This window comes from Brevibacillus parabrevis, from assembly GCF_003710905.1.
Taxonomy (GTDB): Bacteria; Bacillota; Bacilli; order Brevibacillales; family Brevibacillaceae; genus Brevibacillus; species Brevibacillus parabrevis.
The window spans coordinates 566,984-622,091 of sequence record NZ_RHHV01000012.1; the positions used below are offsets into that span (position 1 = coordinate 566,984).

The window sequence follows — 55,108 nt, forward strand, 5'->3', positions numbered from 1 at the left end:
TTGTTGACGCATTGGCTGATCCGAACGTAATCAAGCACGCTTACAATGCACCGTTCGAGTGGTACTGCCTGAACACGGCATTTTACTCACCGTTGGAACAGTGGCGTTGCACGCAACTGCACGGCCTGTATTGTGGCTACACGGCAGGTCTGGCTGCCACAGCTGTCGCTCTTGGGCTGCCAGAGGACAAACGTAAAATGGGCATCGGTAATGCACTGATCCGCACATTCTGCGTACCCTGCAAGCCTACAGCAAAAAACGGCCAACGCACGCGGACACTCCCGCACCATGAACCAGATAAATGGCGGCTTTTCAAGGATTACTGCATTCAAGACGTTGTCACCGAAATGGAGATTGAACGGCGCTTGTCATCGTTCCCAGTTCCGGCGCAAGAACAGCGTCTATGGGAGATCGACCAAAGGATCAACGCGCGCGGCGTTGCGGTTGACCAGCAAATGATTGACGGCGCTCTTCATTGTGACGAGTTAGTGAGTACGGAGCTGACGGCTGAGGCGATCCAGCTGTCCGGGCTTGATAACCCGAAAAGCGTCAAGCAGCTCATGGCCTGGTTGACGGAAGAGATCGGGGAGGAAGTAGACAACCTGCAGAAGGGTACGGTCACCAAACTGATCGACAAAATGGACGAGGGCAGAGCGAAACGGGTGCTGGAGATCCGGCAGGAGCTCTCCAAAACTTCGGTCAAAAAATACCAGGCTATGCGTGAGGCAGTATGCGCAGACGGACGGATACGGGGGCTCCTGCAATTTTATGGGGCCAATAGGACCGGGCGCTGGGCTGGTCGACTGGTTCAGGTACAGAATCTTCCGCGTAATTACCTGGAAACCCTGTCACATGCACGCGAGTGCGTGAAAGCCAAAAAGGTCGATACCTTAAAACTCGTCTATGGCAATGTGCCGGACACACTTTCTCAGCTGATCCGTACGGCATTCATACCTACCACGGGTAATGTCCTGCTGGTATCTGACTTCTCTGCAATCGAAGCCAGGGTTATTGCCTGGCTATCGGGTGAACAGTGGCGATTGGACGTCTTCAATACACACGGCAAAATATACGAAGCTTCTGCCTCTCAGATGTTTGGCGTGCCGATCGAACTAATTAAGAAGGGAAATCCAGAGTATGAATTACGGCAAAAAGGGAAAGTTGCTGAGTTGGCTCTTGGTTACCAAGGCGGTCCTGGGGCGTTGATTTCGATGGGAGCACTAGACCAGGGACTTACCGAAGAGGAGCTGCCAGATATTGTTCGGCGCTGGAGAGGGTCGAACAAGCGAATCGTGGACTTGTGGTATGGCTTGGAAAACGCTGCGCTTGACGTCATGCGAACGGGGCAGCCTGTTGGTGTCCGTGGGTTAATCCTCTCCCGAGAAGTTGACTCTTTCAACCAACAGGATTTTCTCATCATTACGTTACCGAGTGGCCGGAAGTTGTTTTATGCCAGACCGTTTCTATCTCAGAACGATTTTGGAAAGGAAGCTTTGTACTACCACGGGGTTAATCAAAAAACGCGTAAGTGGGAAGTCGTGCCGACGTACGGCGGGAAGCTCGTGGAGAACGTAACACAGGCGATTGCAAGGGACTGCTTGGCCGAAAGCCTTTTCCGACTGGACGCGAGCGGCTATCAAACAGTAATGCACATTCACGATGAGGTAGTCTTGGACGTACCTACGGGGCGTGCTGACCTTGACGCAGTTGCGGCGATCATGGGGCATCCAATCAGTTGGGCTCCGGGGTTGCCGCTGAAAGCTGAAGGATTCATTACGAATTACTATAAGAAGGATTAAGAACTAAAAATAATCGGTAATATCTGTCAAGCCTTTAAATAAAAAAAATTATAGCTGGAATCTCCAGATATCTCAACTCAACTTCGTTTTTTTGTACACAACCAAAATTAATGAAAATGACAAACCGAAACCCGTGTTACGTTAAAAATGCGGAGGACAGACCGATGCCCAAGGATGTAATAGGGCCATCCCAGTGAATATTTACTATCTACAGGGCTGAACTGTGGCACCTTTGCTTCGCAGCCTTGACCGTAAATGATTAACAAAATAGTAATTGAGGGGGATGCCTCCATTGGAACGCAGAGCAAGGGAAGCCTTGGAAAGACTCGGCGCACTTCCTGGTATGTTCGCGGTAAAAAACCAGGTCGAACAAATGATACAGTTTGCCAAAATATCAAAGCTACGAGAGCGCCAGGGTCTGAAGACCACGCCGCAATCGAATCACATGGTCTTTAAGGGGAATCCAGGAACAGGGAAGACAACAGCAGCCCGGTTGATTGGTGAGGCGTTTGCAGCTCTTGGGATGTTAAAAACAAGTCACGATGAACCGCCGTTTGTTGAAATCCACCACGCGGATGTAACACACCCGCATGTTGGGCAGGCCGAGAGAACAATAAAGGACAAATTCAAAGAAGCCAAAGGCGGGGTCTTATTCATCGATGAAGCCTATGCTTTCGTTGCTGGTGAGTCGTCGCATAAGACAGGTGATAAAGTGATCGCGGCCATTGTTCAACTAATGGAGGACATGCGCGACGAAATTGTTGTTATTGCTGCTGGCTATCCTGAAGACATGGCCGAATTTCTCAACGAAAATCCAGGGCTGCGATCCCGATTTCCAACGACAATTCATTTCGCGGACTACGAAGTGTCCGATCTTATACAAATCGCAGCTTTCTTTTGTTCCGAGAGAGAGAGAGTACCAAATGTCTAATGCCTATATCGATTCGCTTTTGTCAAGGTTTGAGCTGGAAAGGATGAAACCCGGTTTCGGTAACGCCAGAACAGTTCGAAACATCGTAGAACAATCGATCCGAATGCAGTCCGCGAGGATTGCCAAAAGAAGAAGCCCAAGCCGTGAAGACTTGATTTTGCTGACTGAATCGGACGTACCCCCTGTGGCCGAATCCCTGAAATCAGAGAAAGAAGTATTGCTCCAATCGCTGGAAGATGTGCAAAAGCGGTTGAGGGAAATCGAGTTGCGTGAACTTATTCACGGGCTGAGGCCATAATGGAGAGATTTGAATAATATCCACAACATTACTTTTGTTCCTAGTATTTCACGTATTGAAAGGATGGCTGCCATGATTCACGACCGACAACTTACCATATCCTCCGCTGGCAGCCGCAAGGCGACGCACTGGCCAGCACAAACAATTTACTGGTCAGAGCTGGTGGAGCGACTGCGAGTTGCGGTCCGCGGCACCGAAACGCTTGCCCAATATCTACAGCTGCCAAAGAGTAAGCAGGATGACCTGAAAGACGTCGGTGGTTTTGTAGCAGGGACTCTGGCGGGTAATCGGCGGAAGGGTAACAATGTAACTGGCCGGGATGTCATCACGCTTGACCTGGATAATATCCCGGCAGGCAGTACGGCGGATGTGCTGCGCCGCCTGGATGGTTTGGGCTGCTCTTACGCTGTATACAGCACACGGAAGCATGAGGAAGCCAAGCCGCGTCTGCGTGTGCTGGCTCCTCTGAACCGAACGGTTACGGCCGACGAATATGAGCCGCTGGCTCGGAAACTCGGATCCATAATCGGTATTGAGCTATGTGATCCGACGACTTTCCAAGGCGTACGGTTGATGTACTGGCCGTCATGCTGCTCCGACAGTCGATTTGTCTTCCAGTACGGGGACAAGCCGTTTCTCGATGCTGACGGCCTGTTGGCGCTTTATGCGGATTGGCGTAATGTGGCCGAGTGGCCGCAGGTGCCTGGGGCACAGCAGGCACACGTTCGTTTGGCAGCAAAGCAGGGCGATCCAACAGAGAAACAAGGCGTCGTTGGTGCGTTTTGTCGCCAGTATGACGTTTATCGTGCGATAGAAGTATTCCTGCCAGGCGTGTACGCGCCGACAGACGACAGCGGAAGACTTACATACGTCGGCGGAAGCACGACAGGCGGGGCTATCCTATACGACGACGGGGCTTTCCTATTCAGCCATCACGCAACTGACCCGGTCGGCGGACGCCTCGTGAATGCGTTTGACCTGGTTCGGCTACACAAGTTTGGCGAAATGGACGACGACGCGACGCCGGGAACACCGACCAACCGCTTACCGTCGTTCACGGCCATGTGCGGCTTTGCGCTTCAAGATGCAGGTGTTGCCGCGCTACTCAACCAGGAGCGCTATGAAAAAGCCATTCAGGATTTTGGCAATCTTCCGGCGACTGAGGAAGAAACGGTCAACTGGATCAGTAAGCTACAGGTCAGCGCTACGACAGGCATGCCCGCGAAGACGACCGACAACATCCTGATCATTCTGGAGCATGATCCGCTGCTAAAGGGCAAGCTTGCTTTCGATGAGTTTGCCAACAGAGGTGCTGTGCTGGGGCCGCTGCCTTGGAACAGCAACCAGGAACGGCGCGGATGGTCGGATGTGGATGATGCCGGACTGCGGCATTACCTGGAACGCACATACGGCATAACGGGCAAAGAAAGGGTTTTTGATGCGGTTGCCCTATACGCACACAGACACACATTCAACGAGGTGCGGGATTGGCTGGAGAGCTTGAAATGGGACGGTGTGAAGCGACTGGACACGTTGCTGTGCGATTACCTCGGTGCCGCTGACTCTACCTATGTCCGCGCAGTGTCAAGGAAATCACTGGTGGCTGCTGTGGCCCGCGCCATGAATCCAGGATGCAAATACGATCAGATGCCGATTTTGGCGGGACCGCAAGGGCTGGGTAAGAGTACGTTTTTGCGCTTACTGGGCAGACGTTGGTACTCCGACAGTCTACAAACGTTCGAAGGCAAAGAGGCGTCTGAAATGATACAAGGCATCTGGATTAATGAGATCGGCGAGCTGACGGGGATGTCAAAGTCCGAATCGAATGCCGTCAAGCAGTTCCTGAGCCGGACAGAGGACATATACCGGGAGCCGTTTGGCCGTCGTACAAAAGCGTTTCCAAGGCGCTGCGTGTTTTTTGGAACGACCAATGACAGCGAGTTTCTGAAGGATAAAACCGGAAACAGACGGTTTTGGCCTGTTGACGTAGGGGTGCAGCCTGTTAAGAAGAGTGTTTTCAACGACTTGGAGGACGAGATTCCACAGATATATGCAGAAGCGTTCGTGTATTGGCAATTGGGAGAGGCCCTGTATCTCACAGGCGAGGCGGAGGCAGAGGCTAAACAACAGCAGGAGGCCCACCAAGAGAGCAACGCCAAAGAAGGCGTGATTCGTGAATTTGCGGAACGCCGGGTGCCGATAGGCTGGGAGAAAAGGTCGTTGAGCGAACGGCGACTATATTGGTCCGGGGAGTTCGGCCGGAGTGACGAAGGCACGGTGGAACGGGATCGGATATGTGCGGCTGAGGTGTGGAGTGAATGCCTGGGAGGCGATATCAAGTTTATGCGGCGATCGGACACCTTGGAGATCAACGCGATTTTAGCATCCCTCCCTGGGTGGAAACGCTATGGTAGTTCGTTTCGTTTTGGCCCCTACGGACAGCAAAAAGGGTTTGTAAAAGTGTCAACTTACCGTAATTCTGTCAACTTTCTCTGTCAACCTTGTAAACCTACCAAAATAAGAAAGTTGACGACATAGTTGACAGGGCAATCCCTTCAAGCATCTAGGTTTTTAATACTTTGTATACTTTGTCAACTTTAAAACTACTAGAAGTAAGAAATAGAGAGAATAGAGGATATAGGATTATGTCTGCCCGCCTAATTCGCCTGATTATATAAATATATAAGGGAATAACGGCGAAAGTTGACGAGCCTGACTTTGATCGGAGTGATGATCGTGCGAGAACGTGACATAGAGCAGTATTTGGTGAAAAGAGCCAAGGCCGCAGGGGGGCGAGCATACAAGTTTGTTTCCCCGGGCAACAACGGGGTGCCAGACCGGATCGTTTTGCTTCCAGGAGGCAGAATCGCTTTTGCTGAACTGAAGGCACCAGGAAAAAAGCCGACACCTTTGCAGATGAACCAGCAGCGATTTATCGCGGGGTTGAGTCTTCCGGTTGCCGTTATCGATAACAAGGGCGATGTTGACAGTTTGATCAGCCGAATGCAGGCCACGGAAGGGATGCCCCAATGGCCGGAGCAGTAGCGCGAACCACTGAAAAGCCCAAAATAAAATTTGTTCCGCATGCCTACCAGCGGTACTGCATCAACAGGCTTCTGACGGATGAAGCCCTGGGATTGCTTTTGGACATGGGTCTTGGGAAAACGGTTATCACATTGACCGCTGTCAACGACTTGAAGTACAACCGTTTCGCCGTTTCTAAAGTGCTGGTTATCGCACCAAAAAAGGTTGCGGAGGCTACCTGGAGCAAGGAAGCGGCAAAATGGGAGCACTTAAAAATGCTGCGAGTAGTTCCGATATTGGGTTCGAGCACACAACGCATTCGGGCACTGAACACGCCCGCAGACGTCTACGTGATCAATCGAGAAAATGTCGCATGGCTGGTTGAATATTACCGTAACGCTTGGCCGTTTGACATGGTTGTGGTGGACGAGTTGAGTAGTTTTAAGAATCACCAATCGAAACGTTTTAAAGCGCTAACCTGGATTCGTCCACATATCAAGCGCATTGTCGGATTGACCGGAACACCAGCTCCAAACGGGTTGTTGGACCTTTGGGCGCAGGTGCATCTGTTGGATCAAGGACAACGTCTGGAAAAGAAAATCACGCATTACCGGGCACGATATTTTGAGAAAAACTACAGCGGCTTTGGCTACACGGCTAAGCCTGGAGCGGATAAATTAATCCAGCAGAAAATATCAGACATATGCATCAGCATGAAGGCAGAAGATTATTTGGAGCTGCCGGACGCCATACCGAATATCATCCCGATTGTCCTGGATGACAAAGCCAAGAAGCTGTACAAGCAAATGGAAAAAGAGCTGCTTTTGCAAATCGAGGGTACCGAGATCACAGCTACCAGTGCCGCTGTTTTGACCGGAAAGCTGTTACAGCTCTGCAACGGTGCGCTGTACGATGACGAACGACAGGTCTATGAAATTCACGATAACAAACTGGAAGCCTTCATGGAGCTAGTCGAGCAATTGAACGGGAAGCCCGTATTAACGTTTTACAGTTACCAACACGATTTGTCCCGGATCAAGAAGGCTTTGGCAAAAACAAATCTCCGAGTAAGGGAGATCAAAACTCCGCAAGATCAGGACGACTGGAACGCAGGTAGGATCGATGTAGGACTGGCACATCCAGCAAGTACAGCATACGGGCTAAACCTACAGGATGGGGGGAATCACGTCGCGTGGTTCGGATTGCCGTGGAGCCTGGAGTTGTATCAACAGGCGAATAAGCGCCTGCACCGACAAGGACAAAAGCAAAAGGTGATTTTGCACCATCTGGTCGTGCAAGGCGGAGCGGACGAAGACGTTATGGATTCGCTTGAAGCAAAGGCAACGACACAAGATAGGCTGCTGGAGGCGCTAAAAGCAAGAATAGACAAAGTAAAAGGAGAGTGAGTCCATGAGTCAAAAGCAAGCATTGAGCCCGGAAGTGATCGAAGAAATTACGCGTGCGGCTGTGCAAGCGGCTATGGAGTTTCAAGAGAAAAAGAAACAAAAACAGCAGAAAGAAAAGCGTGATTGGAGGCTGCGAAATACCAAATTGCTGTTGAAACACTATCGGTCATTTGTAAGCCATGTCGAAGGTGCAAGGGAGCAAGTGACAGCGATGGATTATGCAGATGCTATGGAGAGTCTGTACACCGATGAGTTAGCTTTGGAGTCAATCAAACGTAGCAGGCAGCGAACAATTGTTATGGTGAAATTTGTTCGGAAAATGATTGGTGTTTATCAAGCCATGTGCGAAGCATCGGGACAACAAGAGGATTTACGACGATACCATATTGTCCACGAGCTGTACATTTCTGAGAAAAAACAAACGGTTGAGGAACTCGCAGAATTTCACAATATCGAGCCAAGAACAGTATACAACGATGTGAAAAACGCGGTGAAAACCTTGTCAGTTCTAGTGTTTGGAGTGGATGGAATCGAATTTAATTGATTTCATTTTCGTTTCAAAAAGCGTTCATTTTCTATTCAGTGGTCCCGTGATACTATGATAACATCGAAAAATTATGAACAGGGAAACAAGGGAGCCATCCGGTCTATCGGGTGGCTTTTTGCATAGTCATTATGGACAGACCTCCCCATCTGGATCAAAATGGTAATGGGGAGGTGAGAGTATGTTTGAAACATTAATAGGCTGGATAGAGGGATTTAACGCTATTAAATTGGTGTTTACCGAAACGCAAATTGGTTTGTTTGTCCTGGCTTCACTTGCAATACCAGCAGTTATCAAGAATAGAGAACAGATTGCAGACTATTTTAATTAGCACCCATGCGGTGCTTTTTTCTCTGAGATAAAATTTTCCCGGGTCCTTCTGGAATCCGGGAAGAGTGCGGGTAAAGCGAGCCCCGAAATTTCGTTAGTCACAATTTTTTTACAACCATTTCGCTTCGCAAAAACGAGTATGCAATGAAACTGTATAGCGGTGTATATACCTTGAAAGGACAGGGTTTTCAAGGTTTTTGTATGGCGAAAAAGGGAGGTGGTGTGGGTGAAGAATGCGAAATGATGGCGCTGATCAACACGAAATGTTGTTTACGACCAAGCAGATGACCGAGCTACTGAATCTAACAGCCAGACGCATTCAGCAACTGGCAGAAGAAGGCGTGCTGGTACGGGAACAGCGCGGCAAATACCGTGCAATTGAAAGCCTGAAAAGATATATCCGGTACATTCAGGAACGGGAGCCTACTGAAGAGAACGAGGTCGATTACTACCGTGAAAAGGCACTGCATGAGAAGGCGAAGCGAGAGAAAACCGAGCTTCAAGTTGCCGTTATGAAAGGCGAGTTGCATCGGTCAGAGGATGTTGCAGCTGTTATGGACGATATGGTGACTTCCTTCCGTGCCCGGTGCCTCGCTTTGCCGACGAAAATAGCCCCACAACTGCTGGACAAAAAAGCAATCGCGGAAGTACAGGCGATTTTGACGAGCGAAATACACGAAGCGTTGACAGAGCTATCCACTTACGACCCCGCAACGTTTCATGTGCGCAATGAGGAGTATGTAGAGGTGAATGAAGATGCAGAAGATCGCGAATAGTACGATGCGACTGTTTACGACCATCGCAAAGCGCATGGCCCCGCCCCCTAAACTGACAGTATCTCAGTGGGCTGATCGATTCCGCAAGCTATCGTCGGAAGCGTCGGCCGAGCCGGGGCAATGGCGAACGGATCGAGCGCCTTATCAGCGAGGTATTTTGGACGCCGTGTGTGACAACAACGTGGAAACGGTAGTGGTAATGTCGTCGGCGCAGGTGGGCAAGACGGAGCTATTGCTCAATACGATTGGATTTTTTATCGATTACGATCCAGCGCCGATTATGCTCGTACAGCCGACGCTCGAAATGGCACAGGCTTTCTCTAAAGATCGGCTGGCTCCTATGCTGCGAGATTCACCTGCACTCAGAGGAAAGGTCAAAGATGTGAAGAGTCGTGACAGCGGGAATACCATGCTTCATAAAACCTTCCCGGGTGGGCATATCACAATGGCGGGGGCCAACTCGCCTGCCTCACTCGCCAGCAGGCCGATTCGCGTCGTGCTTTGCGATGAGGTGGACCGATATCCGGCTTCGGCCGGAACAGAAGGCGACCCAGTATTGCTTGTCTCGAAGCGCACTACGACGTTCTGGAACCGTAAACGGATTCTGGTAAGCACGCCCACGATTAAAGGCGCATCACGAATTGAGACTGCTTACAACGATAGCAGTATGGAGCAATGGTGCCTGCCCTGTCCCAACTGCGGAGAGTACCAGCCTTTAACATGGGGGCAAATCCGATTTGAGGATGCGACCCATCGATGTAATTTTTGTGGCTTTCACCATTCCGAGACAGAGTGGAAAGTGGGCAAAGGGAAATGGAAGCCCCAAAAAGAGAATGCCAAGGTTCGGGGCTTTCACCTAAACGAGTTGGCAAGCCCATGGAAGCGTTGGAAAACGATCATTGAAGAATTTCTGGAAGCAAAAGCTGGCGGTGTCGAGCAGTTGCAGGTCTGGGTGAATACCTCGCTTGGAGAAACATGGGAAGAAGAGGGCGAACAAATCGAGGAAGACGTACTCGTAAAGCGTCGCGAAACCTACGATGCGGATATTCCTGACGGCGTACTGTTACTGACGGCGGCGGTTGACGTGCAGAACGACCGGTTGGAAGTCGAAGTCGTCGGCTGGGGGATCGGCAAGGAATCATGGGGGATTCAATACTATCAACTAATCGGCGACCCTTCTCAACCTAGTGTGTGGAAGGATTTGGATGAATACTTGTTGCGTGTTTGGAAGCGAAAAGACGGATACGGTATGACCGTCGCCTGCACCTGCATTGATAGCGGCGGACACCATACAACAGAGGTGTACCGGTTTTGCAAAGCTCGCGAGCAAAGACGAATTTTTGCGATCAAGGGAAAAGGGGGGGACGGCATACCGTTGATCGGCCGCATGTCGCGAACGCCACGAGAGAAATGCGCACTTTTTATTCTTGGTGTGGATGCAGGTAAAGAAACAGTGATGAGCCGATTGAAACAGGAGTTTGAAGGACAGCCAGGTTACTGCCATTTCCCTAGAAACGAGGGCAAAGGGTATGACGAGGAATATTTTCGAGGTCTGACATCCGAGAAAAGGAAAATTCGCTTCCACAAGGGTGTGCCACGAGTCGAATGGGTGAAACGGAGCGGTGTTCGAAATGAGCCGCTTGACCTACGCAATTATGCCACGGCGGCTCTTGAGATCGTGAATCCTGACTTCGATCGGTTGGCGGAAGTCGGGTTTACGAACAAAATTTCGAATCCGAGGAAGCAGCGGCGTGTGCTCAGCAAAGGACTGTGAGGAAAGGAGGTGAAAGGAACGATGAGCTGGACAGTAGAAACCGCACGCGAGCGACTGCAAGCCTGGCTGAACGCAGAAATGGCTGTCTCAACGGGTCAATCCTATCGGATTGGGGCAAGACAATTAAATCGGGCGAGTCTGGCAGATATTCGAGAGCAAATCCTGTTTTGGCGGAATGAGGTAGCTAGACTGGAACGTGGTAGTCGACCAGGCGCACGAGTCATGCGTGTTGTTCCGCGCGATTTATGAGCAGGCTTGATCAATTGATTTCCATCGTTGCCCCACAATGGGCCTTAAAGCGATCAGCGGCAAGAAAAAAGCTGTCACTGATGAACTCCGGGTACTCCCATCACGGCGCAAGCCGGACAAAAAAGTCGTTGCTCGGCTGGGTTTTTAATGGGGGATCACCTGACGAGGACATTATCGAGAATCTGGACGTGTTACGGCAGCGATCGCGTGACCTATATATGGGTGGTTCAGCGCTAGCAACTGGTGCTTTGAAAACGGCACGGACGAATGTTGTTGGGACGGGACTACAGCTCAAACCTGCGGTCGATACCGAATTTCTGGGGTTGGCGGATGAAGATGCGGCTCAACTAAAACGCATCATCCAGCGCGAATTTGCGTTGTGGTCCGAAACGGTTGATTGCGACGCGCAGCGGCTGAACAATTTCTTTGAACTACAGCAATTGGCGTATCTGTCGCAACTGATGAGCGGAGACAGCTTTGCGTTGCTGCCCATAACTCCGCGTGCACATTCGGTGTACGATCTTCGGATACGTTTGATGGAGGCCGATCGTGTGAGCGATCCTGATGTGATCGGAGGAAGAGACATCAAAGGTGGTGTGGAGTGTGACGAGCACGGCGAGGTGATTGCCTACTGGTTTTCCGGTCGTCACCCATTGAGCACGTCGTCCAAAAAGCAAACATGGACACGAGTGGAGGCGTTTGGTCGCGAAAGCGGGCGGCGAAATCTTCTACACCTCATGGAAAGTGAGCGACCTGAGCAACGTCGGGGTGTACCAATCTTGGCACCCGTGATTGAATCACTCAAGCAGTTGGGACGCTACACAGAAGCTGAACTGATGGCGGCTGTGGTAAGTGGCATGTTCACAGTCTTCATTAAGTCCAACAGCCCTGACAATCCTTTAGGAGAGGGAATAGATTTGGAGCATCAAGTAGACGCCGACGACAGTACGACTTATGAAATGGGGAACGGAGCAATCATTGGCCTCGCACCGGGGGAGGAAGCGCAGATGGCGAATCCTGCCCGACCTAACACCGCGTTTGATGGCTTTGTGACATCGATTCTGCGCCAAGTGGGGGCAGCCTTGGAAATTCCTTATGAGTTACTGGTGAAGCACTTTACGGCCTCGTATTCAGCGAGCAGGGCTGCGCTGCTGGAGGCATGGAAAAGCTTCAGGATGCGTCGATCCTGGCTGGCTATGGATTTTTGCCAGCCGATCTACGAAGAATGGTTTGCAGAAGCCGTTGCGAAGGGACGTATCTCGGCGCCCGGCTTTTTTGATGATCCGTTGATTCGAAGAGCGTACACGAAAGCAGAATGGCACGGGCCCTCCCCCGGACAACTCGATCCATTGAAGGAAGCGAATGCTGCAATTTTGCGGATTCAAGCCGCGATCAGTACGATCGAACGCGAGACGGCGGAGTTGACCGGCGGCGATTTTGAACAGAACGTGCGGCAGCGGGCGTGGGAAGAACGGTTGTTACAAGTAAGTGGGTTGACAAGTACAGGAGGTGAACCAACCAGTGAAAAAGTTTTGGAACCTGAAGAAGATGGACAAGAACAATAGTGCTGAATTACAGCTCTATGGTCCAGTCTCGGAATACAGTTGGTGGGGAGATGAGGTGACGCCGAAACAATTCCGCGATGAGCTGGGGGATCTAGGCGATGTGGAAGAAATCACGGTACGCCTGAACAGCGCGGGCGGTGACGTGTTTGCTGGACTACACATTTACCAGCTTTTGAAAGAGCACAAAGCAAAAGTAACAGTGCGCGTGGAAGGATTGGCGGCCTCCATTGCGTCGATTATTGCGTGCGCCGGTGACACGGTAATTATGCCGAAAGGCTCCATGATGATGATCCACAATCCATGGACGAGCGTGTGGGGCGCGGAGGCAAACGATTTGCGCCATACTGCGGACGTGATGGATAAGATTCGCGACGCCATGGTGGAAGTGTATATGGATAAGACGGGGATGAGCGCGGAGGAATTAATAGCACTCATGGATGCCGAAACATGGATGACCGCAACGGATGCGATTGAGAAAAAGTTCGCTACTGAGTTGGAGCAGGATGTCCAGATTTCGGCTTCTACGCGAGCAGGGCGTGCGGTCTTCAACGGTGTCGTGTTTGATTTGAGCGGATTTACAAATACCCCTGATCTCCCTCAGGGGGACCCTACCTGCAAGGGGCCCTTGGCTGCCGTGGCAGGAGTGCTTGCCATTCCAAAGCCGTCTGATGAACCGGCAGCTAAAGAGCCTGAGCAGCAAAACGGGGCAATATCTCGTGAGGCATATGATGCCGCCGTCAAAGCTGGCATGGAGCAAGAAAGGGCGCGCCTCAAGGCGTTGGATGAGCTGGCAGGCACCCCGAGTGCAGCGAAGCTCGTAGCAGAGGCCAAGTACGTCACTGGCGCAACGGCTGAACAGGTAGCAGTCGAGATTTTGAAGGCGGACACCCGGCTACGTGACATGTTTGCGAGCAAAATGCGAGCAGATGCGAACCAATCTGGTTTAAACAACATCCCGCCCGCAGATACACAGGAAGGCGAGAAGCAGGCAAAAGCGAATGCGCTTGCCGGTGTGATGAATCGAATGAGAAGAGGAAACAAACTATGAGAGAACAACTGGTCACACGCCATGTTGTGTCGTATGACAATCTGATCGCGGGTGCAGTAATGCCGGTGGTCACAGACACGGTAGTTTTGGCGGCAGGTCGCGTCTATGAAAAGGGGGCTGTCCTCGGGATGGTAACAACATCCGGCAAGGCTGTTATGGTTGATTCGTCCAAAACGGATGGATCAGAAAAACCATATGCGGTATTGGCGCAAACCATTGATGCCACACTGGCCGATACGACCGCCCCTGTATATCTCACTGGAGAATTTAACATGACCAAGCTCTCGTTTGGCGGCACCGATGATGCCAGCAAGCACAAATGGTCCATGCGTCAAATTGGGATGTTTCTTAAAAGGACCCTTTCATAAAATAGGAGAGTGATGACCATGGGAATCAGTATGTATGATCCGCGCACAATGTTGGAAGCAATTGAGCAAATGCTTCCAGTTAACACCTTTTTGAAAAGTACATTTTTCACGAATAGCCGTACGTTCCTGACCGAGACAGTGGACGTGGATTACTACAAAGGCCGGCGGCGTATGGCCCCGTTTGTCTCTCCGAAACTCGCGGGAAAAGTCATGGAGCGTGACGGATTTACAACCAACACGTATAAACCCGCTTTGATCAAACCGTTGCGACCAATTACAACAGAAGATTTGCTTATCCGGTCAATCGGGGAAAACATCTACACGACAAAGGCACCAGATGAACGGGCGGTTGAATTGTTGGCTCGTGATTTGACGGACCTGGACGACGCGGTGACGCGCCGAGAAGAGTGGATGGCAGCCCAAACTTTGTTTACCGGAAAAGTGGATATGGTCGGGGAGGGCGTCAATCAGACGCTTGATTTTGATTTTACTAACAAGATCATGTTGTCCGGCGCAGATAAATGGGCAGACCCAAGCAGCGATCCGATTGGTGATCTGAAAAACTGGAGACTGACCGTGATCCAGAAGTCCGGGATTACTCCAGATACGGCGGTTATGGCTTCGGACGTTGTGGAAGCATTTTTGAATCACCTAGCAGTGCAAAAAATTCTGGATAACCAAAGAATCAAGTTGGGGCAAATCGATCCTCGTACGCTTCCAAATGGTGTCACGTACCTCGGATCGCTCACGAGCCTGGGCTTGGACTTGTACAGTTACGACGAGTGGTATTTTGATGAAACAGAAGGCCTTGAAAAGCCGATGGTCCCACCTGGCACGGTGTTGATCGCCTCGACTCGTGCTCGTTTTAGCTTCCATTACGGGGCAGTCACGTTGATCGGAAACAATAATCAATTTATCACCTACGAGGGGGCGCGCGTACCTGATAGCTGGACAGAAAAGAACCCACCACAACGTTTTCTGGCGTTGAACAGCCGACCATTACCCATCCCGCATGAAGTAGAAAGCTGGTATGTAGCAAAGGTCCTGTAGAGGGAGGGAAACCCGATGACCATTCAAACGAAATGGCCGCTTCGACATGATGGTGTTTACTACGAGAGTGGTGAAATTGTCAGCATACTGCCGCCGGACGACGAACAGAGGTTGGTACAAGCTGGTCTGGCTGTGATGTTCGATGAGAAAAAGACGGATGTCGCGAAAAAGAGCCTATCCCTTGAAGAATTTGGGAAGTTGAAAGCAGACGAGCAAAAATCTTTTCTTGAAGGTTTGAACATTCAAGCAGCAGCAAAGGAAGATCAACGTTTGAAGCAGTATGAAGCCTGGCTGGCAAAGGATTCGGCGACCGATGAACTTTAAAGATTTGGTTGCAGCAGACTTGGATGTCTTTCTTAACACAGATGAGTTTGCAGAGGATCACACACTCGGCGGAAAGAAAATGAGGCTGATCATTGATTCCGACTCTCTAAACGGCACCCCCTTACCGCACGCGGAGGGGGTTTCTCTTTGGAGGAAGGTCGTTTACGTGTCGTGCAGCGAGCTCGGCTATCGACCAAACGAAGGCGGTCTGCTGGAATTGGACGATCAGACATACACGGTCGCCAACGTGGACGAACAAGCCGGAATGTACGCGATCACGCTGGAGGCGAACCAGCTGTGAGATTACCGGAATTGAGGCAGGCCATTCGGCAGATGCGAAGAGTGCGGGATGATGCTTCAAAAGCGATGTCATCTGCACTGAACAGAACAATCCATGGTGTTGGCACTGAGGCAACCAGGAAAACGAAAGAACGATTTTTCGTCAAGACAGCAGATGTAAAAGGAACGCTACGCACTCGCAATGCCGCACCTGAAAATTTGGAAGCTACCATGACATCTACGTCGAAAAACCTGCCACTTATGAGGTTTAAAACGAACCCCGGCAAGGTTCCAAAACGTCGCCCGGCAGCAACGAAATCAGCAGTCAGGCGTGTCGGCCTGGCCCCGGTGCGCGGGGCGTTTATTGCGCAGATGCGCAGCGGGCACGTCGGCGTGTTCAAACGAATGCGATCCTGGCGTCACAAAAAAGTTACACGGAACGGGAAAACATACTGGTCTGGCCTGCCGATCCGCGAGTTGTATGGGCCGAGCGTGCCTGGTATGGTTGGCAGCCGGAAAGTAGTGGAGCATGTCGAGCAAGAAGCAAAGCGGCGCATGGAAACACGGCTTGATCACGAGATGAACAGATTGTTGAGGTGAGAAAATGACACCAGTATTGCTGATGCACAGCTTGAAAACCTTTTTGGAGGAGGTCGTTGTCGATGTGGAGCTGACCAATCCGAAAGGCACGTTGACAACGCCGCAGGTGTTTTTGGAGGCTTTACCACAGCGAAAGGCCGACAGCCAGGAAGAGGACTACCCGTTTATCATTGTCCGGGCGGCTGGCGGAGAGGACCTGGAAGATGGCTCAACGGCCAGCCTCAACTTGATCGTTGGCACCTACTCCAAAGACGATTCTGGCTTTATTGATGTGTTGAACATCATCGAAGATGTACGACAGGCGCTTTTGAAAAAACGTGTTGTCGGCCAATCATTTCGGATGGAGCTGCCGTTAAAGTGGAAGTTGTTTGACGAGCAGCCCTATCCGGGATGGGTGGGGGAAATGAATACGCTGTGGACGATTCCGCAGGTACAAGAGGAGGTATTTTTCGGATGACACAAAGAAAAAAAGATGGCCCAGAAGTGGAAGTAAGCCAGCAAGCGGTCAAAACGGAAAGCGAGCAGCCACAGGTCCAGCTGATCTACGTCGGACCAAACCTGCCGGGTGGTAGGCTAATGCAGTACACCGTTTTTCGCGGCGGCGTGCCGGAGTATCTTACCGACTTGTTTGAAAAGCAGCCTGCCATCCGCCAGTTGATCGTGCCTGTGCGCGATCTGGCTGCGGCGCAAGCGAAGACTGGTACACCAGGCACGCTTGAACACGCGCTGTACCAGCAAGTAAAGGACGGTGGTAGATAATGCAGCATGGAGTCAAAGCTCGGAGAGTACCTACTTCTATTTTGCCACCAGCCAAGATTTCGGCATCTTTGCCAGTGGTAGTTGGTACGGCACCCGTTAACCTATCGACGCGAAGTAAAGTACCTGTCAATGAACCAGTGTTGTGCTTCAGCTATAAAGAGGCAGAGGAAGCTATCGGATATAGCACAGATTGGAAGTCTTATACGCTTTGCGAGATGATGTATAGCCATTTCCAACTTTTCCAGCAGGGTCCCGTTGTATTTATCAATGTTCTCGACCCGGCAGAGCACAAAAAAGAAGTTTCTGACAGTACGTTGACTCTTGTGAGAGGAGCAGTAACGATCAAGCAGGCAGGTGTAATGCTGCAGTCACTGGTCGTCAAACTTACTTCAGCAGGTCAACCACTCGTGAAAGGCACGGATTACGTTGCAGCTTTTGACAAGGCGGGCTTTGTCGTGATCAACCGCATAGAAGGAGGCGCGATCACAGAGGCACAAACAACAGTGACAGTATCGTTTATGCATTTGGACCCGTCGCTTGTATCAACAGCAGACATCATCGGCGGCGTGGACGCTACAACTGGTAGCCTGACTGGCCTGGAGTTGGTACAGCAAGTTTTCCCGCGTTTCCGTCTGTTACCTGGTCTGCTGCTTGCACCTGGTTGGTCACAGGACCCTGTTGTTGGGGCGGTCATGAAAGCAAAATCGATCAATATCAACGGTCATTTCCGGTGCATGGCACTGCTGGATATCCCTACAGATACAGTTAAGCGTTACACAGACGCACCCGCATGGAAAGAAACAAACAACTACACAGCAGAATCGCAAATTGTCTGCTATCCGATGCTACAGCTCGGCGACTATGTTTTCCATCAGTCAACGCAACTTGCTGGAGTGATCTGCACCGTGGACGCGAAAAACGAAGGTGTACCGTTTGAGTCACCATCCAACAAGGGCTATCAGGCAAATGGAGCAGTCTTGGAAGATGGAACCGAGGTACTGTTGGGGCTTGATCAGGCGAACTTTCTTAACGGACAAGGCATTGTCGCGCCACTGAACTTCGTTGGAGGTTGGAAGGTGTGGGGGAACCGGGCAGCGGCTTATCCAGCGGAGACGGACCCAGTAAACAGCTTTATCCCGGTTCGGCGGATGTTCGACTGGATCGGCAACACGTTGATCCTAACGTTTTGGTCGAAAGTCGATGAGCCAGCCAACAAGCGCTTGGTACAGACGGTCGTTGACAGCGTGAACATCTGGTTGAACGGTTTGCAAGCAGCCGGATACATCCTTGGTGGGCGTGTTGAGTTTTTAAAATCAGAAAACCCGACAACGAGCTTGATGGATGGGAAATTAAGCTTTCACGTTTTCGTGACTCCACCTTCACCGGCTGAGGAAATTCAGTTCCTTCTGGAATACGATCCATCATATCTCGGCGGGCTTTTTGCCTAGAAAGGAGATGAACGAAATTGGCAAAACAAGTTTCCGAGAAGCTAGTAGGTTATCGAGTATATAAAGACGGAAAGGACTTCCTGGGTACAGCAGATGTAACGCTGCCGAGCTTGGAGTATCTTACGGAAACAGTAAAAGGGGCCGGAATCGCGGGGGAGGTGGACAGCCCCACAATTGGCCTCTTTGGCTCAATGACAATCACCTTGAATTGGCGAACAATTGAAGAATCTGCTATTCGACTGGCAGCGCCACAAGCACATGCTGTAGACTTTTGGGGATCACAACAAGTCTTTGTGCAATCAACAGGGGCTTATGACACTGTTGCGGTCAAATTGTCCGTTCGAGCTGTGCCGAAGAAATTCGACCTCGGGAAGTTTGAACAAGGGGCAGCCACTGATAGTTCGTCAGAGTTTGAGGTTATTTACCTCAAATTGACTCATGGTGAAAAAGTGCTGCTTGAATTGGACAAATATAACTACATCTGCGTGATCGATGGTGTCGACTACCTTGCAAAAGTTCGCGCCCAATTGGGCTACTAAACTAAGGAGGAAAATGAACAATGAGTAGAGAGAATACAGCAGTAACCACGGTCGAGGAGCCAGTATACAAACTCAGTCGGCCGTTTTCTTTTGACGGTACTGAATACACAGAACTGAGTCTCGATTTGGACGCTTTGACAGGTGAGGACATGATGTCATGCGAGCGCCAGTTGAATGCGACCACGAACGATGTAGTGTATGTTAAAGAACTGTCCAAGTTATATCTCGCTCTGGTTGCAGCTAAAGCAGCAAAAGTCCCGGTTGAAGTGATCAAAAAGCTACCTGCGAAAGACTTTTCAAAAATCACGATGCGGGTACAAAATTTTTTGCTCGCTTAGGGCTTTGGACACCAAAAAGGAGACAGTTACTGAAACAGGTGGCTGTCTCCTTCTCTATGGCAACAAGGTCCTCGACATCGTACTGGCTGAGCCTGCCGTTGGGTGAATTACTGGAATGGATAGAAGCGATTCAGGAAATGCAGCAACCGGGGGGAAGGTGAGAGAGTGTCCAAAGTTTATAAAATCGCCTTCGAGCTGGCCGGAAAACTGGAATCTAGCTTCTCTAGTTCATTCACGCAAGCACTGCATAGCATGCAACAACTTGAAAATCGAGCGCGAGAGATAGGAAACATCCGCATTTCCGGAAACACGTTTGAGCAGATACGGGACTCGGCGCGTGAATCGGCAAATGAATTGCGCGATGTGGAGAGAGCGCTGCAAGCGATTCGCGGTATCCGGCTCACTGATCAGATGGGGCCACTCCGGGACGATCTGCGCCAGTCTACACAGGCGGTGCAAGAACTGGAGAGACGATTGCGCGAGTTGGAGCAAAGGCGCGGGCCACGACTTGATCCGTTGCCTGACGACCTGGATGAGTCGAGCGATCAGGTAGATATTCTCGGCGGTAAATTCTCGAAAATGGCAGTTGCAGTTACCGCGTCCATGGCAGCTGTCAGCGGCGCAATTGTCGGCGCATTTGCAGCTGTTTCTGCAAGTGACGAGTATGTGAAGTCGATGAACAAAATGCAGATGGCGACCGGATCGTCCGTCGAGCAGATGGGCGAGCTGAAAGAGGTTGCAACAAAGTTGTACAACCAAAATCTCGGTGAAAACTGGGATGATCTTTCTAAAAGCTTATCTGCTGTAAAGTCGGTTACAAAACTGAGCGGCACCGAGTTGGAGAACACCACGCGGAATGCTCTTTTGATGCGGGATGTATTCGAGTTTGATGTGAAAGAGTCGGTAAAAGCTGCGGACACCATGATGAAAAACTTCGGCATCACATCAGACGAAGCATATAGCCTACTAGCGCAAGGCGCACAGAACGGACTGGACAAGTCCGGCGAATTGCTGGACACCGCGAACGAATACAGCACCTATTTCAGCAAGCTCGGATTTTCGGCGAATGACATGTTCAACATTTTTAGTTCTGGACTGGAAGCGGGCGCGTTTAATCTTGATAAGATCGGTGACGGTATCAAAGAGTTCGGTATCCGAACAAAGGATGGTTCCAAAACGTCACTCGACGCCTACAAAGCCATCGGTTTGAACGGTGCTGAAATGACAAAACAGTTTGCTACTGGCGGTAAAGTGGCGCAGGAAGCGTTTCTCAAAACCGTGAAGGCCATCAATGAGGTGAAAGACCCTGCCGAACGAAATGCCGCGTCTGTTGCTTTGTTCGGTACGCAGGCGGAAGACCTGGAAGAACGGGTCATCAAAGCTTATGGCAATATCAAAAAAACGTTTGATATGACCAAAGGCTCGATGGACGACATGGCAAAGATCAAATACAACTCGCTGGGTGAATTTTTCACCGGGGTTGGACGTCGCATCGAAACTGGCCTGATTACGCCTTTGTCCGGCAAGTTGCTGCCCGTTTTGCAAGATACGATGGTTTGGGTAGAGACGATGGCACCTGTCTGGAAAGAAAGTTTTGTGGCAATGAAAGGCGAGGTCGTAAGCTTTATCCAAGGTTTGAATCTGAGAGAAGTTGCCGCGCCAATCCTACAGTTTGCAAAAGAGGTAGGCCCAAAATATCTTGGTTTCGCGAAAAGCATCTACGATGCGACAAAAGCGACGTTCCCCGTTCTTGGCGGGCTTGCAGGCATCATCGGCAATACGGCGACGTCAGTCATCAAGTTTATGGCTCCGGTCGCGGCTTATATCAGCGGCCAACTCTATCCGATTTTGCAAAGTGGATTTCAGTTCCTGGCTAACGATGTATTTCCGGCCATTTCTGCGGCAATTCAGCGGTTTTCACCACAAATACAGGCCGTCGTGTCTGGACTCGGCAGAGCGTTCACGGCTGTATGGGTGACTATAAAGCCCGTTTTGGACGCTCTTTTTGCAGCGTTCCAAGTTGGCTTTCCGGTGATCCAGCAAGTGGTTATGACATCGATCAACACCATCTCCGGTGTCGTCAGCGGGCTGCTTACCACGCTGAGCGGCGTTATCGACTTTGTAACAGGTACGTTCACAGGTGATTGGGGCCTTGCGTGGACGGGTGTCAAAAACGTGTTCACAGGTATTTTCGACACTCTCGGTGCTGCTTTGGCAGCCCCTATCAACGTCGGGATCGACCTCATAAACGCAGCGATCAAAGGCATTAACTCCGTGAAAATTGACGTTCCTGACTGGGTGCCTGGCTATGGCGGCGAATCGTTCAGCTTCAATATCGCACAGATTCCAAAGGTTGGTGGCTACGCCGACGGCGGAATCGTCAGTCGACCGGAGCTGGCATGGATTGGTGAAGGTGGAGACAAAGAGGTCATCGTACCGATCAATAACTCGAAACGATCACTTGACCTGTGGACAACAGCTGGCCGAATGTTGGGCGTTGGCGGCGGCGGAGCGGGCGGCAGCACGGCCACCGTCGGCGATTTTATCTTTTCGCCAACTTACAACTTTTACGGCAACGCTGACCAGTCGGCAGTAAAGCAGATGGAAAAAGCGAGCCGGAGCGACTTTGAGCGAGAGTTCAACGCTTACAGGCGACAGATGGAGAGGGTGAGTTTCGCGCGATGAAACTATACCACACCATACAAGGTGATATATGGGACTTGATAGCATTTAAAGCACTCGGCAGCGAGGAACACATGGCCGCACTCATCGAAGCCAACCCGGCACATCGAGAGACGGTCATTTTTTCTGCTGGCGTCCAGTTGACCATACCGGACGTAGTTACTGTCGATACGCCAGATACGCTGCCGCCATGGAAACGAGGTGAAAGCGGATGACAGCAGCACGCAGCGCCAGGCTCCAGGTCATATACAACAAAACCGACATCACGGCTGACTTGCAGCCGGACTTGGTAGCCTGGACATATACGGACAATCTGAGCGGCAACGCTGATGACTTACAGCTGACTTTGCATGACGTCAGCCAAAAGTGGATCGGCAGCTGGATGCCGGACTTATCGGCATCTTTGCAGGCAGCGATTATCCGTGAGCATTGGGACCAGGCAGGGAAGACGGAGAGATTGGCACTCGGTACGTTCGAGATCGACAGCATCGAGATAGGCTTTCCACCGTCGACTGTAACGATCAAGGCGCTGTCCGTCCCGGAGTCGGGAGCGCTACTTGGCGAAAAGAAAAATAAGGCGTGGGAGAAAACAAAGCTCGCGGTGATCGCTACTGAAAAGGCCAAAGCCGCTGGGATGAAACTATTCTATGACACACCGGAAAATCCGGAATACGACCGCATAGAGCAGACCGAAGAAACAGACTTGGCGTTTTTGATGCGGCTGGCAAGCGACGCCGGACTTTGCTTGAAGCTCACAGACAAACAGCTGGTGATTTTCGACGAAGCAAAGTACGAGAGGGCAGCTGCAATCGCTACACTATCGCGATCATCCTCTGAACTGAAATCTTTCAGCGCGCATACGACGTCAATCGGATGCTACAGAGCCTGCCAGGTCACCTACTATGCGGGCAAAGGAAAAAAAGCAATCACGGGCAAATTTGAAGCGCCAAGGGCTCCAAAAGTTGGCCGAACGCTGATGGTAAAGGAACAGGTTGCATCTGTTGCGGAGGCACAGCGTCTGGCGAAAAAGAAGCTGCGCGAAGCGAACAAAGATTCGACGCAAGTATCGATTACAATGGTCGGAAATCCGCAATATGTGGCTGGCGTTACTGTTAACCTGAGCGGTTTCGGAAACTTTGACGGTAAATACATCGTCACGCGTGCGACGCACAGCCAGCAATCTGGCTATGAATCGTCGCTGGAGCTGCGCCGTTGTCTGGAGGGTTACTGATGATTGAAGTCGGCATAGTATCGTCGGTGAATGTAGAGATCGGCGCGGCGCGTGTGGCCTTTCCTGGCCGCGACAACACGGTATCTCCAGAACTGTCAGTCATGAAAACAGCCTGGCCTGTAAAGCCTGGTGACGTCGTAATCTGCTTCTATACTGCGACAGGGAGAACAACCGACGGGTTTGTGCTCGGTCCTTACTACAGCAAAGACGACCCGCCTGGAGGTGGTTAAAACGGGACAAATCGGCAGTTTTGGAAGTTTGATATTTGAAGTAACGCACGAAAAAGTCCGAACATTTGACGAGCTGACGCGATCAGCGACGGCGCGTTGGTCAAAGCACGAAAGGTTTGGTCAGAAGCCGCGCTCTGAGTTTCTGGGGCCTGACCTGGACAGCATTAGTTTCAAGATGCGATTCGACGCCCAATACGGAGTGAATCCAAAGTCTGAAATGGACAAATTACTCGATTTGTGCCGATCAGGTAAGGCAGACACGTTGATCATCGGTGGAACGCCAATCGGGCGCGACCAGTGGGTTATTACGTCGGTCAAGCAGTCGTGGACGGCCGTGGACAATCAGGGGCGCGTAATCGTTGGAACTGCGGACGTGACAATGGAGGAATACATGAGGAAGTGATAGCAGTGGAATACGATGTTACAACAGAAAAAACGATTGATTTCGGGGCTACAGGCGAAGCCGAAATACTCCAAAACGTTTGGTCGATCATCACAAGCATGATGTACTCCTGCCCGTTGGCTCGCGGGTTTGCCTGGTCGCCAGATGTCGACGCACCTTTACCAGTTGCGCAGGCGAAGACAGTCGCAAAGCTGATCGCTGCGATACGAGAGCATGAGCCGCGCGCCGAGGTGATCAAGGTCAGTTTTGAAGGCGATGGGGCTATGGGCGTGCTGAAACCTGTAGTGAAAGTGAGGATTGTCGATGGCGCGGTTTAACTTGCCGGATATCCAGTTCGCGCAGAAGTCTGCGAAGCAAATCGAAGAGGAAGCTGTTGCGAGATATGAGCAGAAGACAGATATAAAGCTGCTGGACGCCGACCCGCGCCGGAAGTTTTTGCAAGTGATTGTGGCGCTACTTGCGCAACAGCGAGTGAACATTGATTATAGCGCGAAGCAAAACCTGCTCGCTTACGCAGCGGGCCAAGTTCTCGACCATATGGGCGTGTTTACGGACACGAGGCGACTTCCGGCGGAGCCCGCGAAAACGAAAGTGCGGTTCCGACTATCGACTGCGACTCAGCAAACCATTCCGGCTGGAACCCGCATTACCGCAGGTGACGGCCTTTTCTTTTCCACTGCAAAAGAGCTGACGATTGCGGCGGGGCAGACACAGGCGGATGTTGAAGCGGTATGCACTATCGCTGGTACGCAGGGTAACGGATACCTACCTGGACAACTCAACGTACTTGTCGACCCGATACAGTGGGTACAGTCGGTCGAAAATATCACCGTCAGCGAAGGCGGCGTTAACCAGGAAGATGATGACTCATATGCAGAACGCATCCGCCAGGCACCTGAGAGTTTTTCGGTCGCAGGCCCAGAAGGGGCATATAGATACTGGGCAAAAACCGCAAGTGCGCTGATTGGTGATGTATCGGTTGACAGCCCGGGGCCTTGTGTTGTGGAGATTCGGCCATTATTGAAAGATGGAACCGTACCAGGCGCAGAGCTGTTGCAGGCTGTGTACGACATTTGCAATGATCGCAAGGTGCGGCCGCTCACGGACTTCGTGCAGGTTTTGGCACCGGAAGTTGTGCAATACAGCATAGAACTTACTTACTGGATTAACACAGCAGATAGCAGCATGGCCGCGTCAATACAGAGCAAGGTGCAGCAGGCCATTGCAGACTACCAAACCTGGCAGCGGGCAAAACTGGGACGGTCTATCGATCCGTCAGAGTTGGTTGCTAGAATCAAAAATGAAGGTGCAAAGCGCGTACTGGTAACAGCACCGACCTATCAGGCTCTCACAAAGTACGAGGTAGCACACGTCAGTACGGTTACGGCGACATACGGAGGTCTGGAAGATGGTTGATATCTACAGTGTGTCTTTGGCGGACATTCTGCCGGAAAATCTCAAAGCCGACCCACAAGTGCAGGCGCTGACCGAGGCAATCACACCTGAACTGCAAGTCATTGCTCAGGCCATCAACGAATGCCTGTTGCTGCCTCGACTCGATGAGCTGCTGGAAGATATAGTAGACCTGCTCGCCTGGCAGTATCATGTCGATTTTTATGATTCATCACTGCCCCTTGAAAAAAAGCGCGAGCTTGTCAAACAAGCAAATACCACACATCGATACAAAGGAACACCGTGGGCAATCGACAAAGTCGTATCTACGGCATTCGACGAAGCAGTTGTCTCTGAGTGGTTTGAGTATGGTGGAGAGCCTGGCTACTTCAAGGTAACGACGACCGATCATATGACAGGAGTGAGCAAGCTGGCTGACATCATTCGTGCTATCAACTCAGTCAAGAACATCAGGAGTCATCTTGAATCAATTAGCATACGCAGAGATAGCAGCTCAGAGGTTTATGTAGGAGGGGTAGTTTCAACACTGAAAATCCTCACGATTCCAGCAGCAGAAGGAGGATAATATGGGGCAGTTTAACGGTTCTGTTTTGACCGAGGATGGGCTTTCGCTGCTCAGCAGAGCTCAAATAGGAGCAGCAAGCATTCAATTTACACGAGTCGGTATTGGAGACGGTTTTCCTTCCGGTGACCTGCGACTACAGACCAAGCTTGTACACGAGACGATGAGTCTGCCTTTGTTGGAGCTAAAACTAACAGGTCGAGGCCAAACGCAGATCAAGGCGGCGATCAATAACACTGAGCTGAATCAAGGCGTTTTTATTCGTGAAATTGGCCTATTTGCTAACGATCCGGCGAAGGGGGAAATTCTCTACGCGGTTGCGAACGCAGGTCCACTCGCTGACTATCTTCCAGCCGCGGGAACTGATGTGGTTGAAGAAATCGTCAACTTTAACACAGTGATTGGAAGTACGGAGAATGTTACGGCGATTGTATCGCAGCAGGCATTTGTTGCAGTGGACACCTTTGCTGCGCACGTAAACGATATGAACGTCCACGTCCCGCTCTCAGTCATTTCCGCACTCATTACGCGCGTGCAAACACTGGAGGATGCCCTGTTGAATGACTTTAAAAACAATATTTTCAAAGTTTCTTTCAGCAATCCCATCGGTGTTCGTATCAAGCGCGGATGGTTCGATCAAACAAATTCACAGCTTGTGATCAAATAACAGCCATTTTACGAAAGGAGGAGGAGCATGGCAATAAAGTCGATTTCTTATCCAGAGAGTACCTCTCGATCACAAACGCAGACCTTAACACTGCAAGGTCTTAAAAAGATAAATACAGTAACTGTAAATACGGGTACAGTTTCCTATTCGTTAACTGGCAATACACTAACCTTTACTCTCAAAAATGGTGCAGTTTCGAGAACGGTTCAGACTGGTGGATCGGCACCGCACTCAACGTATAGGACAGATTCTCGAACGTCTATGGGCGCGAGCGCGGCGGGGTGCTCTGGAGCATACGGGGACGCACTGGCGGCACTACCCGGCTCAATCTATTACAATGATGGTGCGTATTCCGGTACGCTTTCGAGGACCAGTACCAGCAACGGTGGCTGCACTAGAATGCCAGACGCTTGGTACGCGGAAGTAACCGGGACATACGGTGGGACAGTATCGTCGGCGGATACAAGAACTTACGCATACTACTATCAATATAGTGTCACGGTTGATTATGTGGATAATAGTCTCCCTTCCGTCACCCTAGCGCAGCCAACTGACAACCTTGCTTTGACCGAAGGCAGCACATACAAGTTGGAAGGCAGTGTGTCTGATGCAGACGCTGGACAACCCCTGTCAGTCAAGTATTCCATCGGCGGCGGGCCGACACAGACAATCGCACTCGGTACTTCGGACGGAACAACATCGAAGACATTCAGCAAAACGTTGACATACTCACAGGGGCGTTTCTGGGACGGGACGGCTGACGTTTCTGGCCTGTTGCCAGCAGAGGCATCATCCATACAGATATGGGCCAACGATGGCAGTGACGACTCGGCAAAAGTGACGCGGAACTTCACAGTAACGCAAGAAGACAGTAAGCTGTATGTCCCAGTCAACGTTGTCAGTCAGCCATACCTCGTGTCGCAGATGGCGCGGCCTGTGCGACTGAGCAATGGCTGGCTAGTTGGTGCAGCTTATGATTCGATAGGTAAAACCATTTATCTATACAAGTCAACCAATAACGGGAAAGCATGGTCGCAATTGTGTTACGTGAGCAACGGAAGTAGTAGCTTGACCTACTTCTCGATTGCACCAAAGGATAGTGTAGTGTATATTGCGTTTTCGACAGGAACCGCAGATATCAACCTTATCGCAATCGACGCAACGGGCGCAACGAACACGAATCTATGGGGGTTGACTGCAAGTTGGGTTCTATTTAACGGTGCAATTGACTCGGAACAAACCGCATTTAATGGCATTGACCTAATCATCGACCCTTTCCGCAACGAACTTTGGTGGGTAGCTTGCACGAAAAACCCATCACTCCCAAACAGTTTCAACATTCGCGCTGGTTCCTTTGTAATTTTGTCGGACGGTGACGGGTCACTTGGGATTTCGAATTTAGGTAGTCAGTTGACATACTATGATACTTCAGGGACAGACATCACCAGTCCATATGTAGCGTATTTATTTGACATTCCTGCGATCATTAGCGCATGGTCAAGTGGCCCGAATAACTACGGAATTTACATTAACCGCTATCTCGGGTTCGGGTTCGTTTGGGACGACACCAATGACGGACGCGGAGTGATGATTTACGGCGGGGGCTACCCTCAAGCAAGTCCTCAAGCAATTGCCACATCAAACGACAAGCTGCACGTCGTTTGGCACGGCACAGATGCGAGCGACACAGTAAATCCGTACATCCGATATAGCAACTCACCAGACTTCGTAACCTGGCCCGCCGAGCCGAGAAAGCTGGTAAAAGGTCAGAACGCCAGCATCACCTCAGACAAAAACAGAAAGCTATCGATAACCTACGAAGACGGCGGCTTTATCAAGCGGATCGAGTCAACGGACGAGTTCGTCACATATCAAGGACCGTTCGTTGTCGGCGCAGGCACCAAGCCAGCGACTTTTTATGACCAATTATTCAAGACGGATTTCTTGGTGCCGCCGACGCTTTATCAAGCGGCCGGAGCAGTAAAATACTACGGCGTCTTGATTCCGAACAAGAAGCCTGTCGTCACTCTGACTACGTCTGACAATCAGGTACTGACGGAAAACGTGACACTTTCTGTAGCTGGTAGCGCCACGGATGAGGACGTAGATAATGCAGTTACAGTCAAATATCGCATCAACGGCGGCACCATTCGAAACGTCGCGTACGGTCTTTCAGACGGCAGCACGCCTCTTTCTTTTGCGCGCGAGCTGCGATACAGCGGCAAACGCATGTATGACGGCGTGGTAGACATTACTGGCGTCGACCTGGCCGAGAAAACCGATCACACGCTGTCGGTATGGGCCGAAGACGACAAGGGCGGCAAAAGCGCGGAAGTCACGCGCAAGTTCCGAGTGACATGGAATCGGCCGCCTACGATCAGTGGCGAGAACGGCGACCTCGGCATCATGGAAACTCCGCCGTCTGTCAACTACACGGTCACGGAGCCAGAAGGCAGCACGTTTACAGTCGCAGAGAAGATCAACGGCCAGGTCATCCGAAGCTTTCCAGGCGTCGCCGGACGGCAGGAGGCGATCACGATTCCACATGGCATGTGGCTGCGGCTTGAGCCAGGCGTGCAGCACGCGCTGACCATCGAAGCAGTTGACGATCAAGGCATGACGTCTACGCGCACCTACACGCTGACGCGGTTTGAAGATGAGATCGACTTCGAGATCGAGGAACCATGGTTGACGGATGCAGCGGCCAAGCGTGTTCTCCTTACACTGGACATGACACTACCAGCCGGAGCTATCTTGGCTGCGGAAGCGTGCAACAATGCCTTCGACACAAATCCAACATGGGAAGATATCTCATTCCATGCACGGTACGGGCGCGGATATATGTTTCTGAACACGCAGAAGACGGCCGCCACCTGGGCCGTAAGCATAAGGGTACGGATCGAAAAAGGAACAGCAACCGAACCTATCACAATCAAAGGATTCGGAGGTGCATTCGATTGATCGAGTTGCAAAGCCCAAAATCGGTACAGGAGGCACAAGATGAGCGCCAAGCAATCCAAAGGGAGAAAGACTCACTTGGAGCACTGGGACAAGAACTAGCGCAGGAGAAGATCAAGGGTATGCAAAAGGACATGATGATCGATTCGCTTGGACAAAAGGTTGCTCAACTGACACTCGAAGTGATCCAGTTGAAAGGAGGTGGAAACTGATATGGCATTTTGGATGCTGGCCTTTGCGATGAAATGGGTAACTGCGAACCAACTGCGTCTTGCTGTGGTAACGGAAGCAAACCCGTACGGAGAAATCAGCAAAGACGAGTTTAAGACCATCACAGGCCAAGACTTTTAGGCGCTCTTTCCACTATAGGAAGGGCGTTTTTTCATGACACCATGACCATGAGCCAGCCCCGATCCGACCGGGGCTATTTTTGTGCCCGGATGAGGGAGGGGATAGGACAATGAATTTTGACGGCATGATCACAGTTATCACAGTTGTATCTGGACTTACAGGCATTGCGTTGGGGTGGATTGGCCGGGCCAGGACGATCCGTCAGGATGCTGCCACGCAAGCGGGTACTGATGCCATGCAGCGCGCAGACGTCGATTACCTGAAACGAGGGGTGGATGACATTCGCTTGGAACAGCGGGCACAGGGTCAGAAGTTCGACGCCTTGTCGGAACGTGTAACCCGCGTTGAAGAATCTGCAAAGCAGGCACATCACAGACTGAACCGTTTGGACGGAAGAAAGGAAGATGAGTAATGATCGAAATTGGACTCGTAATTGCGGTTGTAATGGCAATTGGCGGCTGGCTGAAAGGAAAAGAGTGGTATCCGAATAGTTTCATTCCACTGGCGATCGTCGTTCTGGCGGTCGTTTTTAATTTGGCAAATGCCCTTTTGTTCCACGGAGACTACCTGGAAGCAGGCAAGATGGCATTCGTGGAGTCGTTGGCGGCAATCGGCATTCACTCCGGCATGAAAAACACGTTTCAAACGAGAGAGGATGAACGATAATGCAAGCACGCAATCCAGCGAATATCAAAGTAATCGACGTGTCGCATCACAACGGGATGATCGATTGGAAAAAGGTCGCAGCTGATGGTGTTAAAGGAGTCTTCATCAAAGCAACGGAGGGCGCCGGGTATACTGACCCTCGCTTCCGCGCAAACGCACAAGGAGCACTGGCAGCGGGGGTGAAAGTAGGCTTCTACCACTACTGCCGACCGGAGACGGGCAACACGGCAGCGGCGGAAGCGGAGTCATTTTTGGTCGCGGTGGCGGGGCTTCAGGCCACCTTGCCGCATGTGCTGGACGTCGAAGGTGATGCTTCAAAAGTCGGAGCTTCCAAGCTGACAGATTGGTGCTACAGCTGGCTGGAGACTGTCGAAAATCGCTCCGGTCACCGCGCCATGGTCTACACCGGGGCCTCGTTTGCTAAGACGTATCTGGGCGCCAAACTCGCTAAATGGCCGCTGTGGGTCGCTCACTACGGAGTCAATCAGCCGATGGCAAACCCGACCTGGCAGTGCTGGTCAGCCTTTCAATACACGAGCAGCGGCAAAGTATCTGGTATCGCAGGCAATGTCGATATGAATGAGCTGGACGCAGCTTTTTGGATGGAGTTAACAGCCAAGACGCAAACTACCCCCAAGCCTGTGGAAAAACCTGTGAGTAAACAGGCGGACGACAAAACAAAAGAGGCGTTGAAGGTGTTGCAAACCGCACAGGTCATCCAGTCGCCCGAATACTGGCTGCAAAACGCATACGAAGGCGGCGCGGTACGTGGCGACTATGCGGCGCTGCTCATACAGAACATGGCGAAAAAGTTATCAGTAACAGTTCCCATGCCGGAACAACCAAAGCCAGAACAGCCAAAACCTGAACCAAAGCCAGAGCCTGAAAAGCCAGACAGACAACCGAAGTCTTGGAACGAGATCGAGAAACTGACAAAAGCCGCATCTGTACACGTTGACGTAGGCGGTGGCGGAACAGGTGTCCTGCTGCAAGGTGGTCTTCTTTTGACAGCGCAGCACGTCTCGAAAGGACGTGCATCTATCCGTGTGAAGACAAGTTCGCGTGACTGGCTGGACGCTACACTGGTTGCAGAGCACCCGACCATCGGTAAAGATAGCATCGACGTGGCACTGTACCGGATCGAGAACCCACCGAAGAGTTTGCCATATCTGACGCTGTCTACCGAGCCGATCAGCAATGGGCAAAAGCTTCTGACAGTCGAAGCGGAATACACCGAGTGGATCACGCGCACAGGCGAGCTGTGCCAGGTCAGCGCGGCGAAGGAGCCGTGGGAATTTGATTGCTCCATTCCAGCGCAGTACGGCAACAGCGGCGGGGCTGTGGTCAACGAGTACGGAGAGGTCATCGGTATCATGGTCAATATCGCATCTGTAGGTGTCCAGAAAGGTAGCGTGCGGCAAAGCGTGCCAGGATGTGAAGCCGTCAACCTGCAGCATCCGACAGTATCGGAGTGGCTGAAAAAGCACATGTAAGTTTTTAAGACCTCCTATGGCTTTGTTCCGTAGGAGGTCTTTTTTGTTATATGGAAATGTTTGACACATAAAATATACAAATTGTATACTGATACTGTATACAAAACATATACAAACTGTGTCGGGAGTGATGATAATGAGCGTGACGATCCGTGTATATGAAAACCAACGCGAGGCAGTCAATCGAGTGGCGCAAGGACTGGGTGAAGGTAAAACAGTTATGGACGCTATGGAGTATCTGCTGAACCTACACCAACAACACGCACAAGAGGAGAGCTGGGAAGAGGTTCCGCACGTCAAGGAAATCCAATATCACCTCAGCAGAATCGTATCGATCACCGCCGCGCAGGGGCTGGCAGCAAAGGATCAGCAGCAACAGGCGCAGGAGGAGTATACTGCTCTCCAGCAAAAGGTCGAAGCCAAGAACCTACAGCTATTTGAAGCGCATCAGCAGATCGGAGAGCTACAAAAAGAAGTGGAGCGACTACGCGAAGAAACCGCGAAAGAAATAGCCGTTATCCGCGAAGAGTCGACAGAAAAAGTGGCGAAAGCTGAGCGCGAGGTTGCACAGACGCGTGAGTTGCTGGATGCGTCACGCGCTGCTGAGGCGGCAACAGCTAAGTTGCTCCAGTTAGCAGAAGAAGCAGAGCGACGCGAGCGTGACCGGGCCGACAAACTTCAATCTGCCGTAGACCAAGTTGCAGCGATAAAGAGCAAACTTGATGAAAGTGAATCAAAGTTGAAAGTTTACTCGGGCGAGATCGATCGGTTGGAATCGCTGATAGCTCAACAGCAAAAAGAACACGAAAAAGAATTGCTGCGGCAGAAAGAACAGGCGGAACTGGAAAAGGACAAGGCTGTGCTACAAGCAGAAAAAGCAGCGGTCGCAGAACTGAAACATCTGCAAGATGCACTGTCGCAAGAAAGAGAACGCAATGCGCAGTTGACGGTACAGCTTGCTGGCAAAACAAAACGCCCTCCATCAGAGAATTAACTGGTGGAAGGCGTTTTCTGTCATAGGAATCAAATAACTTCCTATTGATTACGAACGTTTGTTCGTGTATGATTAAAACAAATATTTCCAAAAGGTGGTGGGACGGCATGCAGAAAAATTAGGTATTCAGAACTGTATTGTGAGACGTTCTGGAATTGAAGTGAATGTCGAATTATGCGAGGAGTTTCTCTTGAACTATGTCGATTTGGTTCATACAATTGGGGGAGCAGAAAAGTAAAGGGTGAACACTAATGATCGTGACCATTCCGAGCAATTTAAACAGTTCGACAATGCATTATATTCTGTCGAGTGCCATTACCCCTGATTTAGTCCCAATTGATAATGAAATCATTTTCGACTTCTCGTTTTTGCATTTTATTGAGCCGGTTGGAGTTACTATCTTGGGTAATTTGGCTCAATGGTTGCTGAAACGGAATGTAAAAGTAACCTTTCGCTATCCATCCAACTATCCTCCAGCCATTAAATACTTGGACGATTCAACTTTTTTCGAAAAGTACACCGGACAAAAAATTAGCTTGAGCGCTTCTCAAAGAAGTACAACAATACCATTGCAACTAGTTGCGTACCAAGATAGTTACCAATGGCTGGATAATAAGCTGGTCACATGGCTTGCCTCCAGATTAAATTTAACCCGTGCGTCTCTTGGAGACATAAAAGTATGCTTTCAAGAGATATTTAACAACATTAATGATCATTCAAAAGAACATATTGGATGCTTCTTTGCGCAACATTACCCAGCAAAAAAACGAAGTGAATATTGCCATATCGGATTTTGGTATTGGTATCCCAAGCAATGTACAAAGTGTGATCCCTGGATTGACTGATTCATTAGCTATCCAGAAAGCAACAGAACAAGGTTTTAGCACTAAGAGCACCCCCGGAAACAGAGGGGCTGGATTGGATGTTTTAGTAAAAAATGTTGTAAAAAATAACCAGGGGTGGGTTTACATCCATTCAAACCATGGTATAGTAAAATGTAAACTCGGTCATAATAATGACATTGCGATGGAGCCGAGTGACATCAGTGGATTTTACCCAGGAACTTTATTTGAAATAGTGTTGAGAACAGACACTATTGAACATGTAGAAGAGGAGGAGTTCGAATGGTGATTAACATACTTGATCACGTAGAACGCTGTTACTCCAATGCTGACGGAGATATTATCTTCGCTTTGATCATGCCAAAAATAGCTGCAGGGCAACAAGTTACAATCTCTTTCAGTGGCGTCGACAGTGTACCTTCGTCATTTGTAAATTCTGCATTCATTGCTTTATTGGATGATTTTCCTTTTGAGCATGTGCGCAGCCACTTGAAATTCACTAATACGACGAAGCAAATCAATGAAATGATTAAAAATCGTTTTTCTTTCGAGGTTAATGAGAGAAAAAAGTTGATTAACGTTTAATTAGCGTTCCAAAAGCTCCACTAAATGTGGAGCTTTTTTATTTGCATGTTTTCTTCTTGTTCGCATATAATACAAACAAATGTTCTTGTTTGGAGGCGAACAGCATGAGAATCAGCAAGTTAAGCAATCCAACTTTAGGGCGTTTCGTACTTCCGGAGCAACGCGAGTTGTATTTAAGGATGAAGGAAGACGAGAAGCTGGTACATATGCCTGTGCTTGAGCAGGACGAGCTGGAGTCTTTCCAGTACCAACTCCGCGACGCAGCTCGCGAGGACTATGCCGTCACAGTGACCTGGTGGCAGTCCGTGAAAGGTGAGCTGGGTACAACGCGCAGCATGTGGGGAGTCGTTAAGTGGATCGATGCGAATGCGCGCCGGATCAAGCTGGTAAATGATGAAGATGTTCAGTGGATACCCATCGGCTGTATCGTTTCAGTACGGGCATAGCCTTACCCTGTCGGACATAGTAAACTAGAGTAAAATGAACAAGGCGGGGCTATTTAATGAATACAGTGCTGGTTTCTATTATGGGTATTAACGAGGCATCCGAATCTTGGGAGCTTAGCAATGATACGATCAGAGAACTATGCAAAAGTGGTAAAATCATCGCTGCGCCAATTGACGATACATGGGCTATACTTCGTGAGCAATCAGAAGCAACTTTGCAACTGATCGAGGATGCCCGCAAGAAAGAGAGCCTGTATCATATTGCTTTCTCTTCACCCGATGAACCAATTATCAATTTTATTAAGGATGGCATGGGTATGCTTTCTTTAGAACAGCTTATCGAAGCAATTTTTGTACGTGTTCCTGGTCCAGTTTCTACGCGAGCTGCAAATTCACTCAAAAGAGTCGGTATTAGTACAGTGAAATGCCTCGTTGAATCCACATTCAATCGACTTTGCCCACTTTTTTGCCCACTTCTTGCCCACGAAAAAATGAAGCGTTTCGAAATCATTTGAGACGTCACTAGGTAAAATCATGGATGCAACGGGATTTTCATGGAGTTTTAAAGTTGATCGAAAGCCAAGGACATGTTCCGCACACGCGTTCACGACTGGGAGCGCGAGCAGTACATGGCTGCTTACTAAGAAGTCCAAACCCCTTGTGCCTCATGGTGCGAGGGGTTTTTTGCTTTGGTGGGTGCGGGTGTAAAAATCGCCTCACCCACAAGCGTACCCACAAATCACTCATAAATCTTCTGCATATGGTCTTCAAATTTTCTCGTGAAGGGCCGAACCCGGAGTGCTTCAAGGCGATTTACACAGGCTTTACCTCTGCGTCGACCGGACGCCAGTTCCGTTTCAACGAGGAAGACCAGGCAAACTTCAACCAGCAGAGCACGCTATTTCTGTTGAAACCTGATCTTGCCGAGACGCAATGGAAAACGGAAGACGCGGGCATCGTCAGCCTGACGCGGGAACAGTTCATTGAGGTGGTGCTGGAGGCAGGGCAGCATAAGCAGGAGCAAATCGCTAGGTACTGGACCTGAAAGCTCAGGTCGAAGCTGCTGAAACAAAAAACAAGTGAAATCTGTCAACTGGTAGGAGGTCGAGCGCATGGACTTGAAGCGCTTGGACCTTCTTTTTGTATCTGGTCGCTCGCCTTTGGCGGGGGCTATACAGTGGTTTACTGACTCACCATACAGTCACCTTGCTATCGTGCTGGATGACATGCACATTGCGGAGATGGATTGGCGGTTTCCATTGCAGCGGCACCACAATAATTATCCACCGTGGCAATGTGACGTGTACCGATATCGCGGCGAGCTGACAGCGGCGCAGGTTGCCACAATGACCGAATTTATCCAGGCGCACATCGGGACGGTGGACAAGATGTTTGAGGCAGCGGGCATCAGGCTGAGGAGCGGCGATATCGGCAAGGTTTCGCCTGCTGATTTGGCACGGTCAAGCCTGCTGCAAAGAGTCGCGTAGCTTTACATGACAACAAGACTGAGAGCCAGCCCCGAACAGATCGGGGAAATTTTTGTTCCCGGATGAGGGGGGATAGGAACATGAATTTTGACGGCATGATCACAGTTATTACAGTTGTGTCTGGACTTACAGGCATTGCGTTGGGGTGGATTGGCCGGGTCAGGACGGGATCAGTAAGGATGGACTGATGCCATGCAACGCGTCCACGTCTATGGATACGGAGGTGCTTTTGACTGATGAAGTTCAGCAATCAAGAGTCCATCACGGAAATTCGCAAAAAGCAGCAGGAAACGCCGGAACAAAAGATTGTCAGGCTGGAGGCGGAGCTGGTCGCCGAAAAAAATGACAAGTTAACAATCATGGAGGCAACTGCTCAACTGTATGAGGAGTTGCTGATGTTGAAAGAGCAGATGCCAGGAGGGACGGCAGAGTGGCAGCAATTTACTACAGTTTGATCAAGGCAGGCAGGCGGGAGATGGAACAAGTTCCCGCGCATCTTCGAGAGGAAGTGCAGGCGATGCTTGATGCTGAAATCAGCGCTAATTAATCTTGGCATCTGGTTCGTATCTTTGGGGGGGAGGTGAGGACATTTTGGTAGCGATCTACGTTGCTCTGATCGTCGCTGGCCGCCGCATATACAACAGTGTGTCGGTTGGCTTGAAACCAGCCGTAAAAGAAGACCCGGAAGCATTGGGGCTAGGCACTGAAGGTAAGCCTTTGGTGTAATGCTCCATTCGTTGAAAGGGGTGTTTTTTATGGGGCTGCTAATGTGGCTCCCTATATATTTGTCGAAAACAATTTGTGTCAATGCAGACATAATTGGTGTACAATAAAAACGCCCATTGTGAATTTTCTTTCTTATCCGTTGATGGAACGCCGTGTGCGATGAAAGTCGCCTGCACGGTGTAGGCTCGAACGAAAACCCTCGTAAAGAGAAGGGAATAAGTCGAGAATAGCACACCAATATTTAATCTTGGAACAATGTTTGAAGATGGAGCAGCATTTGGTCCACAGGAATTACCATACAATCACAATCTCAGTGCAATCTTCCTGGATCAAGCGAATGGCCCTGGTACGGTTACATTTTCGAACGCGAGAAGCAGTGATCCTGCTGTAGGAAACCCTAGAATCCAGCATGGTGCGATGAATGTATCGTTGATCGTAGATAAGGTTGGGGTAGGGGAAACAACGGTATCATTTGATTACACTGACATCACCGGCGTCACCCGCACGCACTCTTGGGTTTTTAAGTTTAATTAATATCTTTGCTTCCATCAATGGCCCTCGGGAAATCCCGGGGGTATTTTTTATCAACTAGACCATGAGCCAGCCCCGAGCCGACCGGGGCAATTTTTACTGCACCGAGGGGAGAGAGGAAGAAGAGCGAATGGACAACTTTATCAAAACAGGAATTGCTATCGGAGGCGTAGCAGCCTCTTTTCTTTTTGGCGGCTGGTCAGCATTGCTCAGTGTGCTACTCGCATTCGTCATTTTTGATTTTGTCACTGGCCTGATTGCAGCCGGAATGGAAGGAAAGTTAAAAAGCAAGGTCGGTATGATCGGCATTGCGCGGAAGTTGTTCATCTTTTGCATGGTCGCGATTGCCCATCTGATCGACATGTCGCTTGGTGACCAAAATTTCATCCGCGACGCGACGATCTTTTTTTACCTGGCAAACGAGCTGCTAAGCATTATCGAGAACGCGGGACGCATTGGCCTGCCCGTTCCGGAATTGATTAAGCGAGCAGTAGAGGTACTAAAAGGGAGAGGGGAAGGGAAGTAACATGGAAATCACAGAAATGCTACTCACGAACCCAACAGCTGGGCCAGGTACAAAGATGGTCCCGAAAGGACTGGTCATCCACTGGACAGCCAACGAGAGAAAAGGAGCCGATGCGGTAGCAAACCGGAACTACTTCAACAAGCCGACGACAGAAGCCAGCGCTCACTACATCGTGGATGACTGGCAGATCGTCCGGTGCTTGCCGGAAATTGAAATGGGCTACCATGTCGGGGCGAAGTCGTACAAGTCAGGCTATCGCCGCTCGGGAAACCGGGCGTTTTTTATTTGCAAGTTTCCCAGTTGTTCAAATGAGAACTAACGTTCTTGTTTGGGGCGAACTTGTCGGCAGGAGAAGGCTTTGGCCGACAGATGAAGCTGGCGGAAACGACGAATGATGCCATGGAGCTGTATGAGGCAGCCTGCCGGTTGTTTGCAGTATCGGGATCAACCTGGAACAACTCGTTTCCGATCATGCCGTGCAGCTGAATTTGTTCACAGACAACCACAAACGCCGTTCGCTTGCCCGGACGATCGATGAGATTCGTACGCGGTTTGGTACGGACGCGATTTTGCGGGCAGCCTCTGTCACGGAGGCTGGTCAGGCGAAAGAACGCGCGCAAGATCGGGGGGCACTATGAGTGAAAGAGACGCGTGTCTCTAGAAAAGATAACGTGTTTGCAGCCAGTCGATTTGTACTGGCCGGATCAAGCTGGTAAACGATGAGGACTGGCAGTGGATATCGATAGATGCTACCATGTCTGTCCGTTCATAGCCTTACCCTGCCGGACATAGTAAACTAGAGTAAAGTGAACAAGGCGGGGCTATTTAATGAAAAAAGCGCTGGTTTATATTATGGGTGTTAACGAGGCATCCGAAGCCTGGGAGCTTAGCAATGACACGATCAGAGAACTATGCAAGAGCGGTAAAATCGTCGCTGCACCAATTGATGACACATGGGCTATACTTCGTGAGCAATCAGAAGCAACCTTGCAACTGATCGAGGACATTCGGAAGAAAGAGAGTCTGTATCATGTTGCTGCAGATTCACCTGATGAGCCAATCATCAATTTATTAAAGGATATCGTACTACCTTTAGATCAGCCTATCGAAACGATCTTTGAGTATGACACTGGTCGCCTTTCTACACGAGCTATAAATGCACTGAGAAGAGTTGGCATCAGAACAGTACGCCATTTGGTTGAATCCACCTTTAATCGACTTTGGCCTATTCGAAATTTGGGCAATCGTGCTCTGATGCATACTTTTCACGCATTGAAGCAAGCAGCTACAATCCCGTCACCTTGACTTGGTGACGGGGAAACCCCTTGTGCCTCATGGTGCGAGGGGTTTTTTGTGCTCCACTCTTTGCTCATTTTGTCTACATCCTTTTCCTTAACGAGATATAATGGAATCATAAAACGTAAAGTTCACTTTAAGTCAAGGAGGGCCGTTATGTCAGGGCTTAGCATTGGTCAATTGGCTGCAAAAGCAGAATTGAGCGCATCGACACTTCGTTATTATGAATCTGTTGGATTGCTGCCAGCGCCTGAGCGAAAAAACGGTCAGCGCCGCTATGATGAATGTTTGCAGAAGATAAACAATACGGGGGCGTGTTAGAAAGGGGCAGTGCGAGAAGTGATTTCCAGAGAGCAATTAGAAAAGCATCAAATATGGCTATATGCTGCTGTATTAATGATTGCAGCCGGATTTGGCTTGTTGTGGCCGGAATCGAGCAAAAGTTTCGATCAGATGATTTCGATTGTACTCGCCATTTTAATGTATGGCATGTTTGCGCAAATTCCTTTTTTTCGTTTAAAAGCGGCGTTAACAAATCGAAAGTTCATCTATGCACTACTTATTACGAATTACATAGCCGTACCTGTTCTTGTATGGGGGTTAACCCGGTTTCTTTCAGCCGATCCAGCGATCCTGCTAGGTGTGCTTCTTGTTTTGCTCACGCCCTGCATTGACTACGTGATCGTTTTTACACATCTTGGGCGCGGGAACGAAAAGCTTGTTTGGGTTTCAACTCCGATCCTTTTTGTCACCCAAATGCTTTTGTTGCCTGTTTACCTATGGCTGTTTATGGGCAAGACAGCGGCTGAAATCGTGAGTGTCGGGCCTTTTTTCGAAGCATTTTTAGGACTTATCGTTGCTCCGCTGCTACTTGCTCTGCTTACACAATGGTGGGCACGGCGACAGCCAAAGGGAGAACATCTCCTTGATGCGACTGCATGGCTTCCAGTACCTTTTATGGCTCTGACTCTTTTTGTTGTCGTTGCATCACAAATCGCCAAACTATATACCTCTTTTGAGTCTATTGTCCAAGTGGTTCCCGTCTATGCAGCATATATGGTCATTACGCCGATTGTTGCTCGTATCGTTTCTCGTCTGTTCCGTTTAGATATCGGAGCGGGGCGAGCTCTTATTTTTAGCGCAGCAACTCGTAACTCGCTTGTCGTTCTTCCCTTTGCACTGGCGCTACCAGAACCACTAAACGGGGTGGTGTCTGCTGTCATCGTAACGCAAACGGTTGTAGAACTTATCGGGGAGCTAGTATACATTCGGCTTGTTCCAAAGGTGCTTTTGCGAGGGACGGATTGAAAACCGAAAGCATGTTCCGCACAGGCATCCGCGACTGGAAGCACGGGTGAGGTAACAGGTTGGCACCTCAAAAAAGCTTTATTGCGAAATTCGTTTCCCAAATGCTAAAAATATCCTAAAATATTGATAATTGATCAAGAACCCTTTTACACAACTAAATCAGACCATGCAGAAACTCACAAGCGAACAAGCGAAAAGAGGGAAACAAATGACAACAACCATGGATTCAAAAGAGTTCGTCAATCGCCGTCAAAAACTCGCGGAAAAAATGCCTGAGCATAGCGTACTGGTCCTATTCTCTGGGGTTGCCAAGACGCGCAGCCAAGACGATAAATATCCGTTTTCACCGAACCGCAACTTCTACTATCTCACCGGCATCGCGCGCAGCAACCTCATTCTCATGATCACGAAACGCGCGGGCAGCGTGAGCGAAACGTTATTTCTCCAGCGCCCAAATGAACTGGAAGCGAAATGGACAGGCGCCGTCTTGTCGGATCAAGAGGCAAAAGAGTTGTCTGGTATCGAACACTTCGACTATCTCGATGAGTGGCTGGAGGCTTTTGCGACTTTTGTGCGGCGTTGCGAAGGTCAGTGCTCGCTCTATCTTGACTTGTATCGTTACCAGTGGAGCGATGAGCAGACCCTTGCAGAGGCTTTTGCTGAAGACGCGCAAAAGAAATACAAGACTTTGCAAATTCAGGATGCAGGCCCGTGGCTGAAAGAACTGCGCATGGTAAAGAGTCCGGCAGAGATCGAAGAAATCAAGCGTGCGATTGCGATCACAGATGAAGCCATCCGGCGTATGTGGGCGCATTCACGTCCTGGAATCATGGAATATGAGCTGGAGGCGCACTATGATTTTGCGTTGAAGTCGAACGGGGTGCGCGAGCTGCCGTATTTGCCGATTATTGCGAGCGGCATCAATGCTACTGTTTTGCACTATGAGGCGAATAATCAGCGAGCGGAAGATGGTGACCTGGTCCTGCTCGACCTTGGTGCGGCATCGAACTACTATGCGGCTGATATTTCGCGTACATTTCCCGTGAATGGCCGCTTTACAGAACGTCAAAAAGCGATTTATCAACTCGTGCTCGAAGCCGAAATCAAGACCATCGAAGCTGTGAAACCGGGTGTCACGCTTCAACAACTAAACGAGGTCACGAAACAAGTATTGGCGGATGGCCTGTTGCGTCTCGGTCTTATCCAAGACAGCAGCGAACTGTCCAGGTACTACTACCATGCCGTGTCGCATCACCTTGGGCTGGATACGCACGATGTTTCGGACTACAGTGCTGTCATGCAGCCTGGTATGGTGATCACGATTGAACCTGGCCTGTACATAGAGGAAGAAGCGATTGGCATTCGGATTGAAGATGATGTGCTAGTCACCGCAGATGGCTATGAGGTGCTCTCAGCGCAGATCCCGAAGGAAATCGCAGAAGTGGAATTGCTGATCGGGAAAAAGGAATAGCGAACGCTTGCCAGCCAGATGGCATCGTAAGCAAGGCATCATGCAAGCATTCGTCTAATACGCGAAACGGGAGGGCGTCAGATTCGCACCAGCACAAAAGGTGTGATCTGGCGCTTTTTATTTTGCCGCTGCCAAGCGCGTGGTTCGCATGGAAGCGGCGATGAGCCAGGATGCATGAGGCGATAGGAACGTAACCGGATAGCAACTGACGCTTTTCTTTTGCAAAATGCCAAACGGACCGAACCTTTTTGGGCAAACGAGACAATATAGGGTGTAAGCTGCTTACTCAGGAGGGCCCTCTGAATGCAAAGGGAATACATGTACGAATTGCTCGCGAAAATGAAAGAAGGGAATCGACAGGCGTTTCATGCGTTTTATGACGCAACTTATCAGGATGTGTACCGGACAGTCTCCTTTCTCGTGGATCATCCGCAAGATCGGGAAGATGTCATGAACGAGATTTACATGCAAATGTGGACCTCGCTCGCGAACTACGATACGAACCGGCCTTTCCACTTTTGGCTGCATGGCTTGGTCGTCCGCCAAGTACAGCGATTTCGGGTCAAGCGTTGGCGGAGATTCCGAATTTTTGAGCGCGTCCGCGTTTTCTTTCGGGACGAGAATCACTGGGACCAACCGACTGTGCTGATGGATGGAACGAATCAAATGATAGAGCAGGCCATCCAAAAGCTGACGGACAAACAGCGAACGGTGATTATCCTCCGCTTTTTTCACGACTATACGCTGGAGGAAATCGCGGTCTTGCTGCAAATTCCGCCGGGTACAGTCAAGTCCAGATACCATGCGGGTCTTGAGGCGCTGCGAAAATACGTACGGAATCTCCCCCCGGAAAGGATGGAACAGCTCAATGCTTATGGAACGCAAAATTCGTGAACATCTCGAGCAAAAAGCAGAAACGATGGAGTGCCCACCGGCCATTTCCAGACGAATCGAACAATCCTATTCTCACTATTTGCAACAAAAAAGGAGCGGAATAACTATGAAAAAACGATTGATAAGCGGTATCGCAGCCGCAGCGATTTTGATTCCAACGGCAGCATTTGCAGCCCCAGCCTTGATTGAAATTTTGACCCGAACACCGATGACTGCCGAACAAGTCCAAGTAGATGAAGTCGGCAAGGCAACACTTGAAAAGCTGTACCGTGCTTTTCCAGAGACAAAATCGTTTGCGATTATCGACGCCAGCAACGTTCAAGGTGTCCAAACAAGCATCACTTTGCAGGACAAAAGCGGGAGCGGCAAAAAGTTTACTCTTCATACAAACAGCCGTACGGGTACGATTGAACACATCATCCAGGAAAATGACGGGGGATCTGAGGAAAAGCCGCTGATTGCTTCCACCGAGCAGGAAATCAAGGCGAAAGTAGACGATCTGCTGAATAAAATGTACGGCAACATCAGCGAGTACGAGTTTGCTATGGAGCAAATGGAGAACGCGGACCAAAAAACGCTTATGCTCAATTACAGCAAAAAGGGAGCGAAAACCCCGTTCTACCAAGTATTTGTTCAGGGCAATACGATCAGCGCGTCGCTAATTGGAGGGGAAACGACACCTTCCGCCGCGAAAGTAGAAGGCTTTTTCACGATGAACGGCCAGCCTGATTATACTGCGGATGCTTTTTTCAATGATGAAAAGCTGTTGTCTTTGCTAAAAATGAGCGCAGCCGACTTAAAACAGGAACTGGCAAAAGGAAAATCGGTCGTGGAGATCGCAGCCGCTAAAAATATCTCCAAGCAACAAGTAATAGATGTCATTGCAACAACGCAGGTTGAGGTGCAAATGCAAGGGGAGAACAGCAAAGCAGGCAGCCATTCCAAAGAACAGATGCTGAAAGCGATTGAGCCAAAAGTATTGCAACTGATTGAGCGCAAAAATGAAACATCGAGCAAAAAATAGCAAGCTCGGCACATAAGGTTGAGAGATATCGCGGGAGAAGCGAAATGACATTTTGCCAGAACCAGCAGCAATAACAGGATCAAAAACAGAAAAAACGCTTAACGAAGCTGCGCTACCAGACATTCGTTCACGGCATTAGCAGTAGCGTACGAAAACTTGAACTCAAAAAGGTGACCCGGAAGAGGCAGCGCTTGCAAAAAGTGCTCCTCCTGCGGGTCATTTGCGTTTTCATCAACAATTCGAATGACCGATGGTGTCACGGGGCAAAGGAGGGCGTTTGCAAAAATGGCACCCCAGTGATTTGTGCTATAACCAAGCCCGTTTTAACAACTCCACGCCAAGCTTGACTTCATCGCATGACAAGTTGCTGAACCCAAGTCTAATGATAGGCTCTGCGGTCTTGTTTTTCAAAAAATAGAGGGAAGTAGGATAGACTTTCACTCCCAGAAGGGAAGCTTGCTGAATGAGCCATTCCTCTGAACGCTCCAAGTGCACTTTGACCAAGACGTACAATCCAGACTGCTCGCCAATGACAGTGATGTTGTGCTGGAAATGATTCCGTAATTCAGAAACGAAGTGCTGCATTTTGCGTTTATAAACAAGCCGCATTCGTTTAATGTGGCGATTCCATTCGCCTTCTTCCATAAATTTTGCCATAGCGAACTGGCTCAGCAGCGACGTCGTGCTCTCGAAATGTGCGAAGTGCTTTTTATAGCTGTCTAGCAGTGGCTGCGGCAACACCATGTAACTTAAGCGTATGCCTGGCAGAAAGCACTTGGAAAAATTGCCAAGGTAAACAACTCTCGCGGAATCGATGGAAGCGAGAGCGGGGAATGGCTGTTGGGTATAGCGAAATTCACTATCGTAATCATCTTCAATAATGTACCCTTGCCGCTTGTTTGCCCAATGGATCAGCGCATGCCTTTGCTGAATGGTCATGCTTACTCCGTATGGACTGTGGTGGGACGGAGCCACATAAATTAATTTTGATTTCGTATGTGCCAATTGGGAAAAATCAGCGCCTGTCTCATAAACGGGTAACGTTTCCAGCGTAAAACGATTTAATTGAAAAGCTTCCCGAGCGCCATCATAGCCAGGGTCTTCCACAATGATGCTTGAGAAATCACGTTTCAGGACAAGACTTAAATACAGCAGCATTTGTTGGGTACTGCTTCCGATGATAACGGCATTCGGATCTGTGCGTACCCCGCGAGACTGGAGCAAGTAAGCTGCGATTTGTTCGCGCAAACACCGTTCGCCAAAAGGTTCTCCGTAGCGATAGGTGTCTTTTGCCGTTAAGATTTGATTCGAAATTCTTCTCCACGCTTTTACAGGGAAGTGCGTCTGATCGACGACATCTGCGCGGAAATCAATGCGAGCAACTGGCATCAGCTCTGCTTGCCTGGAATGAGGCGTGCTGCGAGTTGCTTGAAATAAAAGGGGCTCTAACTCATTGACAAAATACCCTTTTCGGCCTTCGCTACGTACATACCCTTCGGCAACAAGCTGTTCATAAGCCAGCAAGGTCGTATTGCGGCTGACATGCAAAGAATCGGCAAGCTGGCGGATGGAGGGCAAAGGCTCACCCGCCTTTATGTCGCCTTGCTCAATAAATGCTTTGAATTTTTCGTAGATTTGTTTGTATTTAGGAGAGTGATCCTGGAAGGTAAAAATGGTATTTTTCATCTATATCCCTTCTGACATGTACATTTACTCCGTATTGTATCTTTTTTTATGTCAGTTTGTATTTTATTGTTTGTTCATCGGGCAGTTATTTTGCATACAGAAAGGATGAGCATGGTGTACACTCCGAAGCAATATCGCATGAATCATGATGAGGCGGTTCAAATGATGAAGACTTCCCCGTTTGCCTTGCTGATTACGGTGGAGGAACAGCGCCCGTTGGCTACGCACATTCCGGTGGAGATTCGCGAAGAAGAAGGGAAAATTTATGCTACGGGGCACATCGCATACGGCAATACGCAGAAAAAAACGTTGAAAAACAATCGTGATGTCTTGCTGATTTTCCAAGGACCACACACCGACATTCAAGGGGCAGCCAAAATGAGTCAAAATCGCAACAACACCGATTACAAATCGATTGTGGGAGAGCTTGAAAAGTCAAATGATCAAGAGGAAAATCTCGTTGCCGAATGGCTGCGTGAGCAACGGAAAGAGTTATTTAAATAATTGGCCTGAAAGTGCTTCACGCAAGCCCAAGCAGATCGTGTACAAAAATACAGCAAGGAGTTGCAAGTCATGGAATTTTCAACGGTTTGGCTGTTTGTAATCGCTGCCGCTACCTTGTTAATCATACCTGGACCTGCTGTGTTCTACATTATGGCAAGAAGTATAGATCAAGGCAAAAAAGCGGGCTTGGTATCGGTTCTCGGTGTATCTTTTGGTGGTTCTGTCCATGTGATCGCGGGAGCAATCGGAGTTTCTGCGATCCTGATGACGTCAGCAACAGCCTTTCATATCGTGAAATACGTGGGAGCTGCCTATCTGGTCTATCTCGGGTGCAAGACTTTGTTTTCCAAAGCGGATCGAACAGACGCAGAGATACCAAAAGCCCCTCGCAAACAGTTAGGGAAGATTTTTTGCGAATCCGCCATCGTGGAAGTCATGAATCCGAAGACAGCGCTCTTTTTTCTAGCCTTCTTTCCGCAGTTCATCTCACCTTCTGCTGGTTCTGTTACCGTACAGTTTTTGCTTTTGGGAGCGATATTTTTGATCCTGGCTTTGATTAGCGATGGGCTGTATGCGGTTCTCGCAGCAAGTATTCGCAAGCGGATTGTGGGCAGAACAGCGAGTTCCAGGTTAGTGAAGCGGATAACCGGCTATTTTTATATGGTTCTAGGGATCATTTCCGCCTTTGCCAGTCCTGCCAAAACATAAGAGCATGATCGTGTTGTGACGCAACAAATGACGTTTCTGCCAAAAATGAAAGGGAGAGATCAAGGATGCCTAGATTTATCGCGGAAGATGACTTTTGGTCGCTATTTCTCCAGGCCAAAATAGGCGTCGTTATTTGTCAGGGGATTGATAACTCTATCAAAAACGTTGAAGTTTACGAGAAGCTGCTACAGGAAGCAGGGAAAGAAGCGCAGCAATTCCTCAAGCTGGAGGAATTGAGCAGTAATCCGGTCATTTTGGTTTGGCGCGAGGCGCAGCGGACGATGCTAACCGAAAAGACGAAAAATGCTTTCCTCTGTATGGAATTAGTCGATGAAACGAGAAGCGATGAGTTTCATAGAGCGCGAAAAGAATTGTCTGATCTCGTCTCCCGCCATCTTGGCGGTACGGTGAAGCTGGAAGTATTGGACATCCATAACAGGGAAATGGCCATTTGAAACTAAGTGTTAAAGACGTGGAATCAGGATGTTTTTCAACCGAGATAGACAAACATGCGGCTGCGTCCTGCATAAAAGAAAAGCTTGTCAGAACTCTCAATCGACCTCGCTTCGGCGGGGTTTTTGCGTTAGGCAATGTCAAAAAACAACGCGAAGCATATTTGCGCCAGGCTAAACGTTGCAATGGCGAGTGCATGATGGTATATTAATTGAGGTATCAATTATTGATGGGTCAAGTAATTGTCAGCCACTAACTGCATGCTGCTGAATTTGCTCATCCACACGCATGATCCGTATCGATTTACCAGCCCCCGGGAGGCATTTTCATGACATACAAGGAGTTTGAAGAAGAACAAATTCTCAGCTTGCTCATTGGTTTAACCAATAAAATCAGCCCGAAATTCGAGCGCTGTACCGGAATCAGTTCGACTCGTCTCGCGATCTTGCAAATGTTGTGCGAGCGAAGCGAAATCAATCAGTCCCAGCTGCAAAAGCACATCGACATCGACGGTGCGGCCATTACACGGCACTTGAAGCAACTGGAAGCGGATGGCATGGTGATTCGCTACAAAAATCCAAATGATAACCGCGAAACGTTCGTGCGCTTGTCCGACGAAGGGATCGAGCGGATTGAAGGGTACAAAAGCGAGAAACGGATTTTTATCCAGCAGATTTTGGCGGGATTCAGCGAGGAAGAGACGCGGGTTCTGGCTGATTTTCTCAAACGGATGCAAAACAACATTTGATCGATCAGAAAAGGAGTCTGTTACTATGGTGCGCACATTGCAAAAGACAAACGATTTTCGGGAAATTACATTTGGCCGTCGCTCTGTCAAACTGTATGACCCGGAAGTCAAAATCAGCAGGGAAGAGATGACCGAGATTTTAGCCGGAGCGACGCGTGCCCCATCTTCGGTCAATATGCAGCCATGGCGTTTCGTCGTGATCGAAAGCAAGGAAGGGAAAGAAAAGCTGGCCGAGCTGGCTCGTTTCAACAAGACGCAAGTGCTCACTTCGTCTGCGGTCATTGCCGTATTCGTTGACATGAACAATGCCGCATACATGGATGAGATTTTCGGAAAAGCGGTCGAGCTTGGTTACATGCCGCAAGAAGTGAAAGATATGCAGCTGCAAGCGGTGAAACCGTACTACGCGAATCTGTCGGTTGCTGATCTGCGGGACGTCAATTTTATTGATGCGGGACTCGTATCGATGCAACTGATGCTCGTTGCCCGTGCTTTTGGCTATGACACCAATCCGATTGGCGGCTATGAAAAAGAGCAAATCGCCGAGGCATTTGATCTGGACAAGGAACGCTATTTGCCGATCATGTTAATCAGCATCGGCAAAGCGGCGAAGGAAGGGCACCCGTCTTATCGATTGCCGGTGGAGACAGTGACCACCTGGAAATAATCCAACTACGTTTTCGAAAGGGAGAAAAAACATGCTGATCATTCATGCGCATCTGCAAGTAATTCCTGCACAGGAAGAAGCATTTTTGCAAGCGGTCAAAGGGCTGGTTGCTGCCAGCCAGGCGGAAGCAGGCAATCTCGGATACGTTCTGATGAAAAGCACGGAGCAAGAGCATTGCTATACGATGGTCGAGAAGTGGGCGGATGCTGCGGCAGTAGCGGCGCACAATGCAAGCGCTCATTTTCAGGCGTTCATCAAGCAAGCACCAGCTTTTGTTTCGGCACCGATGGAAGTGGAAGTATTCGCAGGCGAGCCAGTGAAGCTGTAAATCGGTCTGGAAAAGGAAAACAGCAAGGGTGATCCTGGGAGCTGACTCCAGGTGATCAGCTTTGCTGTTTTTTTGCATGACGGTAAGACATTGCGGTGGAAAGCATAGACTCGAAAAAAAAGACCCCACTTCTGGGGTGTAAATCCAATGACCCGTTGATGGAGGGGAGTTAGGAAACGCTTATTTCGAAGCAATCTGAGACAGTCCCACCTTTTCCGTCATGAGCGGTGACTTTCACGATAGCGTAATCTGAATGACCCGAAATGGTATGGAATACAATTTTTCCATAGTTAGGGCTAGTAACGACATCGTTGAAAGTGTAAACAAAGCCCGATCCCCGTTCAAATTGAATGGTAAAAGTCAGGCTATCTTCATCGGGATCAGCAAAATAATCGGTAAGGGAAACAGCCTCATGGGTTCCGGCAGGAGGGATAGCGAGATCAGGTATTCCCGAGCCTACAACAACCGGGGCTTGATTGCTATTCTCGACTTCTTCCCTGCTGTTTTGGAGGGATTTCGTTCGAGCCTACACCGTGCAGGCGACTTTCATCGCACACGGCGTTCCATCAACGGATAAGAATGGAGGAAAAGGAACAACGGGCACTATCATCGTACAACGCCTATGTCAAAATTTACACCTTTTCTTTCCATTTCACCCCAAAAAGCAAGCAATCACCAAAAGTTTGGGGAAAAGTATCCATTAAGACACAGGAGTCGTAATACATATAGACTCAGGCAATCTCGGTTCACAAGATGGAGAACAGGTCCGGAAAGATTTGAAATGGGGGGGTCTGATGAAAAAGCGGTTAGTAGTAAGCGGATTGATCCTTGTCTTTGCTTGCGCTTTCGTATTCGACAACAAACTTTACTATCCGGCACTCCCAATAGAAAGTATGAGCAAAAAAGCGGTGATAGAAAAGCTGAATGACTCTGACAAACCAATCGTTACATTATCGAACGAAAACGGTCAACAATGGTATATCATACGCGAACGAGATGCATCCGCAGCTGATGAGTTGATTAAGGAAATGGTCAGTCAAAAAGGATGGACGTTCCGACAAAAAGAAGGCAGTGGCCTCTTCTTTGAAAAACAAGGAGAAAATTTGATTGTAACTACCCAAAAGTGGACGGGTGACTATGTGTTAGTGAAAATTCCGGCCCCTTTTTCATGACTAAGCGCGGTTTGCTTTCCGGTTATTTATGAGGCTGTCTGCTTATGAGTGATGAAGAGATAAAAAAATTAACCCCTACCTAACTTTCGATAGGAGACGGCAGAGAGGCAGGCAAAGTATAGTAAAAGTACCCGAAAGGAACATCCTCGCTTTAGTTGATGGACGCCATCTTCGATGAAAATCGCCCTCCTCGTGGCGTATCCTGTGTGGAAGGAACCATCTCTCCGTGCACCTTCCACACAGGAAGCGGGCTTATAATGGATTCCATTTGAGAGAATCAGATACAACCTCTCGCCCGCTTGCCATCAACAACCCCTTGGGCTGCTCGAGGGGTTCATTTTTTTGCCAAAACAGCTCCTTGTTCATGAATGAGAACAAGGAGCTGTCATCGTTTTTGCCCAGAAAGTTGCTGTTGGTCCCTCATTTGATCATGAGAGCTAAAAACTCGTGCAGTTTATCCAAAGAGCGGATGTTTTGATTGCAGGTTGTGCTGTCTTGGCATAAATAGTTTCCTTTTTTCAAATACGTGCCGTCACTTGAACCGCGTGCTTCCAGGACGAACATGCCGATGTCGGAAACTTTGTTGCAGATGGCACAGATGCCTTTCTTCGCCATTGGCGTAAAAGCGCCGTGGATACCGATCAGCTTGTCGGGGTAGTTGGCGATGATAAATTTTTTATCAGAACCGTTGTCGAACCAACTGATGTACGACAACTCGGCATACGGAAGCTCGGCGGCTACTGGTGGCTTGAGCTTCTTGATCTTCGGGTACATTTTTTTGATCGCTTGCTCGGTAACGGCGGGAAACGGAACAACATAAGGCGACAAAGACAGCAGAAACTGTTTGGCTTCGTTCTTTTCTTTCAGCGAACGGATTGGCGCAAGCAGTTGTCTTTGTTCGTCAGAAAGATCAGCGAACAGCTGAAAAACTGCTTCCTGCGCAATGTCTTTTCGTGCCCGGATGACGTTCAAATCCGTGCTGCCCGTATACGCATTCAACAAGTTTTGCACCTGCCATTTGATAAAGTTGTAGTGGTGGGGAAAAATAAACGGTTGCATGTGAGCGTGTACCTCCTGTATGTGTCCGCTGCGCTGGTGAAAGAACACAGCAGTTTTGTCTCTTTTACTTTAAAAGCAAACGGCTGCGCTTGATAGGGAGAGAACGATTCTAAACAAAACTCGGCATAGAAAAAGCACTGATCGTCCTGGGGACAGATCAGTGCCTGAGTCTATTTGACATATACGATTTTTTTGATCGTTTCGATCGAGAGAAAGTACTGTTCGGCCAGCTGTGGAATGGACACGCCTTCGCGAAAAGCGTTGCGGATCAGGTTGTTCCTTTCGTCCAGCTGTTTTCTTCCGCCAGAGCGGGTTCCCCATTTATAATGCGTGGTTTTTGACTTCGGGATATAGATGGTTTCCCCTTGCACATACTTCTGGATTTCTGCAATCAGGCTTTCTGGCAGCATATTGGCTGCATTCGCATATTTCATTTTCGCTCGCTCCTTATTTTGGCATTCAAATAAGGGGCAAAGCCGGAAAATAAAAAATGAGATACATAACGGTAGGCGATGTATTGTCTAAACGACTGTCCACCTCATGCAAAGTATCGCCTTTTTATTTCCAGGCTTTGCATGAGACGCTGCAGTATCTGGCAAACTGAATCCATTCACCAACCATACACCCCCTCGATCACGATTCATACCTTCCTGTACAGTACGCAAACTCTGCGCAGTTCCTTCCATTATAGATCATCTTGCAGCGATTTTCATACGCAGATGTTTGCGAGCGCTTTGCCAAGTTACTCAAAAAACACGATCTTTGCGGCTTATCGGCCGACGATCAGGTCAAGCAACTGATCATCTGTCCATGGCTCCAGCGCAAGCAACGCTTGGTACGGGTCAGCTCCCGGGATGTGAAAGTAGGAGGCAAAAGCTGGCTCTGTCTTCAAGCCGTTTTGTTTGAGCTGGCGGATGTGCTGCCGCGCTTTCGGTCCTGCCAGTTGCAGCAAGCGATGTTCGATGATCATGTGCCGATACGCGTTTTGTTGTTCGACGGGGCGCGGTTGGGCAAAAAGCTCGAACCAGAAGCCGTGGGCAAAAAAGGAGACAAGACATGTGGGCACAGCTTGTACCGGCATGCGGGCTTCCTGGTATTCTTCGCAGTCTGCGTAAAAGCTGCGGGCGATCTCGGCGAACAGCTCAAGATCGTAGCATTCGCAGACGATGTCCAAATCGCTGTCGCCAATATCGATGTCGAGCGGAATCGTTCCGGCGAGCACCGGATCAAAAGCTTGCAGGCGTTGCAATACCGCGCTTTGTTCGATGGCTCGTGCGGCTGCTTGCTGTTTTGCTGTACCGTTTCGCAAATAGGTGAGATCACGCCAGTTTCTCGTCATAGAAAACTCCTGTTTCCTTCGGTATTTGCAGATGTTTGTCGCAACAAGTATGATAGATTCGCGAAAACAAGTGTGCAACAAAAATCGCTTTTGCTCGTATTACCTATGTGAGGGGAGTGCATGCAGATGGATATTTTACTCTGGATCGTTGTTTTGGTGCTATTCGCGCTCAGTATTGCAGGTATATTTTTGCCTGTGTTACCCGATACGATTTTGCTGTGGGCAGGCTTTTTGCTCTACCACTTTTTCATAGCAGATCCGGGAGCGGGGTTGCCAGCGTCCTTCTGGTGGGGAATGGTGGTATTCAGTATTTTGCTGTACGGCGCTGACTTGTTGACCAACATGTATTTCGTGAAAAAATACGGCGGCTCCAAATGGTCATCGGTGGCGGCTGCCGCAGGGATTTTTCTCGGGATTTTCGTGTTCCCGCCATTTGGGATGATCGTTTTGCCGTTTGTCTTTGTCGTGCTGGTAGAGCTGTTGGTGCAGAACCAGCCTTTCGAGCGGGCGGTCAAAGCGGGCTTTGGCTCCCTGATCGGCTTTTTGGGAAGCGCAGTAGTCAAAGTAGTGTTGCAGGTGACCATGATTATCTGGTTTTTCCTCGCCAGATAGAGAGAAAAAAGGACAGCGATGGCTGTCCTTTTTGTATGCCGCGAAATTAGTGAATGAGGCGGTAGACGCCGATGACTTTGCCGAGGATGGAAACGGCGTCCAAAATGATCGGTTCCATCGTGGCGTTCTCCGGCTGGAGACGGAAGTGGTTTTTTTCTTTGAAAAAGCGCTTGACGGTTGCTTCGTCTTCTTCGGTCATGGCGACAACGATATCTCCGTTGTTTGCCACATGCTGCTGGCGCACGATGACGTAGTCTCCGTCGAGGATTCCGGCGTCGATCATACTGTTTCCGGACACGCGCAGCATGTACACCTTGTCTGAAGTCACGATATTTTCTGGAAGCGGGAAGTATTCCTCTACGTCCTCAATCGCCGTGATCGGTTGCCCGGCAGTTACTTTCCCGATGACAGGAACGCGGACAACGGAGTCTTCGAAGTTGTCCTGGAAGCGATCTTCTTCAGACAACAGCTCGATCGCGCGCGGTTTGGTCGGGTCGCGGCGAATCAGGCCTTTCTTTTCCAGGCGGGCCAAGTGGCCGTGTACGGTAGAGCTGGAAGCCAGTCCGACAGCTTCGCCGATTTCGCGTACAGATGGAGGATAACCCTTGTCGCGAACTTCCTTCCGAATGAATTCGATGATGGCTTGTTGTCTGCTAGATAATTTTGACATAAAAAGACACCCCTGATTTCTCGAACATATTTTCCTATATTATACCATGGGAGCTTGCGTTCGACAAACATAAGTTCGATAAAAAGGCGAACAGGAATTTTTGCCCGAAAGAACGTTTCTTGTCGAATGGTTGGTGCGAGCCAGAAGCATGGCTGTTCGCGGATTGTCCCATACCAAAAGGGGAATTGGCCATCTTGCCGTCACCTGCGTGAATTTTGCAAAGGGGCAGGTTTTCGTATTGACATGAACATATGTTCTCATTTATGATTAGGGTACGAACTTATAGAACGTATGTTTGCAGGAGGTTATCCCATGAATGTCATGTCTATTCCTAACCGTTTTGAAAAAGAATCGTCCCGTCGCGTCCGTTTTGGTATTACCAGAGGCCAAGCCCTGTTGTTCCTGATTACGTTTTCTCTCTTTTTTTACTTGTTGACCGAACTGGTGTTTGCTTCTTCGCACACTGAGCCGCTAAAAGGAACAGAAGTGACGGTTCGCGACGGTGACAGCTTGTGGACCATTGCAGTCCGCCATCAAACGGAGACGGTCGATGTACGCGATCTGATCCAGGATATTAAAGAGGCGAACGATCTACAGAGCAATCTGATTTATCCGGGACAGACCTTGCTCATTCCCGATCCGAAATGATAGAAAGCACTTGCCGGTTCGTCTCCATCTTGCGAGTTCGCCCTGATGTGATATAATTAAACGGCATTACTACTGGGTGGGAGGAACCGTACGTGGTATCTGACGCGGAAATCAAACGAATCAACGAACTGGTCAAAAAATCGCGCGAGGTTGGTTTGACCGATGAGGAAAAGCAAGAGCAGCAAGCTCTGCGACAAAAGTACATTGATGCGGTCAAGGCATCGCTGAAAGCGAATCTCGATTCCATCCGTTATGTGGAAGATCTTGAAGAGAATCGTC

General features: G+C 49.6%; 73 protein-coding genes (2 of these 73 cut by a window edge). 68 read left to right on the top strand and 5 right to left on the bottom strand.

Annotated elements, in window-relative coordinates:
- The 58 genes from EDM60_RS18690 to EDM60_RS18960 all read left to right on the top strand — a co-directional run.
- A protein-coding gene (locus tag EDM60_RS18690) for a DNA polymerase (protein WP_122965303.1) crosses the window boundary here: on the top strand, positions 1-1,799 show its 3' portion. It extends 175 nt beyond the left edge of the window; 1,799 of the gene's 1,974 nt are visible here — the last part of the coding sequence; the start codon falls outside the window, past its left edge; the stop codon is at positions 1,797-1,799.
- Positions 1,800-2,091: 292 nt separating this feature from the next.
- Positions 2,092-2,730, top strand: a complete 639-nt coding sequence (locus tag EDM60_RS18695; protein WP_167470333.1) for an AAA family ATPase — start codon at positions 2,092-2,094, stop codon at positions 2,728-2,730.
- Positions 2,723-3,028: a hypothetical protein gene (locus EDM60_RS18700; RefSeq protein WP_122965305.1), complete on the top strand. Its 306-nt coding sequence runs from the start codon at positions 2,723-2,725 to the stop codon at positions 3,026-3,028. Before EDM60_RS18695 ends, EDM60_RS18700 begins: the two co-directional genes overlap by 8 nt.
- A gap of 9 nt (positions 3,029-3,037) precedes the next feature.
- Positions 3,038-5,566 (top strand): virulence-associated E family protein, encoded by a 2,529-nt coding sequence (locus EDM60_RS18705; protein WP_244226806.1) that lies wholly within the window; start codon positions 3,038-3,040, stop codon positions 5,564-5,566.
- 192 nt (positions 5,567-5,758) lie between these two features.
- Complete coding sequence (locus EDM60_RS18710) at positions 5,759-6,073, top strand: PDDEXK family nuclease (protein ID WP_218033823.1); 315 nt, start codon at positions 5,759-5,761, stop codon at positions 6,071-6,073.
- The gene (locus tag EDM60_RS18715) at positions 6,058-7,458 is read left to right on the top strand and encodes a DEAD/DEAH box helicase (RefSeq protein WP_122965307.1); all 1,401 of its coding nucleotides are present in this window, start codon (positions 6,058-6,060) and stop codon (positions 7,456-7,458) included. The genes EDM60_RS18710 and EDM60_RS18715 overlap by 16 nt, the downstream gene beginning before the upstream one ends.
- A gap of 4 nt (positions 7,459-7,462) precedes the next feature.
- Positions 7,463-8,002 carry a hypothetical protein gene (locus EDM60_RS18720; RefSeq protein ID WP_122965308.1) on the top strand — a complete coding sequence of 180 codons (540 nt, stop codon included), beginning with the start codon at positions 7,463-7,465 and terminating at the stop codon, positions 8,000-8,002.
- A 181-nt stretch (positions 8,003-8,183) separates the two neighbouring features.
- Entirely contained in the window at positions 8,184-8,333 is a 150-nt protein-coding gene (locus EDM60_RS28745; protein WP_167470334.1) for a hypothetical protein, read from the top strand.
- Positions 8,334-8,565: 232 nt separating this feature from the next.
- On the top strand, positions 8,566-9,108 hold the full coding sequence (locus tag EDM60_RS18725) for a hypothetical protein (protein ID WP_122965309.1): 543 nt from the start codon (positions 8,566-8,568) through the stop codon (positions 9,106-9,108).
- Positions 9,083-10,882 (top strand): phage terminase large subunit family protein, encoded by a 1,800-nt coding sequence (locus EDM60_RS18730; RefSeq protein ID WP_208715223.1) that lies wholly within the window; start codon positions 9,083-9,085, stop codon positions 10,880-10,882. The genes EDM60_RS18725 and EDM60_RS18730 overlap by 26 nt, the downstream gene beginning before the upstream one ends.
- 21 nt (positions 10,883-10,903) lie before the next feature.
- Positions 10,904-11,131: a DUF6148 family protein gene (locus EDM60_RS18735; protein ID WP_122965310.1), complete on the top strand. Its 228-nt coding sequence runs from the start codon at positions 10,904-10,906 to the stop codon at positions 11,129-11,131.
- 14 nt (positions 11,132-11,145) lie between these two features.
- Positions 11,146-12,696: a phage portal protein gene (locus EDM60_RS18740; RefSeq protein WP_233454190.1), complete on the top strand. Its 1,551-nt coding sequence runs from the start codon at positions 11,146-11,148 to the stop codon at positions 12,694-12,696.
- The gene (locus EDM60_RS18745; protein ID WP_122965312.1) at positions 12,653-13,744 is read left to right on the top strand and encodes a head maturation protease, ClpP-related; all 1,092 of its coding nucleotides are present in this window, start codon (positions 12,653-12,655) and stop codon (positions 13,742-13,744) included. The genes EDM60_RS18740 and EDM60_RS18745 overlap by 44 nt, the downstream gene beginning before the upstream one ends.
- Positions 13,741-14,112 carry a head decoration protein gene (locus EDM60_RS18750; protein WP_122965313.1) on the top strand — a complete coding sequence of 124 codons (372 nt, stop codon included), beginning with the start codon at positions 13,741-13,743 and terminating at the stop codon, positions 14,110-14,112. Before EDM60_RS18745 ends, EDM60_RS18750 begins: the two co-directional genes overlap by 4 nt.
- 18 nt (positions 14,113-14,130) lie before the next feature.
- Positions 14,131-15,162, top strand: a complete 1,032-nt coding sequence (locus EDM60_RS18755) for a major capsid protein (RefSeq protein WP_167470335.1) — start codon at positions 14,131-14,133, stop codon at positions 15,160-15,162.
- 15 nt (positions 15,163-15,177) lie between these two features.
- A complete protein-coding gene (locus EDM60_RS18760; protein ID WP_122965315.1) occupies positions 15,178-15,486 on the top strand; it encodes a hypothetical protein in 309 nt (102 codons plus the stop codon).
- Positions 15,476-15,787, top strand: a complete 312-nt coding sequence (locus EDM60_RS18765) for a hypothetical protein (protein WP_167470336.1) — start codon at positions 15,476-15,478, stop codon at positions 15,785-15,787. Before EDM60_RS18760 ends, EDM60_RS18765 begins: the two co-directional genes overlap by 11 nt.
- Entirely contained in the window at positions 15,784-16,365 is a 582-nt protein-coding gene (locus EDM60_RS18770; protein WP_122965317.1) for a phage tail protein, read from the top strand. Before EDM60_RS18765 ends, EDM60_RS18770 begins: the two co-directional genes overlap by 4 nt.
- A 4-nt stretch (positions 16,366-16,369) precedes the next feature.
- On the top strand, positions 16,370-16,822 hold the full coding sequence (locus EDM60_RS18775; RefSeq protein ID WP_122965318.1) for a hypothetical protein: 453 nt from the start codon (positions 16,370-16,372) through the stop codon (positions 16,820-16,822).
- Complete coding sequence (locus EDM60_RS18780; RefSeq protein WP_122965319.1) at positions 16,819-17,124, top strand: hypothetical protein; 306 nt, start codon at positions 16,819-16,821, stop codon at positions 17,122-17,124. The genes EDM60_RS18775 and EDM60_RS18780 overlap by 4 nt, the downstream gene beginning before the upstream one ends.
- Positions 17,124-18,572, top strand: a complete 1,449-nt coding sequence (locus tag EDM60_RS18785) for a phage tail sheath family protein (RefSeq protein WP_122965320.1) — start codon at positions 17,124-17,126, stop codon at positions 18,570-18,572. The genes EDM60_RS18780 and EDM60_RS18785 overlap by 1 nt, the downstream gene beginning before the upstream one ends.
- 17 nt (positions 18,573-18,589) lie before the next feature.
- A complete protein-coding gene (locus EDM60_RS18790; RefSeq protein WP_122965321.1) occupies positions 18,590-19,111 on the top strand; it encodes a phage major tail tube protein in 522 nt (173 codons plus the stop codon).
- A gap of 20 nt (positions 19,112-19,131) precedes the next feature.
- Positions 19,132-19,449, top strand: a complete 318-nt coding sequence (locus EDM60_RS18795) for a phage tail assembly protein (RefSeq protein ID WP_122965322.1) — start codon at positions 19,132-19,134, stop codon at positions 19,447-19,449.
- A 165-nt stretch (positions 19,450-19,614) separates the two neighbouring features.
- Positions 19,615-22,134, top strand: a complete 2,520-nt coding sequence (locus EDM60_RS18800) for a phage tail tape measure protein (protein ID WP_122965323.1) — start codon at positions 19,615-19,617, stop codon at positions 22,132-22,134.
- Positions 22,131-22,346: a tail protein X gene (locus tag EDM60_RS18805; RefSeq protein WP_122965324.1), complete on the top strand. Its 216-nt coding sequence runs from the start codon at positions 22,131-22,133 to the stop codon at positions 22,344-22,346. The genes EDM60_RS18800 and EDM60_RS18805 overlap by 4 nt, the downstream gene beginning before the upstream one ends.
- Positions 22,343-23,362 carry a phage late control D family protein gene (locus tag EDM60_RS18810; RefSeq protein ID WP_122965325.1) on the top strand — a complete coding sequence of 340 codons (1,020 nt, stop codon included), beginning with the start codon at positions 22,343-22,345 and terminating at the stop codon, positions 23,360-23,362. The genes EDM60_RS18805 and EDM60_RS18810 overlap by 4 nt, the downstream gene beginning before the upstream one ends.
- Positions 23,344-23,592 carry a hypothetical protein gene (locus EDM60_RS18815; RefSeq protein ID WP_141254239.1) on the top strand — a complete coding sequence of 83 codons (249 nt, stop codon included), beginning with the start codon at positions 23,344-23,346 and terminating at the stop codon, positions 23,590-23,592. Before EDM60_RS18810 ends, EDM60_RS18815 begins: the two co-directional genes overlap by 19 nt.
- 28 nt (positions 23,593-23,620) lie before the next feature.
- Positions 23,621-23,995 (top strand): phage tail protein, encoded by a 375-nt coding sequence (locus EDM60_RS18820; protein ID WP_208715224.1) that lies wholly within the window; start codon positions 23,621-23,623, stop codon positions 23,993-23,995.
- Positions 23,996-24,000: 5 nt separating this feature from the next.
- Positions 24,001-24,312 carry a GPW/gp25 family protein gene (locus EDM60_RS18825; protein WP_122965327.1) on the top strand — a complete coding sequence of 104 codons (312 nt, stop codon included), beginning with the start codon at positions 24,001-24,003 and terminating at the stop codon, positions 24,310-24,312.
- The gene (locus EDM60_RS18830) at positions 24,299-25,411 is read left to right on the top strand and encodes a baseplate assembly protein (RefSeq protein WP_122965328.1); all 1,113 of its coding nucleotides are present in this window, start codon (positions 24,299-24,301) and stop codon (positions 25,409-25,411) included. Before EDM60_RS18825 ends, EDM60_RS18830 begins: the two co-directional genes overlap by 14 nt.
- Positions 25,404-25,973 carry a phage tail protein I gene (locus EDM60_RS18835; protein WP_122965329.1) on the top strand — a complete coding sequence of 190 codons (570 nt, stop codon included), beginning with the start codon at positions 25,404-25,406 and terminating at the stop codon, positions 25,971-25,973. Before EDM60_RS18830 ends, EDM60_RS18835 begins: the two co-directional genes overlap by 8 nt.
- Position 25,974: 1 nt before the next feature.
- Complete coding sequence (locus tag EDM60_RS18840; RefSeq protein ID WP_122965330.1) at positions 25,975-26,637, top strand: phage tail-collar fiber domain-containing protein; 663 nt, start codon at positions 25,975-25,977, stop codon at positions 26,635-26,637.
- 1,410 nt (positions 26,638-28,047) lie between these two features.
- Positions 28,048-29,598 (top strand): hypothetical protein, encoded by a 1,551-nt coding sequence (locus tag EDM60_RS29215; RefSeq protein ID WP_233454192.1) that lies wholly within the window; start codon positions 28,048-28,050, stop codon positions 29,596-29,598.
- On the top strand, positions 29,595-29,807 hold the full coding sequence (locus EDM60_RS18855; protein WP_122965332.1) for a D-alanyl-D-alanine carboxypeptidase: 213 nt from the start codon (positions 29,595-29,597) through the stop codon (positions 29,805-29,807). The genes EDM60_RS29215 and EDM60_RS18855 overlap by 4 nt, the downstream gene beginning before the upstream one ends.
- A 1-nt stretch (position 29,808) precedes the next feature.
- Positions 29,809-29,946, top strand: a complete 138-nt coding sequence (locus EDM60_RS18860) for an XkdX family protein (RefSeq protein ID WP_122965333.1) — start codon at positions 29,809-29,811, stop codon at positions 29,944-29,946.
- Positions 29,947-30,070: 124 nt separating this feature from the next.
- A complete protein-coding gene (locus EDM60_RS18865; RefSeq protein WP_233454193.1) occupies positions 30,071-30,358 on the top strand; it encodes a hypothetical protein in 288 nt (95 codons plus the stop codon).
- Complete coding sequence (locus EDM60_RS18870; RefSeq protein WP_122965335.1) at positions 30,358-30,612, top strand: hypothetical protein; 255 nt, start codon at positions 30,358-30,360, stop codon at positions 30,610-30,612. Before EDM60_RS18865 ends, EDM60_RS18870 begins: the two co-directional genes overlap by 1 nt.
- Positions 30,612-32,105: a GH25 family lysozyme gene (locus EDM60_RS18875; RefSeq protein WP_122965336.1), complete on the top strand. Its 1,494-nt coding sequence runs from the start codon at positions 30,612-30,614 to the stop codon at positions 32,103-32,105. The genes EDM60_RS18870 and EDM60_RS18875 overlap by 1 nt, the downstream gene beginning before the upstream one ends.
- Before the next feature lie 136 nt (positions 32,106-32,241).
- Positions 32,242-33,099 carry a coiled-coil domain-containing protein gene (locus tag EDM60_RS18880; RefSeq protein ID WP_122965337.1) on the top strand — a complete coding sequence of 286 codons (858 nt, stop codon included), beginning with the start codon at positions 32,242-32,244 and terminating at the stop codon, positions 33,097-33,099.
- 741 nt (positions 33,100-33,840) lie between these two features.
- Positions 33,841-34,230: a hypothetical protein gene (locus EDM60_RS29220; protein WP_233454194.1), complete on the top strand. Its 390-nt coding sequence runs from the start codon at positions 33,841-33,843 to the stop codon at positions 34,228-34,230.
- Positions 34,224-34,526, top strand: a complete 303-nt coding sequence (locus EDM60_RS18890) for an STAS-like domain-containing protein (RefSeq protein WP_122965338.1) — start codon at positions 34,224-34,226, stop codon at positions 34,524-34,526. Before EDM60_RS29220 ends, EDM60_RS18890 begins: the two co-directional genes overlap by 7 nt.
- A gap of 104 nt (positions 34,527-34,630) precedes the next feature.
- A complete protein-coding gene (locus EDM60_RS18895) occupies positions 34,631-34,972 on the top strand; it encodes a YolD-like family protein (protein ID WP_122965339.1) in 342 nt (113 codons plus the stop codon).
- Between the two features lie 56 nt (positions 34,973-35,028).
- Positions 35,029-35,487: a hypothetical protein gene (locus EDM60_RS18900; protein ID WP_122965340.1), complete on the top strand. Its 459-nt coding sequence runs from the start codon at positions 35,029-35,031 to the stop codon at positions 35,485-35,487.
- A gap of 245 nt (positions 35,488-35,732) precedes the next feature.
- Positions 35,733-36,017, top strand: coding sequence for a DUF4376 domain-containing protein (locus EDM60_RS28750; RefSeq protein ID WP_244226807.1), 285 nt, complete (start codon positions 35,733-35,735; stop codon positions 36,015-36,017).
- Between the two features lie 67 nt (positions 36,018-36,084).
- A complete protein-coding gene (locus EDM60_RS18910; RefSeq protein WP_122965341.1) occupies positions 36,085-36,459 on the top strand; it encodes a C40 family peptidase in 375 nt (124 codons plus the stop codon).
- Between the two features lie 236 nt (positions 36,460-36,695).
- Positions 36,696-36,914 carry a hypothetical protein gene (locus EDM60_RS18915; RefSeq protein ID WP_122965342.1) on the top strand — a complete coding sequence of 73 codons (219 nt, stop codon included), beginning with the start codon at positions 36,696-36,698 and terminating at the stop codon, positions 36,912-36,914.
- A complete protein-coding gene (locus EDM60_RS29470; protein WP_255679063.1) occupies positions 36,890-37,006 on the top strand; it encodes a CD1375 family protein in 117 nt (38 codons plus the stop codon). The genes EDM60_RS18915 and EDM60_RS29470 overlap by 25 nt, the downstream gene beginning before the upstream one ends.
- A 44-nt stretch (positions 37,007-37,050) precedes the next feature.
- Positions 37,051-37,185, top strand: coding sequence for a CD1375 family protein (locus tag EDM60_RS29475; RefSeq protein WP_254223122.1), 135 nt, complete (start codon positions 37,051-37,053; stop codon positions 37,183-37,185).
- A 661-nt stretch (positions 37,186-37,846) separates the two neighbouring features.
- Entirely contained in the window at positions 37,847-38,242 is a 396-nt protein-coding gene (locus tag EDM60_RS18920) for a phage holin family protein (RefSeq protein WP_122965343.1), read from the top strand.
- 1 nt (position 38,243) lies between these two features.
- On the top strand, positions 38,244-38,561 hold the full coding sequence (locus EDM60_RS18925; protein WP_122965344.1) for an N-acetylmuramoyl-L-alanine amidase: 318 nt from the start codon (positions 38,244-38,246) through the stop codon (positions 38,559-38,561).
- A 5-nt stretch (positions 38,562-38,566) separates the two neighbouring features.
- Complete coding sequence (locus EDM60_RS29605) at positions 38,567-38,728, top strand: DinB/UmuC family translesion DNA polymerase (protein WP_409362252.1); 162 nt, start codon at positions 38,567-38,569, stop codon at positions 38,726-38,728.
- Positions 38,719-38,880 (top strand): hypothetical protein, encoded by a 162-nt coding sequence (locus EDM60_RS29610; protein ID WP_373926282.1) that lies wholly within the window; start codon positions 38,719-38,721, stop codon positions 38,878-38,880. Before EDM60_RS29605 ends, EDM60_RS29610 begins: the two co-directional genes overlap by 10 nt.
- 190 nt (positions 38,881-39,070) lie before the next feature.
- Positions 39,071-39,547, top strand: a complete 477-nt coding sequence (locus EDM60_RS18935) for a DNA-directed RNA polymerase subunit alpha C-terminal domain-containing protein (protein WP_122965345.1) — start codon at positions 39,071-39,073, stop codon at positions 39,545-39,547.
- A gap of 147 nt (positions 39,548-39,694) precedes the next feature.
- Complete coding sequence (locus EDM60_RS18940; RefSeq protein WP_229049696.1) at positions 39,695-39,859, top strand: MerR family DNA-binding transcriptional regulator; 165 nt, start codon at positions 39,695-39,697, stop codon at positions 39,857-39,859.
- A gap of 18 nt (positions 39,860-39,877) precedes the next feature.
- Complete coding sequence (locus EDM60_RS18945; RefSeq protein WP_122965346.1) at positions 39,878-40,846, top strand: arsenic resistance protein; 969 nt, start codon at positions 39,878-39,880, stop codon at positions 40,844-40,846.
- Positions 40,847-41,066: 220 nt separating this feature from the next.
- The gene (locus EDM60_RS18950) at positions 41,067-42,317 is read left to right on the top strand and encodes an aminopeptidase P family protein (RefSeq protein ID WP_409362253.1); all 1,251 of its coding nucleotides are present in this window, start codon (positions 41,067-41,069) and stop codon (positions 42,315-42,317) included.
- 303 nt (positions 42,318-42,620) lie between these two features.
- A complete protein-coding gene (locus EDM60_RS18955; protein ID WP_122965348.1) occupies positions 42,621-43,211 on the top strand; it encodes a sigma-70 family RNA polymerase sigma factor in 591 nt (196 codons plus the stop codon).
- On the top strand, positions 43,186-44,235 hold the full coding sequence (locus EDM60_RS18960) for a hypothetical protein (RefSeq protein WP_174769213.1): 1,050 nt from the start codon (positions 43,186-43,188) through the stop codon (positions 44,233-44,235). The genes EDM60_RS18955 and EDM60_RS18960 overlap by 26 nt, the downstream gene beginning before the upstream one ends.
- Positions 44,236-44,541: 306 nt before the next feature.
- On the opposite strand, the gene pdxR is transcribed toward EDM60_RS18960, so the two are convergent.
- Positions 44,542-45,921, bottom strand: a complete 1,380-nt coding sequence (gene pdxR, locus EDM60_RS18965) for a MocR-like pyridoxine biosynthesis transcription factor PdxR (RefSeq protein ID WP_122965349.1) — start codon at positions 45,919-45,921, stop codon at positions 44,542-44,544.
- A 111-nt stretch (positions 45,922-46,032) separates the two neighbouring features.
- Here pdxR and EDM60_RS18970 point away from each other — a divergent pair, with 111 nt between their 5' ends.
- The 7 genes from EDM60_RS18970 (at position 46,033) to EDM60_RS19005 (ending at position 50,501) form a co-directional block, all read left to right on the top strand.
- A complete protein-coding gene (locus EDM60_RS18970; protein ID WP_267901844.1) occupies positions 46,033-46,425 on the top strand; it encodes an FMN-binding negative transcriptional regulator in 393 nt (130 codons plus the stop codon).
- Positions 46,426-46,494: 69 nt separating this feature from the next.
- Positions 46,495-47,133: a LysE family translocator gene (locus tag EDM60_RS18975; protein WP_122965350.1), complete on the top strand. Its 639-nt coding sequence runs from the start codon at positions 46,495-46,497 to the stop codon at positions 47,131-47,133.
- Between the two features lie 65 nt (positions 47,134-47,198).
- A complete protein-coding gene (locus tag EDM60_RS18980; RefSeq protein ID WP_122965351.1) occupies positions 47,199-47,588 on the top strand; it encodes a hypothetical protein in 390 nt (129 codons plus the stop codon).
- A gap of 326 nt (positions 47,589-47,914) precedes the next feature.
- Positions 47,915-48,334, top strand: a complete 420-nt coding sequence (locus EDM60_RS18985; protein WP_122965352.1) for a MarR family winged helix-turn-helix transcriptional regulator — start codon at positions 47,915-47,917, stop codon at positions 48,332-48,334.
- A gap of 25 nt (positions 48,335-48,359) precedes the next feature.
- On the top strand, positions 48,360-49,001 hold the full coding sequence (locus EDM60_RS18990; RefSeq protein WP_122965353.1) for a nitroreductase family protein: 642 nt from the start codon (positions 48,360-48,362) through the stop codon (positions 48,999-49,001).
- Between the two features lie 31 nt (positions 49,002-49,032).
- Entirely contained in the window at positions 49,033-49,329 is a 297-nt protein-coding gene (locus EDM60_RS18995) for a putative quinol monooxygenase (RefSeq protein ID WP_122965354.1), read from the top strand.
- 794 nt (positions 49,330-50,123) lie between these two features.
- On the top strand, positions 50,124-50,501 hold the full coding sequence (locus tag EDM60_RS19005) for a hypothetical protein (protein WP_122965356.1): 378 nt from the start codon (positions 50,124-50,126) through the stop codon (positions 50,499-50,501).
- 420 nt (positions 50,502-50,921) lie between these two features.
- On the opposite strand, the gene EDM60_RS19010 is transcribed toward EDM60_RS19005, so the two are convergent.
- The 3 genes from EDM60_RS19010 to EDM60_RS19020 all read right to left on the bottom strand — a co-directional run bounded on the left by EDM60_RS19010 (position 50,922) and on the right by EDM60_RS19020 (position 52,899).
- Positions 50,922-51,560, bottom strand: a complete 639-nt coding sequence (locus EDM60_RS19010; RefSeq protein ID WP_122965357.1) for a FusB/FusC family EF-G-binding protein — start codon at positions 51,558-51,560, stop codon at positions 50,922-50,924.
- A 170-nt stretch (positions 51,561-51,730) separates the two neighbouring features.
- The gene (locus EDM60_RS19015) at positions 51,731-52,045 is read right to left on the bottom strand and encodes a CD3324 family protein (RefSeq protein ID WP_267901847.1); all 315 of its coding nucleotides are present in this window, start codon (positions 52,043-52,045) and stop codon (positions 51,731-51,733) included.
- A 284-nt stretch (positions 52,046-52,329) separates the two neighbouring features.
- Positions 52,330-52,899: a DUF4269 domain-containing protein gene (locus tag EDM60_RS19020; protein ID WP_122965359.1), complete on the bottom strand. Its 570-nt coding sequence runs from the start codon at positions 52,897-52,899 to the stop codon at positions 52,330-52,332.
- 126 nt (positions 52,900-53,025) lie between these two features.
- Between EDM60_RS19020 and EDM60_RS19025 the strand changes: the two genes are divergently transcribed.
- Complete coding sequence (locus EDM60_RS19025) at positions 53,026-53,511, top strand: DUF456 domain-containing protein (RefSeq protein WP_122965360.1); 486 nt, start codon at positions 53,026-53,028, stop codon at positions 53,509-53,511.
- 46 nt (positions 53,512-53,557) lie between these two features.
- On the opposite strand, the gene lexA is transcribed toward EDM60_RS19025, so the two are convergent.
- Positions 53,558-54,181: a transcriptional repressor LexA gene (gene lexA, locus EDM60_RS19030; RefSeq protein ID WP_063228476.1), complete on the bottom strand. Its 624-nt coding sequence runs from the start codon at positions 54,179-54,181 to the stop codon at positions 53,558-53,560.
- Positions 54,182-54,493: 312 nt separating this feature from the next.
- Here lexA and yneA point away from each other — a divergent pair, with 312 nt between their 5' ends.
- Together yneA and EDM60_RS19040 are read left to right on the top strand one after the other, a co-directional pair.
- Complete coding sequence (gene yneA / locus EDM60_RS19035) at positions 54,494-54,829, top strand: cell division suppressor protein YneA (RefSeq protein WP_122965361.1); 336 nt, start codon at positions 54,494-54,496, stop codon at positions 54,827-54,829.
- A gap of 92 nt (positions 54,830-54,921) precedes the next feature.
- On the top strand, positions 54,922-55,108 hold the 5' portion of the coding sequence (locus EDM60_RS19040; RefSeq protein WP_063228478.1) for a DUF896 domain-containing protein. Its footprint extends 11 nt past the window's final position; the window shows 187 of its 198 coding nt (coding positions 1-187); the start codon lies at positions 54,922-54,924; the stop codon falls past the right edge of the window.

Excerpts from the sequence above, each read along its gene's own strand:
- EDM60_RS18700 (WP_122965305.1), top strand. The coding sequence starts at position 2,723 with ATGTCTAATGCCTATATCGATTCGCTTTTGTCAAGGTTTGAGCTGGAA.
- EDM60_RS18710 (WP_218033823.1), top strand. The coding sequence starts at position 5,759 with ATGATCGTGCGAGAACGTGACATAGAGCAGTATTTGGTGAAAAGAGCC.
- EDM60_RS18715 (WP_122965307.1), top strand. The coding sequence starts at position 6,058 with ATGGCCGGAGCAGTAGCGCGAACCACTGAAAAGCCCAAAATAAAATTT.
- EDM60_RS18720 (WP_122965308.1), top strand. The coding sequence starts at position 7,463 with ATGAGTCAAAAGCAAGCATTGAGCCCGGAAGTGATCGAAGAAATTACG.
- EDM60_RS28745 (WP_167470334.1), top strand. The coding sequence starts at position 8,184 with ATGTTTGAAACATTAATAGGCTGGATAGAGGGATTTAACGCTATTAAA.
- EDM60_RS18725 (WP_122965309.1), top strand. The coding sequence starts at position 8,566 with ATGCGAAATGATGGCGCTGATCAACACGAAATGTTGTTTACGACCAAG.
- EDM60_RS18730 (WP_208715223.1), top strand. The coding sequence starts at position 9,083 with ATGAAGATGCAGAAGATCGCGAATAGTACGATGCGACTGTTTACGACC.
- EDM60_RS18735 (WP_122965310.1), top strand. The coding sequence starts at position 10,904 with ATGAGCTGGACAGTAGAAACCGCACGCGAGCGACTGCAAGCCTGGCTG.
- EDM60_RS18750 (WP_122965313.1), top strand. The coding sequence starts at position 13,741 with ATGAGAGAACAACTGGTCACACGCCATGTTGTGTCGTATGACAATCTG.
- EDM60_RS18755 (WP_167470335.1), top strand. The coding sequence starts at position 14,131 with ATGGGAATCAGTATGTATGATCCGCGCACAATGTTGGAAGCAATTGAG.
- EDM60_RS18760 (WP_122965315.1), top strand. The coding sequence starts at position 15,178 with ATGACCATTCAAACGAAATGGCCGCTTCGACATGATGGTGTTTACTAC.
- EDM60_RS18765 (WP_167470336.1), top strand. The coding sequence starts at position 15,476 with ATGAACTTTAAAGATTTGGTTGCAGCAGACTTGGATGTCTTTCTTAAC.
- EDM60_RS18775 (WP_122965318.1), top strand. The coding sequence starts at position 16,370 with ATGACACCAGTATTGCTGATGCACAGCTTGAAAACCTTTTTGGAGGAG.
- EDM60_RS18780 (WP_122965319.1), top strand. The coding sequence starts at position 16,819 with ATGACACAAAGAAAAAAAGATGGCCCAGAAGTGGAAGTAAGCCAGCAA.
- EDM60_RS18785 (WP_122965320.1), top strand. The coding sequence starts at position 17,124 with ATGCAGCATGGAGTCAAAGCTCGGAGAGTACCTACTTCTATTTTGCCA.
- EDM60_RS18795 (WP_122965322.1), top strand. The coding sequence starts at position 19,132 with ATGAGTAGAGAGAATACAGCAGTAACCACGGTCGAGGAGCCAGTATAC.
- EDM60_RS18805 (WP_122965324.1), top strand. The coding sequence starts at position 22,131 with ATGAAACTATACCACACCATACAAGGTGATATATGGGACTTGATAGCA.
- EDM60_RS18810 (WP_122965325.1), top strand. The coding sequence starts at position 22,343 with ATGACAGCAGCACGCAGCGCCAGGCTCCAGGTCATATACAACAAAACC.
- EDM60_RS18830 (WP_122965328.1), top strand. The coding sequence starts at position 24,299 with ATGGCGCGGTTTAACTTGCCGGATATCCAGTTCGCGCAGAAGTCTGCG.
- EDM60_RS18835 (WP_122965329.1), top strand. The coding sequence starts at position 25,404 with ATGGTTGATATCTACAGTGTGTCTTTGGCGGACATTCTGCCGGAAAAT.
- EDM60_RS18840 (WP_122965330.1), top strand. The coding sequence starts at position 25,975 with ATGGGGCAGTTTAACGGTTCTGTTTTGACCGAGGATGGGCTTTCGCTG.
- EDM60_RS18860 (WP_122965333.1), top strand. The coding sequence starts at position 29,809 with ATGGCATTTTGGATGCTGGCCTTTGCGATGAAATGGGTAACTGCGAAC.
- EDM60_RS18865 (WP_233454193.1), top strand. The coding sequence starts at position 30,071 with ATGATCACAGTTATCACAGTTGTATCTGGACTTACAGGCATTGCGTTG.
- EDM60_RS18870 (WP_122965335.1), top strand. The coding sequence starts at position 30,358 with ATGATCGAAATTGGACTCGTAATTGCGGTTGTAATGGCAATTGGCGGC.
- EDM60_RS18875 (WP_122965336.1), top strand. The coding sequence starts at position 30,612 with ATGCAAGCACGCAATCCAGCGAATATCAAAGTAATCGACGTGTCGCAT.
- EDM60_RS18880 (WP_122965337.1), top strand. The coding sequence starts at position 32,242 with ATGAGCGTGACGATCCGTGTATATGAAAACCAACGCGAGGCAGTCAAT.
- EDM60_RS18890 (WP_122965338.1), top strand. The coding sequence starts at position 34,224 with ATGGTGATTAACATACTTGATCACGTAGAACGCTGTTACTCCAATGCT.
- EDM60_RS18895 (WP_122965339.1), top strand. The coding sequence starts at position 34,631 with ATGAGAATCAGCAAGTTAAGCAATCCAACTTTAGGGCGTTTCGTACTT.
- EDM60_RS18900 (WP_122965340.1), top strand. The coding sequence starts at position 35,029 with ATGAATACAGTGCTGGTTTCTATTATGGGTATTAACGAGGCATCCGAA.
- EDM60_RS28750 (WP_244226807.1), top strand. The coding sequence starts at position 35,733 with ATGGTCTTCAAATTTTCTCGTGAAGGGCCGAACCCGGAGTGCTTCAAG.
- EDM60_RS18910 (WP_122965341.1), top strand. The coding sequence starts at position 36,085 with ATGGACTTGAAGCGCTTGGACCTTCTTTTTGTATCTGGTCGCTCGCCT.
- EDM60_RS18915 (WP_122965342.1), top strand. The coding sequence starts at position 36,696 with ATGAAGTTCAGCAATCAAGAGTCCATCACGGAAATTCGCAAAAAGCAG.
- EDM60_RS18920 (WP_122965343.1), top strand. The coding sequence starts at position 37,847 with ATGGACAACTTTATCAAAACAGGAATTGCTATCGGAGGCGTAGCAGCC.
- EDM60_RS18925 (WP_122965344.1), top strand. The coding sequence starts at position 38,244 with ATGGAAATCACAGAAATGCTACTCACGAACCCAACAGCTGGGCCAGGT.
- EDM60_RS18935 (WP_122965345.1), top strand. The coding sequence starts at position 39,071 with ATGAAAAAAGCGCTGGTTTATATTATGGGTGTTAACGAGGCATCCGAA.
- EDM60_RS18940 (WP_229049696.1), top strand. The coding sequence starts at position 39,695 with ATGTCAGGGCTTAGCATTGGTCAATTGGCTGCAAAAGCAGAATTGAGC.
- EDM60_RS18950 (WP_409362253.1), top strand. The coding sequence starts at position 41,067 with ATGGATTCAAAAGAGTTCGTCAATCGCCGTCAAAAACTCGCGGAAAAA.
- EDM60_RS18955 (WP_122965348.1), top strand. The coding sequence starts at position 42,621 with ATGCAAAGGGAATACATGTACGAATTGCTCGCGAAAATGAAAGAAGGG.
- EDM60_RS18960 (WP_174769213.1), top strand. The coding sequence starts at position 43,186 with ATGCTTATGGAACGCAAAATTCGTGAACATCTCGAGCAAAAAGCAGAA.
- pdxR (WP_122965349.1), bottom strand. The coding sequence starts at position 45,921 with ATGAAAAATACCATTTTTACCTTCCAGGATCACTCTCCTAAATACAAA.
- EDM60_RS18970 (WP_267901844.1), top strand. The coding sequence starts at position 46,033 with ATGGTGTACACTCCGAAGCAATATCGCATGAATCATGATGAGGCGGTT.
- EDM60_RS18975 (WP_122965350.1), top strand. The coding sequence starts at position 46,495 with ATGGAATTTTCAACGGTTTGGCTGTTTGTAATCGCTGCCGCTACCTTG.
- EDM60_RS18980 (WP_122965351.1), top strand. The coding sequence starts at position 47,199 with ATGCCTAGATTTATCGCGGAAGATGACTTTTGGTCGCTATTTCTCCAG.
- EDM60_RS18985 (WP_122965352.1), top strand. The coding sequence starts at position 47,915 with ATGACATACAAGGAGTTTGAAGAAGAACAAATTCTCAGCTTGCTCATT.
- EDM60_RS18990 (WP_122965353.1), top strand. The coding sequence starts at position 48,360 with ATGGTGCGCACATTGCAAAAGACAAACGATTTTCGGGAAATTACATTT.
- EDM60_RS18995 (WP_122965354.1), top strand. The coding sequence starts at position 49,033 with ATGCTGATCATTCATGCGCATCTGCAAGTAATTCCTGCACAGGAAGAA.
- EDM60_RS19005 (WP_122965356.1), top strand. The coding sequence starts at position 50,124 with ATGAAAAAGCGGTTAGTAGTAAGCGGATTGATCCTTGTCTTTGCTTGC.
- EDM60_RS19010 (WP_122965357.1), bottom strand. The coding sequence starts at position 51,560 with ATGCAACCGTTTATTTTTCCCCACCACTACAACTTTATCAAATGGCAG.
- EDM60_RS19020 (WP_122965359.1), bottom strand. The coding sequence starts at position 52,899 with ATGACGAGAAACTGGCGTGATCTCACCTATTTGCGAAACGGTACAGCA.
- EDM60_RS19025 (WP_122965360.1), top strand. The coding sequence starts at position 53,026 with ATGGATATTTTACTCTGGATCGTTGTTTTGGTGCTATTCGCGCTCAGT.
- lexA (WP_063228476.1), bottom strand. The coding sequence starts at position 54,181 with ATGTCAAAATTATCTAGCAGACAACAAGCCATCATCGAATTCATTCGG.
- yneA (WP_122965361.1), top strand. The coding sequence starts at position 54,494 with ATGAATGTCATGTCTATTCCTAACCGTTTTGAAAAAGAATCGTCCCGT.